This window comes from Streptomyces sp. URMC 124, from assembly GCF_051386455.1.
GTDB lineage: Bacteria > Actinomycetota > Actinomycetes > Streptomycetales > Streptomycetaceae > Streptomyces.
The window spans coordinates 1-47,428 of sequence record NZ_JBPQTS010000039.1 but is presented as its reverse complement, the minus strand read 5'-3'; the positions used below and the strand labels follow the sequence as shown (position 1 = coordinate 47,428).

45 protein-coding genes and 2 pseudogenes are annotated in these 47,428 nt (G+C 73.9%); 25 read left to right on the top strand and 22 right to left on the bottom strand.

Annotation, left to right across the window (positions count from 1 at the left end):
* Positions 1-72 precede the first annotated feature (72 nt).
* From ACSNOG_RS11300 to ACSNOG_RS11280, 5 genes are all read left to right on the top strand, one after another.
* Positions 73-2,133: an endo-beta-N-acetylglucosaminidase gene (locus ACSNOG_RS11300; protein WP_436752456.1), complete on the top strand. Its 2,061-nt coding sequence runs from the start codon at positions 73-75 to the stop codon at positions 2,131-2,133.
* Between the two features lie 27 nt (positions 2,134-2,160).
* Positions 2,161-5,196, top strand: a complete 3,036-nt coding sequence (locus ACSNOG_RS11295; RefSeq protein ID WP_436752455.1) for an alpha-mannosidase — start codon at positions 2,161-2,163, stop codon at positions 5,194-5,196.
* 66 nt (positions 5,197-5,262) lie between these two features.
* Complete coding sequence (locus ACSNOG_RS11290) at positions 5,263-5,820, top strand: DUF1697 domain-containing protein (protein WP_436752454.1); 558 nt, start codon at positions 5,263-5,265, stop codon at positions 5,818-5,820.
* 96 nt (positions 5,821-5,916) lie between these two features.
* Entirely contained in the window at positions 5,917-8,655 is a 2,739-nt protein-coding gene (locus ACSNOG_RS11285) for an alpha/beta fold hydrolase (RefSeq protein WP_436752453.1), read from the top strand.
* On the top strand, positions 8,652-9,515 hold the full coding sequence (locus tag ACSNOG_RS11280) for an ABC transporter permease (protein ID WP_436752452.1): 864 nt from the start codon (positions 8,652-8,654) through the stop codon (positions 9,513-9,515). The genes ACSNOG_RS11285 and ACSNOG_RS11280 overlap by 4 nt, the downstream gene beginning before the upstream one ends.
* A gap of 274 nt (positions 9,516-9,789) precedes the next feature.
* Here ACSNOG_RS11280 and ACSNOG_RS11275 read toward each other — a convergent pair whose 3' ends face one another.
* Positions 9,790-10,680, bottom strand: a complete 891-nt coding sequence (locus ACSNOG_RS11275) for an SDR family oxidoreductase (protein ID WP_436752451.1) — start codon at positions 10,678-10,680, stop codon at positions 9,790-9,792.
* A complete protein-coding gene (locus tag ACSNOG_RS11270; protein ID WP_436752450.1) occupies positions 10,677-11,462 on the bottom strand; it encodes an SDR family oxidoreductase in 786 nt (261 codons plus the stop codon). Before ACSNOG_RS11270 ends, ACSNOG_RS11275 begins: the two co-directional genes overlap by 4 nt.
* An 88-nt stretch (positions 11,463-11,550) precedes the next feature.
* Here ACSNOG_RS11270 and ACSNOG_RS11265 point away from each other — a divergent pair, with 88 nt between their 5' ends.
* From ACSNOG_RS11265 to ACSNOG_RS11250, 4 genes are read left to right on the top strand one after another with little or no spacing between them, the layout of a single operon-like run.
* Positions 11,551-12,336, top strand: coding sequence for an enoyl-CoA hydratase family protein (locus ACSNOG_RS11265; RefSeq protein WP_436752449.1), 786 nt, complete (start codon positions 11,551-11,553; stop codon positions 12,334-12,336).
* 50 nt (positions 12,337-12,386) lie between these two features.
* Positions 12,387-13,235, top strand: a complete 849-nt coding sequence (locus tag ACSNOG_RS11260; protein ID WP_436752457.1) for a CoA transferase subunit A — start codon at positions 12,387-12,389, stop codon at positions 13,233-13,235.
* Positions 13,232-13,993 carry a CoA-transferase subunit beta gene (locus ACSNOG_RS11255; protein ID WP_436752448.1) on the top strand — a complete coding sequence of 254 codons (762 nt, stop codon included), beginning with the start codon at positions 13,232-13,234 and terminating at the stop codon, positions 13,991-13,993. The genes ACSNOG_RS11260 and ACSNOG_RS11255 overlap by 4 nt, the downstream gene beginning before the upstream one ends.
* Positions 13,990-15,048, top strand: a complete 1,059-nt coding sequence (locus ACSNOG_RS11250) for an NAD(P)H-dependent flavin oxidoreductase (protein WP_436752447.1) — start codon at positions 13,990-13,992, stop codon at positions 15,046-15,048. The genes ACSNOG_RS11255 and ACSNOG_RS11250 overlap by 4 nt, the downstream gene beginning before the upstream one ends.
* Positions 15,049-15,085: 37 nt before the next feature.
* Here the strand turns inward: ACSNOG_RS11250 and ACSNOG_RS11245 are convergent, their stop codons facing one another.
* The 3 genes from ACSNOG_RS11245 to ACSNOG_RS11235 are packed head-to-tail and all read right to left on the bottom strand — an operon-like array spanning position 15,086 to position 17,708.
* Positions 15,086-16,243, bottom strand: coding sequence for an acetyl-CoA C-acetyltransferase (locus ACSNOG_RS11245; RefSeq protein ID WP_436752446.1), 1,158 nt, complete (start codon positions 16,241-16,243; stop codon positions 15,086-15,088).
* A gap of 20 nt (positions 16,244-16,263) precedes the next feature.
* Complete coding sequence (locus ACSNOG_RS11240) at positions 16,264-16,878, bottom strand: TetR/AcrR family transcriptional regulator (protein ID WP_436752445.1); 615 nt, start codon at positions 16,876-16,878, stop codon at positions 16,264-16,266.
* A gap of 14 nt (positions 16,879-16,892) precedes the next feature.
* Positions 16,893-17,708, bottom strand: coding sequence for an SDR family oxidoreductase (locus ACSNOG_RS11235; RefSeq protein ID WP_436752444.1), 816 nt, complete (start codon positions 17,706-17,708; stop codon positions 16,893-16,895).
* Between the two features lie 45 nt (positions 17,709-17,753).
* Here ACSNOG_RS11235 and ACSNOG_RS11230 point away from each other — a divergent pair, with 45 nt between their 5' ends.
* The 7 genes from ACSNOG_RS11230 to ACSNOG_RS11200 all read left to right on the top strand — a co-directional run bounded on the left by ACSNOG_RS11230 (position 17,754) and on the right by ACSNOG_RS11200 (position 26,413).
* Complete coding sequence (locus tag ACSNOG_RS11230) at positions 17,754-18,647, top strand: enoyl-CoA hydratase (RefSeq protein ID WP_436752443.1); 894 nt, start codon at positions 17,754-17,756, stop codon at positions 18,645-18,647.
* Positions 18,647-19,822 carry an acyl-CoA dehydrogenase family protein gene (locus ACSNOG_RS11225; protein WP_436752442.1) on the top strand — a complete coding sequence of 392 codons (1,176 nt, stop codon included), beginning with the start codon at positions 18,647-18,649 and terminating at the stop codon, positions 19,820-19,822. Before ACSNOG_RS11230 ends, ACSNOG_RS11225 begins: the two co-directional genes overlap by 1 nt.
* A gap of 49 nt (positions 19,823-19,871) precedes the next feature.
* Entirely contained in the window at positions 19,872-20,894 is a 1,023-nt protein-coding gene (locus ACSNOG_RS11220; RefSeq protein WP_436752441.1) for an acyl-CoA dehydrogenase family protein, read from the top strand.
* Positions 20,895-20,916: 22 nt separating this feature from the next.
* Complete coding sequence (locus ACSNOG_RS11215) at positions 20,917-22,527, top strand: FUSC family protein (protein WP_436752440.1); 1,611 nt, start codon at positions 20,917-20,919, stop codon at positions 22,525-22,527.
* Between the two features lie 72 nt (positions 22,528-22,599).
* Positions 22,600-23,106, top strand: coding sequence for a MarR family winged helix-turn-helix transcriptional regulator (locus tag ACSNOG_RS11210; protein ID WP_436752439.1), 507 nt, complete (start codon positions 22,600-22,602; stop codon positions 23,104-23,106).
* A gap of 168 nt (positions 23,107-23,274) precedes the next feature.
* Positions 23,275-25,542 (top strand): heavy metal translocating P-type ATPase, encoded by a 2,268-nt coding sequence (locus tag ACSNOG_RS11205; protein WP_436752438.1) that lies wholly within the window; start codon positions 23,275-23,277, stop codon positions 25,540-25,542.
* A 121-nt stretch (positions 25,543-25,663) separates the two neighbouring features.
* On the top strand, positions 25,664-26,413 hold the full coding sequence (locus ACSNOG_RS11200; RefSeq protein ID WP_436752437.1) for a polysaccharide deacetylase family protein: 750 nt from the start codon (positions 25,664-25,666) through the stop codon (positions 26,411-26,413).
* A 63-nt stretch (positions 26,414-26,476) separates the two neighbouring features.
* Here ACSNOG_RS11200 and ACSNOG_RS11195 read toward each other — a convergent pair whose 3' ends face one another.
* The 5 genes from ACSNOG_RS11195 to ACSNOG_RS11175 form a co-directional block, all read right to left on the bottom strand.
* Positions 26,477-27,022, bottom strand: coding sequence for a hypothetical protein (locus tag ACSNOG_RS11195; RefSeq protein ID WP_436752436.1), 546 nt, complete (start codon positions 27,020-27,022; stop codon positions 26,477-26,479).
* On the bottom strand, positions 27,019-28,512 hold the full coding sequence (locus ACSNOG_RS11190; RefSeq protein ID WP_436752435.1) for an ATP-binding protein: 1,494 nt from the start codon (positions 28,510-28,512) through the stop codon (positions 27,019-27,021). Before ACSNOG_RS11190 ends, ACSNOG_RS11195 begins: the two co-directional genes overlap by 4 nt.
* Before the next feature lie 17 nt (positions 28,513-28,529).
* On the bottom strand, positions 28,530-29,228 hold the full coding sequence (locus ACSNOG_RS11185) for a response regulator (protein ID WP_436752434.1): 699 nt from the start codon (positions 29,226-29,228) through the stop codon (positions 28,530-28,532).
* A gap of 145 nt (positions 29,229-29,373) precedes the next feature.
* Positions 29,374-30,882, bottom strand: a complete 1,509-nt coding sequence (locus ACSNOG_RS11180; RefSeq protein ID WP_436752433.1) for a hypothetical protein — start codon at positions 30,880-30,882, stop codon at positions 29,374-29,376.
* A gap of 19 nt (positions 30,883-30,901) precedes the next feature.
* Complete coding sequence (locus tag ACSNOG_RS11175; RefSeq protein ID WP_436752432.1) at positions 30,902-31,159, bottom strand: dodecin family protein; 258 nt, start codon at positions 31,157-31,159, stop codon at positions 30,902-30,904.
* On the opposite strand from ACSNOG_RS11175, the gene ACSNOG_RS11170 reads away from it, so the two are divergent.
* The 3 genes from ACSNOG_RS11170 to ACSNOG_RS11160 all read left to right on the top strand — a co-directional run bounded on the left by ACSNOG_RS11170 (position 31,055) and on the right by ACSNOG_RS11160 (position 33,925).
* Complete coding sequence (locus ACSNOG_RS11170) at positions 31,055-32,710, top strand: recombinase family protein (protein ID WP_436752431.1); 1,656 nt, start codon at positions 31,055-31,057, stop codon at positions 32,708-32,710. The two genes, ACSNOG_RS11175 and ACSNOG_RS11170, sit on opposite strands and share 105 nt — an antisense overlap.
* Positions 32,711-33,334: 624 nt before the next feature.
* Positions 33,335-33,646: an HNH endonuclease gene (locus tag ACSNOG_RS11165; protein WP_436752430.1), complete on the top strand. Its 312-nt coding sequence runs from the start codon at positions 33,335-33,337 to the stop codon at positions 33,644-33,646.
* Positions 33,647-33,745: 99 nt separating this feature from the next.
* The gene (locus ACSNOG_RS11160) at positions 33,746-33,925 is read left to right on the top strand and encodes a hypothetical protein (RefSeq protein WP_436752429.1); all 180 of its coding nucleotides are present in this window, start codon (positions 33,746-33,748) and stop codon (positions 33,923-33,925) included.
* A 9-nt stretch (positions 33,926-33,934) separates the two neighbouring features.
* Here the strand turns inward: ACSNOG_RS11160 and ACSNOG_RS11155 are convergent, their stop codons facing one another.
* From ACSNOG_RS11155 to ACSNOG_RS11145, 3 genes are read right to left on the bottom strand one after another with little or no spacing between them, the layout of a single operon-like run.
* Complete coding sequence (locus ACSNOG_RS11155) at positions 33,935-34,774, bottom strand: helix-turn-helix domain-containing protein (RefSeq protein WP_436752428.1); 840 nt, start codon at positions 34,772-34,774, stop codon at positions 33,935-33,937.
* Between the two features lie 7 nt (positions 34,775-34,781).
* Positions 34,782-35,306, bottom strand: coding sequence for a DUF6879 family protein (locus tag ACSNOG_RS11150; protein ID WP_436752427.1), 525 nt, complete (start codon positions 35,304-35,306; stop codon positions 34,782-34,784).
* Positions 35,290-35,685 (bottom strand): hypothetical protein, encoded by a 396-nt coding sequence (locus ACSNOG_RS11145; RefSeq protein WP_436752426.1) that lies wholly within the window; start codon positions 35,683-35,685, stop codon positions 35,290-35,292. Before ACSNOG_RS11145 ends, ACSNOG_RS11150 begins: the two co-directional genes overlap by 17 nt.
* Positions 35,686-36,252: 567 nt before the next feature.
* On the opposite strand from ACSNOG_RS11145, the gene ACSNOG_RS11140 reads away from it, so the two are divergent.
* The 5 genes from ACSNOG_RS11140 to ACSNOG_RS11120 all read left to right on the top strand — a co-directional run bounded on the left by ACSNOG_RS11140 (position 36,253) and on the right by ACSNOG_RS11120 (position 39,699).
* On the top strand, positions 36,253-36,546 hold the full coding sequence (locus tag ACSNOG_RS11140) for a DUF7848 domain-containing protein (RefSeq protein WP_436752425.1): 294 nt from the start codon (positions 36,253-36,255) through the stop codon (positions 36,544-36,546).
* Between the two features lie 272 nt (positions 36,547-36,818).
* The gene (locus ACSNOG_RS11135; protein ID WP_436752424.1) at positions 36,819-36,944 is read left to right on the top strand and encodes a hypothetical protein; all 126 of its coding nucleotides are present in this window, start codon (positions 36,819-36,821) and stop codon (positions 36,942-36,944) included.
* A 399-nt stretch (positions 36,945-37,343) separates the two neighbouring features.
* A complete protein-coding gene (locus tag ACSNOG_RS11130; RefSeq protein WP_365983240.1) occupies positions 37,344-37,505 on the top strand; it encodes a hypothetical protein in 162 nt (53 codons plus the stop codon).
* 71 nt (positions 37,506-37,576) lie between these two features.
* Entirely contained in the window at positions 37,577-39,142 is a 1,566-nt protein-coding gene (locus ACSNOG_RS11125; protein WP_436752423.1) for an asparagine synthase-related protein, read from the top strand.
* Positions 39,143-39,165: 23 nt separating this feature from the next.
* Positions 39,166-39,699, top strand: a complete 534-nt coding sequence (locus ACSNOG_RS11120) for a GNAT family N-acetyltransferase (protein ID WP_436752422.1) — start codon at positions 39,166-39,168, stop codon at positions 39,697-39,699.
* 64 nt (positions 39,700-39,763) lie between these two features.
* On the opposite strand, the gene ACSNOG_RS11115 is transcribed toward ACSNOG_RS11120, so the two are convergent.
* From ACSNOG_RS11115 to egtA, 7 genes and pseudogenes are all read right to left on the bottom strand, one after another.
* A complete protein-coding gene (locus ACSNOG_RS11115) occupies positions 39,764-39,979 on the bottom strand; it encodes a dodecin (protein WP_436752421.1) in 216 nt (71 codons plus the stop codon).
* Positions 39,980-40,134: 155 nt separating this feature from the next.
* Positions 40,135-40,251, bottom strand: a pseudogene (locus ACSNOG_RS11110) (dodecin family protein); the annotation flags it as partial.
* Positions 40,252-40,354: 103 nt separating this feature from the next.
* On the bottom strand, positions 40,355-40,600 hold the full coding sequence (locus tag ACSNOG_RS11105; protein ID WP_436752420.1) for a hypothetical protein: 246 nt from the start codon (positions 40,598-40,600) through the stop codon (positions 40,355-40,357).
* A 94-nt stretch (positions 40,601-40,694) separates the two neighbouring features.
* Positions 40,695-41,663, bottom strand: coding sequence for an L-histidine N(alpha)-methyltransferase (gene egtD, locus ACSNOG_RS11100; protein WP_436752419.1), 969 nt, complete (start codon positions 41,661-41,663; stop codon positions 40,695-40,697).
* Positions 41,660-42,418, bottom strand: coding sequence for an ergothioneine biosynthesis protein EgtC (egtC, locus tag ACSNOG_RS11095; protein WP_436752418.1), 759 nt, complete (start codon positions 42,416-42,418; stop codon positions 41,660-41,662). The genes egtD and egtC overlap by 4 nt, the downstream gene beginning before the upstream one ends.
* Positions 42,418-43,743: an ergothioneine biosynthesis protein EgtB gene (gene egtB / locus ACSNOG_RS11090; protein WP_436752417.1), complete on the bottom strand. Its 1,326-nt coding sequence runs from the start codon at positions 43,741-43,743 to the stop codon at positions 42,418-42,420. Before egtB ends, egtC begins: the two co-directional genes overlap by 1 nt.
* Positions 43,740-45,038, bottom strand: coding sequence for an ergothioneine biosynthesis glutamate--cysteine ligase EgtA (egtA, locus tag ACSNOG_RS11085; RefSeq protein ID WP_436752416.1), 1,299 nt, complete (start codon positions 45,036-45,038; stop codon positions 43,740-43,742). The genes egtB and egtA overlap by 4 nt, the downstream gene beginning before the upstream one ends.
* Before the next feature lie 95 nt (positions 45,039-45,133).
* Between egtA and ACSNOG_RS11080 the strand changes: the two genes are divergently transcribed.
* Positions 45,134-46,435 (top strand): cytochrome P450, encoded by a 1,302-nt coding sequence (locus tag ACSNOG_RS11080; RefSeq protein ID WP_436752415.1) that lies wholly within the window; start codon positions 45,134-45,136, stop codon positions 46,433-46,435.
* Here the strand turns inward: ACSNOG_RS11080 and ACSNOG_RS11075 are convergent.
* Together ACSNOG_RS11075 and ACSNOG_RS11070 are read right to left on the bottom strand one after the other, a co-directional pair.
* Positions 46,413-47,168 carry a DUF4239 domain-containing protein gene (locus tag ACSNOG_RS11075; protein ID WP_436752414.1) on the bottom strand — a complete coding sequence of 252 codons (756 nt, stop codon included), beginning with the start codon at positions 47,166-47,168 and terminating at the stop codon, positions 46,413-46,415. The two genes, ACSNOG_RS11080 and ACSNOG_RS11075, sit on opposite strands and share 23 nt — an antisense overlap.
* A gap of 71 nt (positions 47,169-47,239) precedes the next feature.
* Positions 47,240-47,428, bottom strand: a pseudogene (locus ACSNOG_RS11070) (hypothetical protein); the annotation flags it as partial.

Here is a 47,428-nt window from a genome sequence, read left to right as displayed (position 1 = left end):
CGGACCCCACCCCCCGCACCTCGCACCCCGGTCCTCAAGCGCCGCACGGCTTGGACAAACGGAGGATCCACCATGAACGTCACTCGCCGAAGAGCCCTCACCGCCGGTGCCGGCGGCCTCGCAGCCCTCGCCCTGTCCGGCGGGCGAGTCGTGGCGGCCCCCTCCCCCGCGACGTCCCTCCAGCCGTACGCCTCCTACTGGTTCCCCGACAGCCTGCCGGCCGGTTCGCCGGAGGCCGGGGTGGTCTGGCGGAGCCTGGCCTCCTGGGAGCCCGAGAAGGACCCCGACCTGCCGTTCAACCGGGCGGTCGTGCCGCTCGCCGCCCGCTTCGCTCCCCCGCCGCCCAACGGCACCGCCCGTACCGGCCAGGCCCGCGTCTGCGCGCTCGCCGCCTTCGCCACCACCTCCGGGAACCCCTCGCAGGGCGCGCCGACGGCCGACTACTACGCGCTCACCAACTGGGCCTACGTCGACGAGCTGGTCTTCTGGGGCGGCTCCTCGGGCGAGGGGCTGATCCTGGCGCCCAACGCTCCGGTCGTGGACGCCGCCCACCGCAACGGCGTGCCCGTCCTCGGCACGGTGTTCCTGCCGCCCGCGGCCTACGGCGGACAGCTGCAGTGGACGCGTGACCTGGTGCGGCGCGGCCCGGACGGCGGCTTCCCGCTGGCGGACCGGCTGGTACGCGTGGCCCGGACGTACGGCTTCGACGGCTGGTTCGTCAACGCCGAGACCGGCGGGGGCGACGCGCGCCTCGGCGCGGACATGCGCGACTTCGTCGCGTACCTGCAGCGGCGCGGCGAGGGCCTGCGGATCACCTGGTACGACGCGATGGCCGTCTCCGGCGGCATCGACTGGCAGAACCGGCTCAACGAACACAACGCCCCCTTCTTCCAGGCGGCCGGCTCGATGTTCCTGAACTTCAACTGGGACCGGGCCGGGCTCGGCTCCTCCGCCGCGCTCGCGCGCCGGCTGGGGCGCAGCCCCTACGACCTGTGGGCGGGGGTCGACGTGGAGGCCCGCGGCTGGGACACGCCGGTGGACTGGGACGCGGTCGTCCCGGCGGCGGGCCCGCACGTCACCTCGTACGGCTTCTACCGCCCCGAGTGGACGTGGAAGAGCCTGCCCGCCGGAGGGCGCGGCCCGGCCGCCTTCCACGCGCGCGACGACCGCTTCTGGTCCGGGCAGGCCCTCGACCCGTCCGCGCCGGAGGCGGGCCCGTGGCGGCCGCCCGCCGCGTCCGTCGCGGACCGGTCCACGCTCACCGCGCTCCCGTTCGCCACGACCTTCAACACCGGTCACGGCCTGGGCTGGTACGAGAAGGGCCGGCGTACGGGCGACACCCCGTGGAACCACCTGGGGCTGCAGGACCGGCTGCCCGGCCGGCGCTGGGCGGTGCGCACGGCGGGACCGCGCCCGGCGGTCGGCTTCGACTTCGCCGACGCCTGGCGGGGCGGCAGCAGTCTGCTCGTCGACGGCAGGCTCTCCGGCCCGGCGACGGTCGGGCTGTACGCGGCGCGGCTGCCGTTCACCGGTTCCACCGTCGTCGAGCTGGCCCAGCGCACGGACCCCGGCTCGGTGGCGGTCCGCGTCGAGCTGGCGGTCGCCGTGGACGACGAGCCGTACGCCTTCCTGCCGGCCGGCACCTTCCGCGCGGGCGGCCGCGGCTGGACCACGGTCATCGTGCGGGCCGGGGCGAGGCTGCGCGGCCGCAAGGGGCGGACGATCCGCGCGCTCGGCGTCCGGCTCACCGCCGCGGACGGCGGTCCGGTGCGCTGGCGCCTGGGCGGCCTTGCGGTGCGCGACGCCGCCCCCGCGGCGCCCGCCCGGCCGGCGCGCACCGCGATCACCGCGGCGCGGGTGGGGGCCGACGGCACGGCCGGGCTGCGCCTGGCCTGGGACGCCCCGGCCGGAAGCGGGCACCGCACGGGCCGCACCGGCCCCGTACGCCAGTACGAGGTGCGTCAGGCCCTGCCCGGCGGGCGCTTCCGCTTCCTCGGCGGCACCTGCGGGCATGCCTACTACGTCCCGGCGCTGCGTCGTACGGACGGCGAGGCGGCCACCCGCATCGAGGTGCGCGCCGTGGACGAGCTGTACACCGTCTCGGCGCCCGCTTCCCTCACCTTCCGCTGGTAAGGCAACCGACGTAAGGAAACCGACCTGATGCACAACGACCGCACCATCACCGAAGCCCGGCTGAAGCGCGTGCTGGACGAGCGCATCCGGCCCGCCGTGTACCCCGAGTCGGTGCCGCTGTCCGTCACCGTCCGGCACGCGCCCGGCGAGCCCGTCCCGGTGGCCGAGGGGATCGCCGCCCGGGGCGAGCCGATCGAGGTGGGCGCGGCCTGGGGGCCGCCGTGGGGCACGAGCTGGTTCACCGTCACGGGGAGCGTGCCGCAGGAGTGGGCGGGCCGCACGGTCGAGGCGCTGCTCGACCTCGGGTTCGACGAGAACATGCCGGGCTTCCAGTGCGAGGGGCTCGTCTACCGGCCGGACGGCTCTCCGGTGAAGGGCCTGAACCCGCGCAACCAGTGGGTGCGGATCGCCGACCGGGCGGCCGGCGGCGAGGAGGTGCTGCTGCACGTCGAGGCGTCGTCCAACCCCGTGATCCTCGACTACCACCCCTTCGTGCCGACCGAGCTGGGCGACCGGGAGACGGCCGGCGGCGAGCCGCGCTACCGGCTGGCGCGCATGGACCTCGCCGTCTTCGACCGGACGGTGTGGGAGCTGGTCCAGGACCTGGAGGTGCTGGAGGGGCTGATGACCGAGCTGCCGGAGGAGTCCCCGCGCCGCTGGGAGGTCCTGCGGGCCGTCGAGCGCGCACTGGACGCGGTGGACCTGCAGGACATCGGCGGCACGGCGGCCGCGGCGCGCGAGCGGCTCACGGCCGTCCTGTCCGCACCCGCGCACGCCTCGGCGCACCGGATCAGCGCCGTGGGCCACGCGCACATCGACTCGGCGTGGCTGTGGCCGCTGCGCGAGACGGTGCGCAAGGTGGCCCGCACGACGTCGAACATGACCGCGCTGCTGGAGGACGAGCCGGAGTTCGTCTACGCCATGTCGCAGGCACAGCAGTTCGCGTGGATCAAGGAGCACCGCCCGGAGGTGTACGCGCGGGTGAAGAAGGCCGTCGCGGACGGCCGGTTCGTGCCGGTGGGCGGCATGTGGGTGGAGTCGGACACGAACATGCCGGGGTCGGAGGCGCTGGCCCGGCAGTTCGTGCACGGAAAGCGCTTCTTCCTGGAGGAGTTCGGGATCGAGACGGAAGAGGTGTGGCTGCCGGACTCCTTCGGCTACTCCGCCTCCCTGCCGCAGCTGGTGCGGCTGGCGGGCGCCAAGTGGTTCCTGACGCAGAAGATCTCGTGGAGCCGGACGAACAAGTTCCCTCACCACACGTTCTGGTGGGAGGGTCTGGACGGCACCCGGGTCTTCACGCACTTCCCGCCGATCGACACGTACAACTCCCAGCTCTCGGGGCGGGAGGTCGCGCACGCGGTCCGCAACTTCCAGGAGAAGGGCGGGGCCACCCGCTCCCTCGCGCCGACCGGGTGGGGCGACGGGGGCGGCGGCACGACGCGCGAGATGCTGGCGCGCGCGAAGCGGCTGGCGGACCTGGAGGGCTCGGCCCGGGTGGTCTTCGAGAAGCCCTCGGCGTTCTTCGAGAAGGCGCACGAGGAGTACGGCGACGCGCCGGTGTGGGTGGGCGAGCTGTACCTGGAGCTGCACCGGGCGACCCTGACCAGCCAGGCCCGCACCAAACAGGGCAACCGGCGCAGCGAGCACCTGCTGCACGAGGCGGAGCTGTGGGCGGCGACGGCGGCCGTGCGGACGGGCTTCCCCTACCCGTACGAGGCGCTGGACCGGATCTGGAAGACGGTGCTGCTGCACCAGTTCCACGACATCCTGCCGGGCACGTCGATCGCGTGGGTGCACCGGGAGGCGGCACAGACGTACGCGGCGGTGGCGGAGGAGCTGGAGGAGATCGTCGCCGGAGCGCTGGCGGCGCTGGCGGGTGACACCACGGGCGACGGCGCCGACCGCGGGACGGTGGTGTTCAACGCGGCGCCGCACGGGCGCGGGAAGGTGCCGGCCTTCGGCGCGGCGCCCGCCGCCGGACCGGTGCCGCCCGCGCGGCCCGCGCCGCGCGAAGGCGGCGGGTACGTCCTCGACAACGGCCTGCTGCGCGCCGAGGTCGACGGCCGGGGCCTGGTGGTGTCGGTGTACGACCGCGAGGCGGAGCGGGAGACGATCGCCCCGGGAGCGGCGGCCAACCTCCTGCAGCTGCACCAGGACTTCCCGAACATGTGGGACGCCTGGGACGTGGACCACTTCTACCGCAACACCGTGACCGACCTGACGGACGCGGAGACGGTGGAGCTCGCGGACGACGGTGCGTCGGTGCGCGTGGTGCGCGCCTTCGGCTCCTCGCGCGTCGAGCAGCGGATCTCGCTCCCGGCGGGGGCGCGGCGGCTGGACGTCGAGACGGAGGTCGACTGGCACGAGACGGAGAAGTTCCTGAAGGCGGCCTTCCCGCTGGACGTGCACGCCGACCGTACGGCGGCGGAGACGCAGTTCGGCCACCTCTACCGGCCCACGCACACCAACACCAGCTGGGACGCCGCCAAGTTCGAGGCGTGCGCGCACCGCTTCGTGCACCTGGAGGAGCCGGGCTGGGGCGTGGCGGTCGTCAACGACGCGACGTACGGCTACGACGTGACGCGGACGGTCCGCCCGGACGACACGGGCACGACCACGACCGTCCGGCTGTCGCTGCTGCGGGCCCCGCGCTTCCCGGACCCGCGCACCGACCAGGGGGTGCACCGCTTCCGCTACGCGCTGGTGCCGGGCGCCTCCATCGGCGACGCCGTCCGCGAGGGCTACCGGATCAACCTGCCGGAGCGGCGCGTGCCGGGGAGCTCGGGCGTACGGCCTCTTGCGCACGTCGACGACGAGGCCGTCGTCATCACGGCCGTGAAGCTCGCGGACGACGGCAGCGGCGATGTGATCGTGCGGCTGTACGAGTCGCTGGGCGGGCGGGCCCGTGCGCGTCTGAAGGCGGGTTTCCCCCTCGCCTCGGCCTCCGTCTGCGACCTGCTGGAGCGCCCGCAGGCCACAGCGGCGACGGACGGTGACGCCGTCCCGCTGTCCCTGCGGCCGTTCCAGGTCCTCACGCTGCGGCTGGAGCGGCGCAGCGCCTGAACGCATGCGGTGCACGCGTCACACCCCCTCACGCTCGGTGACGTTCCTCCACATTACGGTGGGGGTGTGACAACGTATGTGGCGCTGCTGCGCGGTATCAATGTGGGCGGTAAGAAGCGTGTTCCCATGCAGACCCTGCGGGAGTTGCTGTCGGGCATGGGGTGCGGTTCCGTCCGCACACACCTCAACAGCGGCAACGCCGTCTTCACGCACCCGGGCGCGGGCGCCGAGGAGCTGGCCCGCGGGCTCGAGGAGGCGATCGAGCGCGAGCTGGGCTTCCCGGTGCCGTGCATGGTGCGGGACGCGGCCGGCATGCGCCGCGTCGTGGACGCCGACCCGTTCGCCGGCCGGGGCGTCGACCCGGCGCGGTACGTGGTGACGTTCCTGGCCGCTCCCGCCGACCCGGCGACGGTAGCGGACCTGGACGCTGCGGCGTACGCGCCGGAGGAGTTCGTCCTGGCCGGGCGCGAGCTGTACGTCCACTACGCGCAGGGGATCCGCGACGCGAAGCTGGCGAAGGTGCTGACGGAGCGGCGCCTGGGCACGGCGGGCACCGGACGCAACTGGAACACGGTCACCAAGCTGGCCGCCATGGCCGAGGAGACAGCGGCGCAGGAGACGTAGGAGACGGCAGCACCGGAGACGGCAGCACCGGAGGCGGCCGGGGAGTGACTCGGGCCCCCGCCCCAGCCGGACGAGGTCTCCGCTTAGCATGCGGGCATGAAGCTGCGTTTTCCCCGTCTGCGCGGGCGACGGCTCGTCGCCACCGCCGCCGCGGCCGTCGTGCTCGCCGGCGGCGGCACCTGGGCCGTGGCCTCCGGGGCCGGGGGCGATCCGCCCGTGCACCGTGAGGACCGCTTCATGACGGTGCCGGAGGCACCGGGCGCGAGCGGTTCGGTACGGATCGACACGTCGTTCTTCACCTCGGGCGGGGAGGGCCGCAGACCGGCCGTCCTGCTCGCGCACGGATTCGGCGGCAGCAAGGACGACCTGCGCGGGCAGGCCGAGGACCTGGCGCGCTCCGGCTACGCGGTGCTCACGTGGTCCGCGCGCGGCTTCGGGCGCTCCGCGGGGCGGATCGGCCTCAACGACCCGGACCGCGAGGTCGCCGACGTGAGCCGGCTGATCGACTGGCTCGCCGCGCGCCCCGAGGTCGAGCTCGACGGGAACAAGGACCCGAAGGTGGGCATCGCGGGCGGCTCGTACGGCGGTGCTGTCGCCCTGCTGGCGGCCGGTCACGACAAGCGCGTCGACGCGATCGCCCCGCAGGTGACGTACTGGAACCTCGCCGACGCCCTCTTCCCGGAAGGGGTGTTCAAGAAACTCTGGGCCGGGATCTTCTTCACCTCCGGTTCCGCCGCGACGCCCGGGGCCGGTCCCGGGCCTGCCACGGGCAAGGCCGGGGCGGCGGCTCCGCGCAGCGCGCCGCCGGCCCCCTCCGCAGCCCTCGGCTGCGGACGGTTCGAGAAGGCGCTGTGCGAGATGTACGAGCGGGTGGCCGTCGCCGGCAAGCCCGACGCGCAGGCCCGCGAACTGCTCGAGCGCCGCAGCCCCTCCGCGGTCGCCGACCGCATCAAGGTGCCCGCGCTGCTCGTCCAGGGCCAGACCGACTCGCTCTTCCCCCTGGACCAGTCCGACGCGGCCGCGACGGTCATACGCCGCAACGGCGCGCCCGTCGCGGTCGACTGGGTCGCCGGGGGCCACGACTCCGGTTTCACCGAGGCCGACCGGACGGAGCTGCGCACGCGCGCGTGGTTCGACCGTTACCTCAAGGACGACGACAGCACGTCCACCGGGCCCGCTTTCCGCGTCAGCAGGACGGGCGGCATCGACACCACCGACGGCAGGGCACAGCTGCGCGGCGCGAGCGGGAGCAGCTACCCGGGCCTGCGCCACGACCCGAGGGTGGTGGGACTGACCGGGCGGAAGCAGTCCTTCGCCAACCCGCCGGGGGCCGCGCCCCCGGCCATCTCCGCCGTGCCCGGCATCGGGGGTGCGGTGTCGCAGCTGTCCGGGATCGGGCTGGGGGTGTCGCTGGACTTCCCCGGGCAGCACGCCCGGTTCGAATCGACGCGCCTCACCGAGGGCGTCCGGGTGACCGGCTCCCCGGCCGTGAAGGTGAAGGTCGCCTCCGACACGGGTGAAGCGGTGCTGTTCGCCAAGGTGTACGACGTCGGCCCCAACGGGCAGCAGGTCCTGCCCGCCCAGCTCGTCGCGCCCGTACGGGTCGAGGACGCCAAGGCCGGGCGGACGGTGGAGCTGAAGCTCCCGGCGATCGACCACACCTTCGAGTCCGGCCACCGGATGCGGCTCGTGATCGCCTCGACCGACCTCGGCTACGCCTCCCCGGCCGCGCCCGCGACGTACACCGTCTCCCTGGAGGGCGGGCTGAGCGTGCCGACCGCGCCGGAGGTACGGACGGCCTCGGCCGCCCTGCCCTGGTGGACGTGGGGGCTGCCGCTGGGCGGTGCGGTCGTCGCGGCCGCCGTGCTGCTGACCGGGCGGCGGCGGGTGACCGCGCCCGCGCCGGACCCGGCGCTCGCCGAAGTGCCGCTGCAGATCACCGGTCTGAGTAAGCGGTACGCCAAGTCCGCCGACCGGTACGCCGTGCGGGAGCTGTCCTTCCGGGTCGAACGCGGGCAGGTTCTCGGCCTGCTCGGGCCGAACGGCGCCGGCAAGACCACGACGCTGCGGATGCTCATGGGGCTCATCCGCCCCGACGAGGGCGAGGTGCGGGTCTTCGGGCACGCGGTGCGGCCCGGAGCGCCGGTGCTGTCGCGGGTCGGGGCGTTCGTGGAGGGCGCGGGGTTCCTGCCGCACCTGTCCGGCCGCGCCAACCTCGACCTGTACTGGCAGGCGACGGGCCGTCCGGCCGAGGACGCGCACGTCGACGAGGCCCTGGAGATCGCCGGGCTGGGACCGGCGCTGGAGCGCGCCGTGCGCACGTACTCGCAGGGCATGCGGCAGCGGCTCGCCATCGCCCAGGCCATGCTGGGCCTGCCGGACCTGCTGATCCTCGACGAGCCGACGAACGGGCTCGACCCGCCGCAGATCCGGGAGATGCGCGAGGTGATGATCCGCTACGCGGCGGCCGGCCGCACCGTCATCGTCTCCAGCCACCTCCTCTCCGAGGTCGAGCAGAGCTGCACGCACCTGGTGGTCATGGACCGGGGCCGGCTGGTGACCGCCGGTCCCGTCGGCGACATCGTCGGCTCGGGCGACACGCTGCTCATCGGCGTCGAGGGCGAGGTGACGGAGGTGACGGCGGACAAGGTGGCCGCGCTGCCGGGGGTCGCCTCGGCAGTACGGGCCGAGGACGGCCTGCTGGTGCGGCTCGACGGCACGAGCGCCCCGCAGCTGCTGGCCGAACTGGTCCGGCTGGAGGTCCCGGTGGCGAGCGTGGGTCCGCACCGCCGCCTGGAGGACGCGTTCCTGACCCTGATCGGAGGCCCCTCGTGAGCGCAGTAGTGAAGGCCGGCGAGTCCGCTCCCGGCTACCGGGCGCGGCACACCCTGCCGCTGCGCGTCGAGGCGATGCGGCAGCTGCGGCGGCGCCGGACGCTGGTGGTCGGGGCGGTGCTCGCGGCCCTGCCGTTCGTCCTGATCGCGGCGTTCGCGATCGGAGGGCAGCCGAGCGGGCGGAACGGGCGGGTGACGCTCATCGACACCGCCACCGCGTCCGGGGCGAACTTCACCGCGACGTGCCTGTTCGTCTCGGCGGGCTTCCTGCTCGTGATGCCGGTCGCGCTGTTCTGCGGTGACACCGTGGCGTCCGAGGCCGGCTGGTCGTCGCTGCGCTACCTGCTGGCGGCGCCGGTGCCGCGGACGCGGCTGCTGGTCAGCAAGCTGACGGTGGGGCTCGCGTTCAGCGCGGCGGCGATGGTGCTGCTGCCGGTGGTCGCCCTGGCCGCGGGCACGGCCGCGTACGGCTGGGGGCCGCTGCAGATCCCGACGGGCGGTTCCCTGCCGGGCACCACCGCCGTGGGGCGGCTCGCGATCGTCGTGGCGTTCGTTTTCGTGGGCCAGCTGGTGACGGCGGGCCTGGCGTTCTGGCTCTCGACGGTCACGGACGCGCCGCTCGGCGCGGTCGGCGGGGCGGTGGGCCTGACGATCGTCGGGAACGTCCTCGACGCCGTGACGGCGCTGGGGCACTGGCGGGACTTCCTGCCGGCGCACTGGCAGTTCGCTTGGGCGGACGCGTTGCAGCCGCGGCTGGAATGGGGCGGGATGATCAAGGGGACGGCGGTGTCGGTGACGTACGCGCTGGTGCTCTTCGCTCTGGCGTTCCGGCACTTCCGGGGCAAGGACGTGGTGTCCTGACGGACGGTTGCCCGATCCGGCAGGCCGCTCCGGTCCAGCCCGTCCGGCAGGCCGGGCCGGTGCCGCCGGGGTTCGCCGTGGCGGTGCGCTGTCACAGCCGGCCGGCTGGCCGGCCGGGCACCGCCGGATTCCCCGGTGGGGGCGGAGCGCCGTCGCGGCGGGAGAAAAGGCCCCGTCCCCGCCCTTTCACCGTTTCCTCGGGGGCAAGCCCCCGGCCCCCGGCGTCCGGCCCGCGGTTTGGGCGCCAAGGTGCCCGGCGGGTACCCGAGGGTTCTCAGTTCGCGCCGTAGACCGGGCCCGGGGGGCGTGTCCCCCTCAGAAGCTCCCTGACCGCCTCCCCCGCCTCCTTCGGGGTCCAGCGGTCGCCCTTGTCGGTGACGGGGCCGGGGTGCCAGCCCTCCATGACGGTGATGCGGCCCGCTTCCGCCGCGAAGACGTGGCCGGTGACGCCGGTCGAGTGGGCCGAGCCGAGCCAGACGACGAGCGGGGAGACGTTGGCGGGGGCCATGGCGTCGAAGCCGTGCTCGGGCGCGGCCATCGTCGCGGCGAAGGTCCGTTCGGTCATCCGGGTGCGCGCGGCGGGGGCGACGGCGTTGACCTGGACGCCGTAGCGGGCCAGTTCGGCGGCGGCGACGAGGGTCAGCGCGACGATGCCGGCCTTCGCGGCGGCGTAGTTGGCCTGCCCGACGCTGCCGAGCAGCCCGGCCCCCGAGGTGGTGTTGACGACGCGCGCCTGCGGCGTCCGTCCCGCCTTGTGCTCGGCCCGCCAGTGCGCGGCGGCGTGCCGCAGCGGCAGGAAGTGGCCCTTGAGGTGGACGGCGACGACGGCGTCCCAGTCGTCCTCATCGAGGTTGACGAGCATCCGGTCGCGCAGGATGCCCGCGTTGTTCACGAGGGTGTCGAGGCGGCCGTACGTGTCGAGGGCGGTGGTAACGAGGGTGGCCGCGCCCTCTTCCGTGGAGACGTCTGCGCCGTGCACGACGGCTTCGCCGCCCCGTTCGCGGATCTCCTCGGCCACGCGCCGTGCCCGGTCTGCCGACGCGCCCTCCAGCTCGTTCACCACGACCCGCGCCCCCTCCGCCGCGAGGGCGAGGGCGTGGGCCCGGCCGAGGCCGCGGCCGGCGCCGGTGACGGCGGCGACGCGTCCGGCGCAGATTCCGGTCATGTCGGGGGCTCCTCGTGGTTGACGGTCGCGGCGGTCAGGAAGGCGGGCCGTTCGCCGCCCCCGTGGACGAGCAGTTCGGCGCCGGTGATGTGGGCGGCGTCCGCGGAGGCGAGGAAGACGGCGGCGGCGCCGATCTCGTCGGGCTCGGCGAGCCGCCCCGCGGGCACGGTGCGGGCGACGGCGGCGAGCCCGGCGGCGTCCCCGTAGTGCAGGTGGGCCGACTCGGTGCGCACCATGCCGGGGACGAGGGTGTTGACGCGGACGGCGGGCGCCCATTCGACGGCCATGGTGCGCGCGAGGCTGTGCAGTCCGGCCTTGGCGGCACCGTAGGCGGCCGTGCCGGGCGAGGGACGCGTCCCGCTGACGCTGCCGACCATCAGGATGCAGCCGCCGCCCGGCTGTCCGCGCATCAGGGGGTACGCGGCGAGCGACGCGGTCAGCGGCGCGACGAGGTTCAGGGCGACCACGCGCGCGTGCCGCTCCGCGTCGGCCGCCTCCAGCGGCCGGAACGGCGTGCCGCCCGCGTTGTTCACCAGGACGTCGAGCCGCCCGTACTCCTCCCCCACCCGGTCGAAGAAGGCCGTGACGGCGGCCGCGTCGCGCAGGTCCACGGCCAGGTGGCGGGCGGTGCGCCCGTCCGCCGCGACGGGCCGGTCCGGCGGGCGGCGGGCGCAGACGACGACGTGGGCGCCGGTGCGCAGGAAGGCCCGGGCGATCCCCGCCCCCACGCCGCGCGTGCCCCCGGTGACGACGACGGTGCGCGGCCCCGTGTCCTCCGGCATCGCGCCACCTCCCGCGGCGAGTCGTCCGCTGCTACCGTGAGCGAGCGTTGCCTAACAAACGTTTGGTGGAAAGGTAGCGGATCCTCCGATGAGTGTCTCCACCTCACGCCCCGAACCGGCCGTCGCCGTCGTCACCGTGGACGTCCCGCCCGTCAACGCCCTTCCCGTGCAGGGCTGGTACGACCTGGCGGGAGCGGTCGGCGCGGCCGGCGCCGACCCCGCCGTCCGCTGCGTCGTGCTGACCGCCGCCGGGCGCGGTTTCAACGCCGGCGTGGACCTGAAGGAGATCCGGGACTCCCCCGGCCACGAGGCCCTGCTCGGCGCCAACCACGCCTGCGCCGCGGCCTTCTCCGCGGTCTACGAGTGCCAGGTGCCGGTGATCGCCGCGGTGCACGGCTTCTGCCTGGGCGGGGGCGTCGGCCTGGCCGGCAACGCCGACGCCGTCGTCGCCTCCGAGGACGCCGCCTTCGGTCTGCCCGAACTGGACCGCGGCGCGCTCGGCGCCGCCACGCACCTGGCCCGGCTCGTCCCCCAGCACCTGATGCGCACGCTGTACTTCACCTCGCGCACGGTCACGGCGCGGGAGCTGTACCAGCACGGATCCGTGTGGCGCGTCGTGCCCCGCGAGGAGCTGGGCGCGGCCGCCCTGGAACTGGCCCGGGAGATCGCCGCCAAGGACGGTTCGCTGCTGCGCCTGGCGAAGGCCGCGCTCAACGGCATCGACCCGGTGGACGTGCGCCGCAGCTACCGCTACGAGCAGGGCTTCACCTTCGAGGCGGCCCTGTGCGGCGTCGGCGACCGCCTCCGCGAGGCGTTCGTCTCCGGAGCCGGCCCCAAAGTACGGCCCGGCGGCAAGGGACGGGAGGAGCCGTGAACGGCGACGGGACGACGACCTCGAACGGAACGGCCACCGCGGACAAGACCATGACCGCCGACGAGGCCGTGGCGCACCTGGAGAGCGGCATGACCGTCGGCATCGGCGGCTGGGGGTCCCGGCGCAAGCCGATGGCCCTCGTCAGGGCCCTGCTGCGCTCGGACGTCCGCGACCTGACCGTGGTCTCCTACGGAGGACCGGACGTCGGCCTGCTGGTGGCCGCCGGCCGGGTCCGCAGGCTCGTCGCGGCCTTCGCGACGCTCGACTCGATCCCGCTCGAACCGCACTTCCGCGCCGCCCGGCAGCGCGGGGAGGTCGAACTCGTCGAGCTGGACGAGGCGATGTTCATGTGGGGGCTGACGGCCGCGGCGCACCGGCTGCCGTTCCTGCCCGTACGGGCGGGCCTCGGCTCGGACGTCATGACCGTCAACCCCTCCCTGCGCACGGTGACGTCGCCGTACGAGGACGGGGAGGAGCTCGTCGCCGTTCCCGCACTCACCCTGGACGCGGCGCTCGTGCACCTCAACCGGGCGGACGCGCGCGGAAACGCCCAGTACCTGGGCCCGGACCCGTACTTCGACGACCTGTTCTGCGAGGCGGCGCGCGAGGCGTACGTCTCCTGCGAGCGGGTGGTCGACAGCGCCGGGTTCGCCGAGGGCGGCGGCCCGCAGACGCTGCTCGTGCAGCGCAGCTGCGTCAACGGCGTCGTCGAGGCGCCGGGCGGGGCGCACTTCACCTCCTGCGTGCCGGATTACGACCGGGACGAGGCGTTCCAGGCCGCGTACGCCGCGGCGGCGGCCGACCCCGCGTCCTGGCGGGAGTTCGCCGCCCGCTTCCTGTCCGGTGACGAGGACGCCTACCGTGCGGCGGTCGCCGACTTCACCGGGGGCGCGGCGTGAACGCCGGTCCGGCGGGGCGCGCCGAGGTGTGCGTCGTGGCGTGCGCGGAGGCGTGGCGCGGTGACGGGGAGGTCCTGGCCAGCCCGATGGGCGTGGTCCCGGCGATCGGGGCGCGGCTCGCACGGCTCACCTTCGCTCCGGACCTGCTGCTCACGGACGGGGAGGCGCTGCTGATGGCGGACGTGCCCGCGCTGGGCGCCGGGCCCCGCGCGGTCGAGGGGTGGCTGCCCTTCCGGCGGCACCTGGCCGTGGTGGCGGGCGGGCGGCGGCACGTGATGATGGGGGCGGCCCAGCTCGACCGGCACGGCAACCAGAACATTTCCTGCGTCGGCGACTGGCACCGGCCCGACCGGCAGCTGCTCGGCGTGCGCGGAGCTCCGGCGAACACCCTCAACAACCCGACGAGTTACTGGATCCCCCGGCACTCCCCGCGCGTCCTGGTCGAGAAGGTCGACATGGTCAGCGGCGTCGGCTACGACCGGGCGGCCGCAGCGGGGCCGTCGGCGACGCGCTTCCACCGCATCCGGCGCGTGGTCACCGACCTGGCCGTCCTCGACTTCGAGACGCCCGGCCGCACGATGCGCGTCCGCTCGCTGCACCCCGGTGTGACGGCCGCCGAGCTGCAGGCGGCCACGGGCTTCCCCCTGGAGGTCCCGCGCGACGTGCCGCGCACCCGCCTGCCCTCCGCCGAGGAGCTGCGGCTGATCCGCGAGGTCATCGACCCGGACGGGCTGCGCGCGCGGGAGGTACGAGGGTGAGGACGGCCCTGACGGACCTGGTGGGCGTGCGGCATCCGCTCGTCCAGACGGGCATGGGCTGGGTGGCGGGCCCGCGCCTGGTGTCGGCCGTGGCGGAGGCCGGGGCGCTCGGCATCCTGGGCTCGGCCACGATGACGCCGGACGGGCTCAGGGCCGCGATCAGGAAGGTGCGCTCGCGCACCGGGCGCCCCTTCGGGGTCAACCTGCGGGCGGACGCGGGCGACGCCCGGGAGCGCGTGGACATCCTGATCGAGGAGGGCGTACGGGTCGCGTCGTTCGCGCTCGCCCCGTCCCGGGAGCTGATCGCCCGGCTGAAGGACGCCGGGGTGGTCGTCGTGCCGTCCGTGGGGGCGCGGCGCCACGCGGAGAAGGTGGCGGCGTGGGGCGCGGACGCGGTCGTGGTGCAGGGCGCGGAGGGTGGTGGCCACACGGGGGAGGTCGCGACGTCGGTCCTGCTGCCCCAGGTGGTGGACGCGGTGGGCATCCCGGTCGTCGCGGCGGGCGGCTTCCGCGACGGGCGCGGGCTGGTGGCGGCCCTGGCGTTCGGTGCCGCGGGGGTCGCCATGGGCACGCGCTTCCTGCTGACCGCGGACAGCACGGTGCCGGACGTGGTGAAGGCGGCCTACCTCGCGGCGACGGTGCGGGACGTCACCGTCACGGCGAAGGTCGACGGCCTCCCCCACCGGATGCTGCGCACGCCCTTCGTCGCGGGGCTGGAGCGCTCGGGGCGGCTCGGCGGGCTCGTCCGGTCGCTGCGGCACGCGGCCGCCTTCCGGGCGCTGTCGGGAACCGGCTGGGGGGCGATGGTGCGGGACGGCCTGGCGATGCGGCAGCACCATGACCTGACGTGGAGTCAGGTGCTGATGGCGGCGAACGCGCCGGTGCTGCTGAGGGCCGCCATGGTCGGCGGCCGTACGGATCTGGGCGTGATGGCCTCGGGGCAGGTCGCCGGCGTCATCGACGACCTGCCGACGTGCGCGGAGCTGGTGGAACGCGTGATGACGGAGGCGGAGGAGGTGCTGGCGGCGCTCGCGGAGCGCGGCGCCGCCGGATGAGACGGGGGGTGCCGGTGGCCGGCCGGTCCTCCGCCCCTCAAAGTCGTTCGATGATCGTCACGTTGGCCTGCCCCCCGCCTTCGCACATCGTCTGCAGGCCGTAGCGGCCGCCCGTGCGCTCCAGTTCGTGCAGGAGCGTGGTCATCAGCTTCGCGCCGGTCGCCCCCAGCGGGTGGCCCAGGGCGATGGCGCCGCCGTTGACGTTGACCTTCTCCGGGTCGGCGCCGGTCTCCTGCAGCCAGGCCAGGACGACGGAGGCGAAGGCCTCGTTGATCTCGACGAGGTCGATGTCGGCCATCGTCAGGCCGGCCTTCTTCAGTGCGTGGGCGGTCGCGGGGATGGGGGCCGTCAGCATGCGGAGGGGGTCCTCGCCGCGGACGGACAGGTGGTGGACGCGGGCGCGCGGGGTGAGCCCGTGGTCGCGCACGGCGCGCTCGCTCGCGAGCAGCAGGGCGGCGGCCCCGTCGGATATCTGGGAGGACAGGGCGGCCGTCAGCCGGCCGCCGTCCACCACCGGTTTCAGTGCGGCCATCTTCTCCGCGGAGGTGTCCCGGCGGGGTCCCTCGTCGGCCGTCAGCCCGGCGCAGGGCGCGAGTTCGCGGTCGAAGCGGCCCTCGTCGGCGGCGCGCACGGCCCTGCGGTGCGAGAGCAGCGCGTACTCCTCCATGGCGGCGCGGGTGATGCCCCACTGGCGGGCGATCAGCTCCGCGCCGTGGAACTGGCTGACAGGCCGGTCGCCATAGCGCGCCCGCCAGCCCTCGGATCCGGCGAACGGGCCCTCGGTGAGGCCGAGGGGGACGGCGGCCCGGTGGACGGCGTAGGCGATCGGGATCTGCGACATGTTCTGGACGCCGCCCGCGACGACGAGGTCCTGGGTGCCGGAGAGGACGGCCTGGGCGGCGAAGTGGACGGCCTGCTGGCCGGAGCCGCACTGCCGGTCGACGGTGACGCCGGGGACCTCCTCCGGCAGCCCGGCGGCCAGCCAGCTCGTCCGGGCGATGTCCCCGGCCTGCGGGCCGACCGCGTCGAGGCAGCCGAGGACGACGTCGTCGACGGCCGCCGGGTCGACGCCCGTGCGGGCCGTCAGGGCGCGCAGGACGTGCGCGCCGAGGTCGGCGGGGTGGACGGCGGAGAGCCCGCCCCCGCGCCGGCCGACGGGGGTGCGGACCGCTCCGACGATATAGGCCTCGGCCATGGCTGCTGTCCTCCAACCGGTCACTCCCGCACGGCGATGCCGTCCAGGACCATCGACAGATACTGGCGGGCGACCTCCTCCGCCGGGTGCTGCCCGCCCGGCCGGTACCAGGACGCGGCGACCCACACGGTGTCGCGCAGGAACCGGTAGGTGAGACGGGCGTCCAGGTCGGCGCGGAAGGCGCCCTCGGCCGCGCCGCGCTCGATCGTGCCGAGCCAGGCCTCCTCGAACCGGCGCTGCGACCGGGCGAGGTAGCCGAAGCGCGGGAGGCCGGCGAGCTGCCGCGCCTCCTTCTGGTAGACGGCGACGGCGGGACGGTGCCGGTCGATCTGCCGGAAGGACTCGGTCACCAGGGCCTCCAGGGTCTCGCGGGGGGCGAGCCCGGCGGCGAGCACGGCGTCGTAGCCGGCCCACAGCTCGTCGAGGAAGGCGGAGAGGATCTCGTCCAGCATCGACTCCTTGGAGTCGAAGTGGTAGTAGAGGCTGCCCGCCAGCAGCCCCGCCTCCTCGGCGATCCGCCGCACGGTGGTGGCGTTGTAGCCCTGCGCGGCGAACACCTCGGCGGCGGTCGCGAGGAGCTCCGCGCGCCGCTCGGGCGCGGGCCGCTCGGTGGTGGTCTTCTTGCTGTTCGGCACGGGTCCATTCTCGGTCACGCGCGCTGGCTGCTGACGGAGACGGTCTCCCCGGTCATGTACGAGGAGTAGCCGCTGGCGAGGAAGACGATGACGTTGGCGACCTCCCAGGGCTCGGCCGCCCGCCCGAACGCCTCGCGCCGGGCCAGCTCCTCCAGCAGCTCCGGCGCGGTGACCTTCTCCAGGTGGGGGTGGAGGGCGAGGCTGGGCGCGACGGCGTTGACGCGCACGCCGTAGGAGGCGGCCTCCACCGCCGCGCAGCGGGTGAGGGCCATGACGCCGGCCTTGGCCGCGGCGTAGTGGGCCTGGCCGCGCTGGGCGCGCCAGCCGAGGACGGAGGCGTTGTTGACGACGACGCCTCCGGTGCCGTGCGCGCGCATCCGGCGCAGGGCGGCGCGGGTGCAGCGGAAGGTGCCGCCGAGGGTGGTGCCGACGACGGCGTCCCACTGTTCGTCGCTCATGTCGGCGAGGTCGGCGGTGCCGCCGAGGCCCGCGTTGTTGACGACGACGTCGAGGCCGCCGTGCCGCTCCTCGGCCAGCTCGAACAGGGCGGCGACCTGTGCCTCGTCGGTGACGTCGCAGAGCCGTCCGGCGACCTGGCGGGCGCCGAACTCCTCGCTCAGCGCGGCGACGGCGGCGCGCAGCCGCCGCGCGTGGAGGTCTCCGAGCACCACGCGGGCGCCCTCCTCCAGGAACCTGCGGGCGGTGGCGGCGCCGATCCCGGCGCCCGCCGCGGCGGTGATGACGGCGGTGCGGCCTAACAGCAGCTCGTGGGCGGGGAGGTAGGACGGCGGGCCGGGGCGGACAGCGGTGGACTCCTCGACGCTGCTCATGGCCGTACGTTAACCTACCAAACACTTGTTAGGGAAGGATGGTTGATGGCCACTGACCCTGTGACGAGCGGCGGCCGGCCGGACCCCGCCGGCCCCGTGGTGCGCTACGAGCGCAGCGGCCCCGTCGCGACCGTCACCATGAACCGGCCCGCGTACCGCAACGCCCAGAACTCCGCAATGACGTACGCCCTGGACGGGGCCTTCTACGAGGCGGCGGCCGACGACGAGGTCAAGGTGATCGTCCTGGCGGGCGCGGGCGAGCACTTCTCGTCCGGTCACGACATCGGCACGCCGGAGCGCGACGCCCACCTTGCGCACCCGCGCCGGGCGGGCCTGTGGTGGGACCACTCGGACAAGGCCGGTGCGGAGGGCCGGTTCGCGCGCGAGTCCGAGGTGTACCTGGGCATGTGCCGCCGCTGGCGCGAGCTCCCCAAGCCGCTGATCGCCTCGGTGCAGGGCGCCTGCGTGGCGGGCGGCCTGATGCTGGCCTGGATCTGCGACCTGATCGTCGCGAGCGAGGACGCCTTCTTCGCCGATCCGGTGGTCCGGATGGGCATCCCCGGCGTGGAGTACTTCGCGCACCCCTGGGTCCTGCCGCCGCGCGTCGCGAAGGAACTCCTCTACACGGGCGACCGGATGGGCGCGGCGCGCGCCCGCGAACTCGGCATGGTCAACCGCGTGGTGCCGCGCGAGCAGCTCGCCGCCCGCACCCGCGAACTCGCCGAACGCGTCGCCGCGATGCCCCGCATGGGCCTCGCCCTCGCCAAGCGCGCCGTCAACCAGGCCGAAGACCTCCAGGGCCTGCACGGCGGCCTCGACGCGGCGTTCGCCCTGCACCACCTCGCGCACGCGCACAACGCAGAGACCTCCGCCGATCCCCTGGCCGGGATGGACGTGCGCGCGATGAAGGCGAGGGCTGACCGGGCGGGAGGCGCCTGATGGACCTGGACCTGACGCTCGGGCAGGAGGCCTTCCGCGCGGAGGCCCGCACCTGGCTCGCCGAGCACGTCCCCCGCACGCCGCTCGCCTCGCCGGAGACCGAGGAGGGCTTCGCCGAACACCGCGCCTGGGAACGGACCCTGCACGCCGGCCGCTGGTCGGCCGTCTCGTGGCCGGCCGCGTACGGGGGCCGGGACCGCTCGTTCCTGGAGTGGCTCCTCTTCGAGGAGGAGTACTGGGCGGCCGGCGCACCGGCCCGGGTCTCCCAGAACGGCATCGGCCTGCTCGCCCCGACGCTCCTCGAACACGGCACGCAGGAGCAGCGGGCCCGGATCCTGCCGGCGATGGCGAGCGGGGAGACGGTGTGGGCGCAGGCGTGGTCGGAGCCCGAGGCCGGGTCGGACCTCGCGTCCCTGCGGTCGGTCGCCGTGCGTACGGCCGGCGGCTGGCTGCTCAGCGGGCAGAAGACGTGGTCGTCGCGGGCCGCGTTCGCCGACCGCGCCTTCGGGCTGTTCCGCAGCCACGCGAGCGCCGGGCGGCCCCACGAGGGCCTGACGTACGCGATGTTCGGGCTGGACGCACAGGGGGTGCGGGTGCGCCCGGTCGGGCGCCTCGACGGCAGGCCCGCATTCGCGGAGATCTTCCTGGACGAGGTGTTCGTTCCCGACCGGGACGTCGTGGGCACGCCCGGCGACGGCTGGCGCGTCGCCATGAGCACCGCGGGCAGCGAGCGCGGCCTCACCCTGCGCAGCCCGGGCCGCTACGTCGCCGCCGCGCGCCGGCTGGTCGCCCTGTGGCGGGTAGCCGCCGACCCCGGGGACACGGCGCTGCGCGACCGCGTGGCCGATGCGGTGGTGCGGGCCCGCGCCTACCAGTTGTACGGGTACGCGTGCGCGGCGGGCGGGCCGCGAGGGGCGGCCCCGCGTGCGCCGGAGCCGAGCCTCACCAAGCTGTTCTGGTCGGAGCTCGACCTGTCGCTGCACGAGACGGCGCTCGACCTGCTCGGCCCGTACGGCGAACTGGCCGGCCCGGCGGGCGACGCCCCGGCGCACGGCAGCTGGGCGGAGGGCTTCGTCTTCGCGCTGGCGGGGCCGGTGTACGCGGGCACGAACGAGATCCAGCGGGACATCGTCGCGGAGCGGCTGCTGGGGCTTCCGAAGGGGCGGCGGGCATGAGGGGCGCAGGCGGACGGGACGTCCGGCCGGACGGACAGGGGCGGTCGGCATGAGGTTCGCACTCGATGACGAGCAGCGGGAGTTCGGCCGGACGCTCGGCCGGATGCTGGGCTCGGCGGACACCCCCTCGGCCGTACGGGCCTGGGCGCGGGGCGACCACGGGCCGGGGCTCGCGCTGTGGGAGCGGCTGGCGCGGGCCGGGGTCTTCGGGCTGGCCGTGCCGGAGGCGTACGGCGGCGCGGGGCTGCTGCCGGTGGAGGCGGCGGTGGCCTTCACAGAGCTGGGCCGGCACGCGGTGCCGGGCCCGGTCGTGGAGACGGCCGCCGTGTCGGTGCTGCTGGCGCGGCTGGCCGGGGCGGGCCGGCCCCTCCTGGCGGAGGCCTGGCTGCCGCGCGTGTGCGACGGCGGGGCCCGGGTGACGGCGGCCCTGCCGGGCGCGCCGGGCGGCAGTCCGTACGCGTTGGACGCGGACGTGTGCGACGGGGTGTTCGTCGCGGCGGGCGGGCCGGACGACCTGTTCCTGGCCACCGGCCACGGGCCCGTCCAGCCCTCGCTGGACCCGGCGCGGCGGCTGGCCCTGCCGCGGTGCGGCGCGGAGCCGGTGGCCGCGGGGCGCGCGGTGCGCGAGGCGGCGCGGCACGCCGCGGACTGGGCGGCGTTCGCGGCGGCGGCGCAGGTGCTGGGCGTGGGGCTGGCCCTGCTGGAGCGGACGGTGGGGTACGTGGGGCGGCGCGAGCAGTTCGGCGTGCCGGTCGGCGCCTTCCAGGCGGTCAAGCACCGCTTGGCGGACGTCCGCGTGGGGCTGGAGTTCGCCGGGCCGCTCGTGCACGGCGCGGCCGTCGCCCTGGCGAGGGAGGCGCCGGAAGCCCGGGCGGAGGTCGCCGCCGCGAAGGCCGCGGCGTCCGACGCCGCCTACGCGGCGGCGAGGGCGGCCCTGCAGCTGCACGGGGCGATCGGTTACACCGCGGAGTACGACCTGTCGCTGTGGCTGGGGAAGGCGCGGGCGCTGCGGTCCGCGTGGGGCACGCCGGCGGAGTGCCGGGCCCGCACCCTCGATTTATTTTCTCAGTAAAACACTTGCTAATCTTTTGGGCATGCTGAGACGCCCCACCCTGCCCGCGCCCCTGCGCTCCGCCCTCCGGATCGGCCGGCCCGCGGACATCTGGTACAAGTCGGCCCTCAGCGGGGTGGCGGCCATGGCGGTCCCGTACGCCGCCCTGCTCGCCGCCGACCGGCTGGACCTCGCGCTCTACACCTCCGCCGGAGCCCTGTGCGCGCTCTTCGGCCACGACCGCCCCTACGCGGCGCGCGCCCGCACGCTCGCCCTGGTGGTGCTCGGCATGGCCGCGAGCGTGGGCGCGGCCCTGACCGCCGCCGCCCTCGCACCCTCCCCCGCCGTCCTGGTGGCGGTCGCCGCCGTGCTCGCCGCCGTGCAGAAGACGGCGTGCGACGCCTTCCGCACCGGCCCGCCGGGCCACATCGTCCTCACCTTCGTCACGGCGTCGGCGTGCTTCGCGCCGCAGCGCGCCGGGGACCTCCCGCTCCACCTCGGCCTGACCCTGGCCTGCGGCCTGTGGGCCTGGCTGGTCTGCATGGCGCCCGCCCTCGTCCGCCCGCACGGACCCGAGCGCATCGCCGCCGCCCGCGCCCTGGAGGCCGCGGCGCGGCTGGCCCGCGCGCACACGGCGAAGGCCGTCCCTGCGGCGGAGACGGCCCGCGCGCGCCACGCCGCCTGGCAGGCGCTGCTGCGCGCACCCGCGGCGGTGCGCGCCCACGTCCACGGCGAGCTCGCCCGCGGGCAGACGGCCGGGCACGGCGGCGGTACGGACACGGGGCGGTCCCCCGCGGCGGCCCCGGACGCCGGGCACTGGCAGGCCTGGGCCCGGGCCCTGCGCACGGGCCGCCCCCTGCCGGGGAACGCCCCCGCCGCACCCGGCCCGGGCGCGGTGCCGCCCCGGCCCCTCCCGGTGTCCCTGCTGCTGCCCGCGGGCGCCCGCGTGCTCGCTGGCTCCGCCCTGGCCGGGTGGGTCTCGCTCGCCTGCGGGGTCGGCCACCCGTACTGGGCCGTGGTCAGCGCCGCCTCGGTCGTGCAGGCCGGCGGCGGGCCGTCCTGGCAGCGCGCGCTGCAGCGGGTGCTGGGCAATCTCCTGGGCCTCGCGCTCTTCGCCGCGCTGACCCCCCTCGCCCGCACCGGTGAGGCCGCCATGGTCCTGGCCGTGCTCGTCCTGGTGGCCGGCGCCGAGGCGCTCATCTCCCGCAACTACTGGCTCGGCACGGTCTGCGTCACCCCGATGGCCCTGCTGCTGACCGAATTCGGCGGCAGCCGCCCCGCCGGGGAGCTCGTCGGCGACCGCTTGACCGATACGCTCGTCGGCGCGGCGGCGGGCCTGCTCGTCTGCGCGCTGGTCACCAACCGGCGGGCGGCGGACCGGGTCGACGCCGCCGTGGCCCGGGTGTCCGAGGCGCACGCCGCGGCCCTCGCCGTGACGGCGGGCGCGGCCGGCGTCCACGAGGCGGACCGCGCCCGCGACCGGCTCGCGGCCGCCCTCGTCGACCTGCGGGAGGCGGCCGACGCCGCGGCCGGCGAGTGGCGGCAGCGGACCGTCCCCGCGGAGCGGGTGGCCCGCACCGAGCACGACGGCCACCGCGCGCTGGCCTCCCTCGTCCGGGGGCACGCACCGGGCAGCGGCGCGGCGGTGATATGAGGGCTCCCTCCGGACGGTCGCCGGCGGGACGGCAGAATCTACCCGGAGCACCGACTGGAAAGGATCACCAACGTGACCGAGGACATCGTCGCGCGCGTGCTGCGGCAGTGGCAGCAGGTCCACCCCGGACTCGACACCGCGCCGATGGCCGTGATCGGCCGGCTCAACCGCTGCGCGGCGCTGCTCCAGCAGGCCACGGACGCCCCGCTGGTGCGCGAGGGCCTGACGCGGGCCGAGTTCGACATCCTCGGCACGCTGCGGCGCACGGGGCGCGAGCTGACGCCGGGCCAGATCGCCCGGGAGACCTTCGCCTCCGGGGCCGCCGTCACCAAACGGCTGCGGGTGCTCGAAGCGCGCGGCCTGGTCGCGCGCCGCGCCGACGAGCGCGACCGGCGGGTGGCCCACCTGTCCCTGACGGACGACGGCCGCGAGCTCATCGACCGGCTGATCCCGCACCAGCTGGGCTACGAGAGCGCGCTCCTCGAAGGGCTCGGCGAGGGGCGCCGGGCCGACCTCGCCGAGACCCTGGCGGAGCTGCTCGTCCTGCTGGAGGGGCGGCTCGGCGGCCTGCAGCCCTAGCCCGGGAGGGGCGCCGACGCCGCTCCCGCCCCCATTTTCGGGCCGTACCCCTGGGGGGTACGGCCCGAAGTCGTTCCCCGCCCCTTGCGCGCGATACACCCGGGGGGTATACATGAACCTAAGAGATACCCCCTAGGGGTATGAGGGGAACGGGCACGAGGAGCGCGGATGAGCACCACGACGAGCAGTACCACCGGCACGGCCGAGGTCGAACTCGCGATCGGCGGCATGACCTGCGCCTCCTGCGCCGCCCGGATCGAGAAGAAGCTCAACCGCATGGAGGGCGTCGAGGCCACGGTCAACTACGCCACCGAGAAGGCCCGGGTCTTCCACGGCGAGGGCGTCTCGGTGGACGACCTGATCGCCACCGTGGTGGCCACGGGCTACACCGCCGAGCCGCCCGCGCCCGCCGAGGCGGCGCCCTCCGGGGGCCCGGAGGGACAGCCCGCCGCGGAGGGCGACGAGCTGCGGACGCTGCGGCAGCGGCTGATCACGGCCGTGACGCTGGCCGTTCCGGTCGTCCTGCTGGCCATGGTGCCCGCTCTGCAGTTCGAGTACTGGCAGTGGCTGTCGCTGACCCTGACGGCACCCGTCGTCACGTACGCCGCCTGGCCCTTCCACCGCGCCGCGTTCACCAACGCCCGGCACGGCGCCGCCACCATGGACACCCTGATCTCGGTGGGCACCTCCGCGGCGTTCCTGTGGTCGGTGTGGGCGCTGTTCCTCGGCGACGCGGGCATGCCGGGCATGACGCACTCCTTCGACCTGACGGTCGCCCGCGGCGACGGCGCGGAGAACATCTACCTGGAGGCCGCGGCGGGCGTCACCGCCTTCATCCTGGCGGGCCGGTACTTCGAGGCCCGCTCCAAGCGCAAGGCCGGGGCCGCGCTGCGGGCCCTGATGGAGCTGGGGGCCAAGGAGGTCACGGTCCTAAGGGGCGGGAGCGAGGAGCGCATCCCCGTCTCCGGGCTGGTCACCGGCGACCGCTTCCTCGTCCGGCCCGGCGAGAAGATCGCCACCGACGGCACGGTCGTCGAGGGCAGCTCCGCCGTGGACGCCTCGATGCTGACCGGCGAGTCCGTCCCCGTCGAGGTCGGCGTGGGCGACGCGGTCACCGGCGCCACGCTCAACGCGGGCGGCCGCCTCGTCGTCGAGGCCACCCGCGTCGGCGCGGACACCCAGCTGGCCCGGATGGCGAAGCTCGTGGAGGACGCGCAGAACGGCAAGGCCGCCGCCCAGCGCCTCGCCGACCGCATCTCCGCCGTCTTCGTGCCCGTCGTCATCGTCCTCGCGCTCGCCACCCTCGGGTTCTGGCTCGCCACCGGGGCGGGCGCGACCGCCGCGTTCACCGCGGCCGTGGCCGTGCTGATCATCGCCTGCCCGTGCGCCCTGGGGCTCGCCACGCCCACCGCCCTGATGGTCGGCACCGGGCGCGGCGCCCAGCTCGGCATCCTCATCAAGGGCCCCGAGGTCTTGGAGACCACCCGCAAGGCCGACACCGTCCTCCTCGACAAGACCGGCACCGTGACCACCGGCCGCATGACCCTGCTCGCCGTCCGCACCGCCGACGGCGTGAGCCGGACCGAGGCCCTGCGGCTGGCCGGCGCGCTGGAGCACTCCTCGGAGCACCCCATCGCCCGGGCCGTCGCCGCGGGCGCCGCCGAGCGCACCGGCACGCTGCCCGTGCCGGAGGACTTCGCCAACGTCCCCGGCCTCGGCGTCCAGGGCGTCGTCGAGGGCCACGCCGTCCTCGTCGGCCGGGAGAAGCTGCTCGCCGACTGGGCGATGGACCTGCCGGCCGGGCTGCGGGAGGCGAAGGACGCCGCCGAGGCCGCGGGCCGCACGGCCGTCGTCGTCGCCTGGGACGGCGAGGCCCGCGCGGTGCTGGAGGTGGCCGACGCGGTCAAGGACACCAGTGCGGAGGCCGTCGGGCGGCTGCGCGCGCTCGGCCTGACGCCCGTCCTGCTCACCGGTGACAACAAGGCCGTCGCCGAAGCGGTCGCCGCCGAGGTCGGCATCGACGAGGTGATCGCCGAGGTCCTGCCGCAGGACAAGGTCGACGTCGTCAAGCGGCTGCAGGCCGAAGGCCGCTCGGTCGCCATGGTGGGCGACGGCGTCAACGACGCGGCCGCCCTCGCCCAGGCCGACCTGGGCCTGGCCATGGGCACCGGCACCGACGCCGCCATCGAGGCCGGCGACCTCACGCTCGTCCGCGGCGACCTGCGCACCGCCGCCGACGCCATCCGCCTCGCCCGGCGGACGCTCGGCACCATCAAGGCCAACCTCTTCTGGGCCTTCGCCTACAACGTGGCGGCCCTGCCGCTGGCGGCCGCGGGGCTGCTCAACCCGATGATCGCGGGGGCCGCGATGGCCTTCTCCTCGGTCTTCGTCGTCGGCAACAGCCTCCGGCTGCGCGGCTTCCGTCCCCTCGGCTGAAACCGGCCGCCACCGGCCCATGCCGGATACGTGAGCAATTCGTAACAAGCGCAACGCTCGTCCCCTCCCCCGCCCTCTCCCTCGGTGTAAGGGACACCGAGAGGGAGGGCGGGGCGACGTCATGGCGCTGCCGAAGAAGCACAGGAACCGGATCGCGGCCACTGCGGCGGTCTTCGCGATAGCCGCGGGGACGCTCGCCGTGGCCGTCAACGAGCGTGACAGCGGCAGCACTTCCCGCGCCGCGGAGCGGCCCGCGGCCGGCAGGACGGTCAGCCAGGAGATCGAGCACCTGCCGGAGGACTCCGGCAAGGCCGTCAACCTCACGATCGACGACGGCCCGGACCCGACCTGGACGCCCAAGGTGCTGGACGTGCTCAGGGCGAACGGCGTGAAGGCCACGTTCTGCATGACGGGCCCCAACGCGCAGAAGCACCCGGACCTCGTCAAGAAGGTCGTCGCGGGCGGCCACCGGCTGTGCGACCACTCCATGTCGCACGACACCACCATGGACAAGAAGCCGGTGGCCTACCAGGAGAAGGAGATCCTGGACGCCCAGAAGCTCATCGAAGAGGCCTCGGGCGGCGAGCCGGTGCGCTACTACCGGGCACCCGGCGGGGCGTTCACCCCGGACAGCCGGCGCATCGCCGCCGGGCACGGGATGCGCCCGCTCGGCTGGAACGTGGACACCAAGGACTTCGAACGCCCGGGAGTCGACAGGATCCTCGGCACCGTCGACCGCGAGCTGGGCAAGGGTCCGACGATCCTGATGCACGACGCCGGCGGCCCGCGCACCCAGACCGTGGAGGCCCTCGAACGGCTCCTGCCCAAGCTCAAGCAGCAGGGCTACGCCTTCAGCTTCCCGCGGACGTGACCCGGCCCGCCGGCCCCGGCCCTCAGCCGCGGATCCGGACCCGGCCCCGAACCCGGCCCCGGATCAGCGGGACGGGGCCGGGGTCGGCAGCTTGCCGGCCGGGAAGGCGTTGTTGCTGTCGCAGACCAGGTCGGAGATGACGAACCCGCCGCCGCTGAGCTCGACCTTGACGTCGTGGATCTGCCTGCCCCGCGGCACCTCGTTGGCGGCCGCCGTGCAGACGAACTGGGCCTTGGAGACGGGCGTCAGGCGCAGGACGTTGAACGGCATCTGGATGCTCACCCGCAGCGTGCCGGTGGTGACGTGCACCTCGCCCTTCATCTTGGGCACGTCGGTGTACAGGCCCCGGACGCGCTGGTCCTCGTCCGGCCCGTCCAGCAGCAGCGCGATGGCGTCCTCCGCGCCGAGTTTGGCCTTGGCCTGGCGGGTCACCTGCGTGACGCCGGTGGGCGACATGAAGTAGAGCTTGGCCTCGGCCGAGTTGACCTCCCCCTGCCGCTTGGCCCCCGTGGCGGGCTGCCCCACGTCGATCACGTCGGTGGTGGTGACGCCGCAGCCCGCGAGCGCGGCGGCCAGCAGGACGGCCGGGGCCGCGCGTCGCGCCCTCATGCCGCCTCGCCCCCGCACTGCCGCAGCGGCAGGTCCACGGTGAACACCGCGCCTCCTCCGGGTCGGTTGGCCGCCCGCACGGTGCCCTCGTGCAGGCGTACGTTCTCCAGGGTGATCGCGAGTCCGAGGCCGCTGCCCTCGGAGCGGGCCCGGGCGGAGTCCGCCTTGAAGAACCGCTCGAAGACGTGCGGCAGCACCTCGGGGTCGATGCCCCGGCCGCGGTCCGCGATCTCGATCAGCAGCCTCCGCCCGGAGCCCTCCCCGGTCACCCGGACCGCGACGTCCACCGGTTCGCCGCCGTGCTTGAGGGCGTTGCCGACGAGGTTGGCGACCACGACGTCGATGCGGCGCGGGTCCAGCCGGGCGCGCAGGCCCTCGGGCAGGTCGGCGGCCACCTTGTCCTGCCAGCCGCGGGCCTGCAGGGTCTTGCGGACGGTCTCGCAGACGTCGACCTCGTCCACGTGGAGGGCCGCGGCGCCCGCGTCGAAGCGGGAGATCTCCATCAGGTCCTCGACCATCCGCGCGAGCTTGCCGGTCTCCTCGCTGATGAGGCGGACGGCGTAGGCGGTGTCGGGGTCGAGGGAGTCCGCGTCGTCGTCGAGGACGTCGACGACGGCGGTCATGGCGGCCAGCGGGGTGCGCAGCTCGTGCGAGACGTCGGCGGCGAAGCGCCGCGAGTTGGCCTCCATGCGGCGCAGCTCGGCGACGTTCTCCTCCAGGGCCTCGGCCATGTCGTTGAAGGTGCGCGAGAGGTCGGCGAGCTCGTCGCGGCCGGTGACCTTCAGGCGGGTGTCCAGTTCCCCGGCGGCGAGCTTGCGGGAGGCGCGGCGCAGTTCGCGCACGGGCCGCAGCACGCCGCGGGCGGCGATCAGGGCCGGTACGGCGGCCAGGGCGACCGCGGGCAGGGCGCCGCTCTGCGCGGCCTTGACCAGGGCCTGGACGTTCGCCTCGTCCTCGCGGAGCGGCATCTGCGCGTACACCTCCAGCCCGGAGGCCTCGCTGCTGCCGCGGTAGGTGACCGGCAGCCCGATGGCGAGCCAGGGGTCGCCGTCGCTGTCCAGGCGCTGGAAGGCCGGGATGCCCGAGCGCACCTTCTCCTGGACGCCGCGCGGGATGATCCGGCCGTGGTCGCCGCGGGGCACGAGCCCGCTGCCGCGGTAGCGCACGTAGACGGTCCAGCGCTGGGCGCTGCCGGCGGCGTTGAGCCGGTGCTGGAGATCCTGCAGGGCCTGCGCGGACAGCGGGAAGGCGTAGTCCGGCACCTGCGAGTTCACCTGGGAGCGCAGGGCCTCGATGGCCGTGTCCTGGGTGCGCTTGAGGATGGCGGTGCGGGCTTCGCGGAAGGTCAGCGCCGCCGTGGTGAGCGCGCTGAGCGCGGCGACCAGCAGGAACGCGACGACGAGGCGGGCGCGCAGGCCGGCGGCGACGCCGCGCAGGGACGGCCGGCGCAGGGCGGGCACGTGCAGGGACGGCATCCGCAGGCCGGGCATGCGCGGGGCGGGCCGTCTCACAGGGGTCCGAAGCGGTAGCCGAAGCCGCGGACGGTCTGGATGTACTTGGGCGACCGGGTGGAGTCCTCGACCTTGGTGCGCAGTCGCATCACGCAGGCGTCCACCAGGCGGGCGTCCCCGTGGTAGCTGTGCTCCCACACGTGCTCCAGGAGCTGCTGGCGGCTGAAGACGCGGCCCGGGGTGGCCGACAGGTACAGCAGCAGCTTCAGCTCGGAGGGGGCGAGCGGCAGGTCCTGGCCGTGCTTGGCCACGAGCAGGCCCTTGCGGTCGACGGTCAGGTCGCCGTGGATCTCCACGGGCTGGAGGGCGGCCGGGTCCGGGCCGCCGTCGCCGGGGGCGGCGCGGCGCAGCACGGCGCGGATGCGGGCCTCCAGGACCTCGCCGCGGGCGGGCTTGACGATGTAGTCGTCGGCGCCGGCTTCGAGGCCGAGGACGACGTCTATGTCGTCACCGCGCGCGGTGAGCATGATGATCGGGATCTGCTGGGTGGCGCGGATGCGGCGGCACACCTCGAAGCCGCTCTTGTCGGGGAGCATGAGGTCGAGCAGGACGAGGTCGGGCCGGAACGTGTCCATGGCGGCGAGCCCGGCCTCGCCGGTCGCCGCGCCTTCCACCTCGTGGCCGCGGCGGCGCAGGGTGAGGGTGACGCCGTCCCGTACCGCGCGGTCGTCCTCGATCAGCAGTACCCGTGACATGCGGACAGTATCGTTCCCCACTGCACACTCGTGCGTCGCACGGGCCTCCGAACAGCGGAACTGTCACGGATTGCTCATATTCGCTCCCGGGCCGGACGGCCGTCCCCGGAGCCTACTCCCCGCACGGCCCCTTGCTCTGCAGGGCTCACTGCTCCGCAGCCGTGACGGCCGGCGGCGAGAGGTAGACGCGGTGGCCCCCGCCGGACCTCCCCTCCGGCATCGCTGCCGCGCGCCAGGTCCGGGCGAAGGCGGGCGGCTGCCCGTGCGGGGGCACCAGGATTCCGACCGGCTGCCGTGCGGCCAGCCGTGCCAGCTCCCGCTCGGTGACGGAGGCGTCCGGGCCCGTGGTCTGCCGCGAGGCGCAGCCGGTGTGGAACGCGAGGGGGACCGCGCGGTCCCCGGAGAGCACGCAGGGCGGCCGTACGCCGAGCCGGTGCAGGCGGGCGGCATCGGCCCCGTTCGCGATCCGCAGGAGACGGCTGCGGTCGGCGGCGTGGGCCGCGATGCGCGCCTGGACCGCCAGGTGCCCGCACAGCCCGATCACCACCAGCCCGGCCGGCAGCGCCCGCAGTCGCCCACCCGGGGCCGCGGCCCATCGCAGGCAGAGCGCCGCCGGCAGGGCGAGCAGCGCGTAGGCGGGCAGCAGGAAGCGCGGGGCCGCGTAGCCGACGGTGAACAGGTAGGGAGCCGCCAGGGCCGCCGCGGCCACGACCGGTACGAGGGCCGAGGCCGTCCGCCCGGCCCGCACCGCGGCCCGCACTCCGCCCGCCACCACGACCGGCAGGGCGAACCACCACACGGCCGCCGCCTTGTGCCGCCAGGGCACCGTGCACGGCCGGCACAGCCCGCGCCCGTCCAGGGCGCGCAGGTGGTCGTCGAGGGCGAAGTGCCATCCCAGGCCGCCCTGGATCTCGCCCGCGCGCCGCAGGCGGGCCGCGAGCCCGCCATAGGCGGTGTACGCCTCGGCCACCCACGGCGCGCAGCCCACCAGCAGGCCCGCCGCAAGGGCCGCCCACAGCACCGGGCGGCGCCACCGGCGGACGCACACCGCGCAGCAGGCCAGCGCCGCCACCAGCCACACGGCGTCCGGCGGCCGCATCAGCGCCGTCACCGCCACCCCCGCGGCCGTCCAGGCGGCGGCCGCCCGGTCGTGCCCGTCGCGCGCGAGCCGCAGGAAGGCGCCGGTGGCCAGGAGCGCCCCGTACGCGCTCCACAGGTTGGGCATCACCTGCGGCCCGTAGAAGAGGGACACCCACAGCCCGGCGAACAGGGCGGCCGCCAGGGCGAGCACGCCCGCCGGCAGCAGCCTGCGCCACACGCGCAGCGCCAGGAAAAGGCCGGCACCCGACAACAGGGCCATCCACACGCGCAGGGCGAGGACCGACGGGGTCAGCCGGACGAGCGGTGCGGCCGGATAGGTGATGCCGCGGGCCCGCGGCGCGCTGAAGTACGGCGCGGGCACGATGCGGCTGACCTGCCCGGCGTACACCGTCTCGTCCCAGCCCAGCCCCGTGCCCGGCACGGTCAGCGCCAGCTGGACGAGCACGTAGAGCACGCACACCGCCGCCACCGGCAGCATGCGTCCCGGGGGCGGAGCGGCCTCGGCGGCCCTCCGGCCGGGCGTCCCCGCCGGAGCGTCGACGGATTCGAGCACGGCGCGCGGGACCTTGCGGTCAGTCGCCGTCCTCCAGGCGGAAGCCGACCTTCAGGCCCACCTGGTAGTGGCCGATCGCGCCGTCCACGAGGTGTCCCCGGATCTGGGTGACCTCGAACCAGGACAAGTGACCGCTTACAGGTATCCAGACGGCATAAGGAATAATGGGCCTATGAGCGACACCAGTAACCTGATCGACTTGTTCTGCCGCAAGTCCAAGGCAGTGAAGTCGAGGGCGAGCCGGGGTCGAAAGCGAGAGCTGAGTACATCGGCGCAAGAGGCGCGCGGAAGGGCTGTAGCGACCGAGCTGGGGCTCACCGTGCGGCACGTGTGGATCGAGGTGGGTTCAGCATCGCGCTTCAGCAAGCGCAAGCAGCGGGACGAGCAGGACAAGGCTCTCGACGCGCTGGTCAAGGGGGAGACCGGCGCGTTGTGGGTCTACAAGCTGGACCGGTGGGACCGTACGGGTGCGGGCGCGATCCTGAAGATCATCGAGCCTGAGGACGGCATACCCCGACGGCTGCTGTTCGACAACGGTGACCCGGACAACCCCGGCATCGGCCTGGACTCGACCAACCGCCGCGACCGAGGCGAGTTGATCAGGGCGGCCGAGCGTGCGCGTGAGGAGACGGACCTCCTGTCCGAGCGCGTCACGGACACGAAGGCGCATCAGCGGAGCACCGGACAGTGGGTCCAGGGCCGCGCGCCTTATGGCACCGAGATCGTGATTGTCGAGGACCCCGACGACCCGGAAGAAGAGCGCCGGACCCTGCGTCGGTGCGACGAGCCGGCCGACCCTGATCGCCCCGAGGGGCCGACCAAGGGGGACATTGCCCGTCGGATCATCGTCGAGACTGCCGACGACGAACCGTCTACGCGCAGGATGGCGGCCACCCTCGAAGACGAGGGATTTCCCGGCCCTCGTGGTCCCGGCTCGAAGTGGATCCACACCACCGTCCGGTCCATGATCCATAACCCGATCTACGCCGGATGGCAGACCATCCGTCCGAACGGCACTACGCGGCACCAGGTCTTCAGGGACGAGAAGGGCAACCGCGTCCGTGTCTGGGAGGGACTGGTGACGGACGCAGAGCAGCACGCAGCCATGGACAGACTGAGCGGAGTCCAACACTCTCCGAAGACTCAGCGGATGATGCAGGCAGGCGGCAGGGCCCGACACCTGATCACGAGCTACACGTTCTGCACGGGTGACGGTTCGCGGATGCAGCACAACGGCAAGGGATACAAATGCTCGCGTTGGGAGTACTGCCCTCGGCCGGCGTTCGTCAGCAGGAAGCCCATCGAGGAGTACGTGTTCGAGCGCTGGATCACGCGGCTGGGGGCATCGACGCCGGGCGATCCTTTGCAGACGCTCGTGGCCCAGCGGTGGGCAGCCCTCGTGCAGCCGGAGGAGACGGCGGAGGCTCGGCAGGCAGCAGAGGCGCTGAAGAGCGCTGAGGCGGCCATGAAGAGGCTGGAGAAGGACCGGCGCGCCGGCCTGTATGACGGGGCGGCGGAGCCGCTGTACGCGCCGGCTATGCGTGAGGCCATCGCGGATGTGGATGTGGCCCGCAAGCGAGTCAAGCAAACGGCAAGTGCGTCGTCGTTGGACATCGACTTCCTTGTCGACCCGTTGCAAGCACGGGAGGCGTGGGAAGGCGCGGACAGCGCCCTCCGACGGGAGCTGATACGCCTGGCAATAACTCGCATCGATGTGGCCAAGGCCCCCTACCACGCAGCCCCCTGGAACGGTGACAAGCGTGTGTGGATCACTTGGGTCGATGGTCACAGTGACCACGAGGTCGGACCCTTGGATATTGCTGCGTAAAGGCGCTCATCGGCGCTGGTAGCAGCGCGAAAGCCGCTGTCCGTACCTTCTCTCCTGTACGCGAACGAGGAGAAGAAGGAGCGGGCAGCGGCTTTTCTGCTGATGCACGAGCGGCCATCCGCTCGGTGGCCCCTGGTGCTGTACCCCACCCGAACTTAATCAAGGTGCAAGGCCGAGAGCGCCACGCGCGCGCGTGCGCAGAAGACGAGCGACGCCCCGTAGCGCGGCCCTGCACACCGCCCTGCCTGGCGCGGTCCCGTGGTGACTCTCCTCCCACGGTTCGACCCCGGGCGGGGCGCTGGACGACGAACCGACGGTGTCGGCGAGCCTGGGCTTGCCGACACCGGGTCCACCGGTAACGGCCCCCGTCGGCTACCGGGCGGCCAGCCACGCAGCGACGCCGGAACTGGTCAGAGTCGTGATCAAGGCCAAGAACCGGATCGGCGGGCGCCCGACGGTCACACGGACGCTGCCACAACGGATGTCGAGGTACGGGCGCGGTGCGGTCTTCATCGTGAGCCCCTTCGGTCTGGGCGGCCTTGCCGTGGACGGTACCGAGGCCGTGTTGGCCCGCATCGTCGTACAGCACGGCCAGTTTCCCTCCCAGTCCGTTGGAGTTGCTAAGTGGCGTGGTCCACCAGCACCCGCCGTGCTCAGCTTCCCCGTAACTGGGCGCAGCTACGCGCCGCCGTCCTCTTGCGGGATGCGCACCTGTGCCGGTGGGTCCGGTACGACACCGGTCTGCCGTGCTTCGAGGAGGCCACCGAGGTGGACCATCGCTTCGACCCGCACGACCACCGGCCCGAGGCGCTGTGGTCGCTGTGCCACTGGCACCACGCTCGTAAGACGGCGCAGGAAGCGGCGGCCGGCCGGAAGCGGGCCCGCCAAGCCCGCGAGGTACCCAGCAGCCGCAGGCCCCACCCTGGGGCGCTGTAGGCCCCCTGAGCCTGCGCGAACCCCCCGGGGTGCTTCCGGGAGAGGCCCCCGGGCCGCAGCGCCCGGTGGGGTACGTGGCCCGCGCGGAGCGCGTGGCCGGTGGGTGTGGAGGGGCCCTTCGGTGCACCTGCCGCGTTCCGCCTGATCTGCTGCGCCCTGGGTACCCAAGTCCCGCTGGCGCTGATGATCTGGGTCAAGGGCAACGACGAGGCGTACAGGCCGTTCACGGCGGAGTGGGTGACCGGCGACTCGTCGGCCCTTCCGCCGGTCAGGGCCTAGCCTCACCGGCTAGTCCAAGTGGGCAAGTGCTCTGGTGATGAGCGCCTTGGCGCGCTCGCCGTATACGGCAGACCTCTTCAGCATGTCGAAGGCTTTCGCGTACAGGGCAATTTCCCGTGGCTGGGTTACCGAGAACTCAGCAGAGTACGTCTCGACGAGTACAAGCTTGTCGTCGAACATCGAGAACGAGTTGCCGGGCCAGAGGTGCATCGGTGCGTCGCGCGGGATGAACCCGAGGCTGAGGCGTGGAAGACGCATGACCGCGAGGAGCCGGTCCAGTTGGCCGCGCATGACGTCTTTCCCGCCGATGTTCGTGTACAGGGCTTGTTCGGAAAGGAGCACATTGAATATACGGTCACCCTGATAGAGGTACTGCTGGCGTTCCATGCGCTTGGCCACCGCAGCATCCGTGTCGTCAGGGATCTCGTAGAAATTGACGACTTGCTGGAACATTGCAGCGGCGTACTCGGCTGTCTGGAGCGTGCCCCACACCACTGTGGGGTGGAAGATCCGGAATACCTTGGTCTTCGCGTAGACGGGGAGCGCCTTGCGCTGTCGTTGCTCCGCCCCGGTGTGGAGTTGGCGTCGCCACTCCAGCCACAGTTCCTCGATGTGCCGGACCGTGGCGATCAGGTCATCGACCTGGTCGTCGGTGCTGGTCTTCCGGCACCAGAGCCGGATGTCGTCCTCGCTGGCGTTCTGCCGTCCGTTCTCGATACGCGAGACCTTGGATTCCTGCCAGCCCATAGCTGCCGCGAACGCCCGGCCGCTGGCGAATCCCGCGTCCTTGCGGAACCCGCGCAGCCGGGCGCCCAGGGCCTCACGGGCCTCTTGTGCTCTGTTGCTCACTGGTGGATCAGGGCTTGTACTCGCCGTGCGGGATGGCGACGGACCAGAGTGCGTCACGTACCTTGACGCACTCCGCGACCGTGACGGGGTCGTCGATGAGTTCGGACCCGAGGACGCGGCCGTCCTCGCTGAAGTGGCCGACCGCCAGAAGCCGGTCGTCGTACAGCCACCAGTCGTTACCCGACACGGGGAAGGTCAGGGAGTCCGGCACCTGGTGCCGGGGCAACCATCGGATGTCTTCGCCGGCCTCGATGTTCAGGCGGGTCAGGGAGTGCTCCCAGCGGACGTACTGCGAGTGCGGCTCGCTGATGACGCGGACCCGGCGCACCGTCTTCCCCTCGGCCGTCACCCGCTTCATGAGGGTCATCCACGGGTCGAGCCAGGCGTAGTCGTCGGGCTCCCCGCGCTGCCAGCGGGCGTACGGGGTGTCCTCGACGGGGGAGCCGTAGTCGTCCCGCAGTTCGAGGTGGAAGGCGTCGCGCTCGAAGCTCTCGAAGAGCTTGTCGCGCTCGGCGCTAGTGATCAGGTCCACTGTTCTCCTCCAGCAGGGCCGTGATCGAGGGCTTGGGGACCTCGATGCAGGTCTCGTAGTCGGGCATGCGCATCTGGCTGAGGGCTTCCGCGTCCGTCATAGCAGGTCCCTGGAGGACACACGTGCCCTGCTCCGTCACCAGCATGATCGGCGGCTCGAAACGCCGGATCTGCCCCGCCGGCACGCCGTCCTTGCTCAGGTGCTCGAAGAGCTCGGGTGGCACTTCCACGACTGTGTGGCCGGCAGGCACGTCGAGCTGCATCAGCAGGTCGTTCGCGTAGACCTTCCATCCCTGGACGACGTAGCTGTCCTGGTCGGTGGCGTACAGGGTGGGGCTGTCCCCAGGGGTGCTGTTCTTGCCGAGGAACCGTAGCTTCATCGTCGCTCTCCCGTCCGCTTCCTTGCGCCGGATTGCTCAGAGAACCGATCGTCCGTGCGACGTATCCCCCCGTCAACCTGCTTGCTGCAAACTCGCGCAATCTGCTTGGGGTTTGAGTCAACAGCTCCCTACGGTCGTCTGGGAACCCAAGCCACGCGAGATCCAGGACGGGGAACCGAATCATGGAGATCGGAAGAGCGTTCGGCCGAGGGGAAGCCTTGGCCGACGGGTCGGAAGAAGCGACCAACACGGACCAGGGGCGCCCCGTCGACGGAGGCGGAGTTGCGCTCATGCACGGCGGGGCGGCGGCTTCGGTCGAGCGCAGCGTGCAGCTCCGCGCGCGAGTCTCCGAGGTGAACGAGCGCAGCCGGAGGCAGGGGGCTCTCCGGTGAGGAGCGAGACGTCGATGTCGGATGCCGTGCACCTGACGCTTCCCCTGTCCGACCCGAAGCCGGTGGCCGACTGCGCCGAGTGTCGCAGGCTGGCCGCCGACCGGCGGGCGGGTTACAGCAGCGCGCGGCTGGACGCAAACGTGAGACTGCGGAGGCGCTGGGAGGCAGACCACCGATGACGCCCCGGCTTCACCTGGCCGTCGCCAACTGGGCGTTGCGGCTGCTGACGGGCGAAGGTGTGCCCGATGCCATCTACTCGATGGAGTGCATGACCTGCGGCGCGGAGTCGGGTGCCACGGACAACGACGCCGGCCCGGCCCAGCACTGGTCGCTCAGCCACACCGGCCGCAGCCCCGGGTGCCGGGTCTTCAAGCTGCACGCCGAGACGTACTGGCGAACCGAGCCCTGCCAGGACAACCCGTACGCCGACGTGGAGCAGCGTGACCTGTCCGCGGGGGTGCCCCGGTGAGCCGCCCGTCGTATCGGTACTGGTGCGAGCTGCACGGCCTGGCGGGGGACGGCTCCAGGCTTCTCGCGTTGGCGGGGGAGCCGACGAAGACTCCCCGCCTGGCTGTCCGATGGTTACGGTGGCACGCCCTGTACGCGGCCAACCGGCTCGACCCCGCCCCGGAGGACCCGCATCACCTTGGGCTCCTCCGGGCCGGCTACCCCGCGTCGCGGCCGGACCCGACCCAGATTCTGCGGGCGTGGGAGGGCGATATCCAGGCGCACGAGCAGGCCATGGCCGAGTTACGCAACGGGGAGTCCTTCGCTTTGGTCGTCGCCCCTTTCGCCTTCCTGACGGCCGCGCCGCTGTACCCCCGGGCCGCAGAGCTTCCCCGTACCCGGGCCGTGGCGGCGCTGTGACTACCGACTCCCCGCGCCCGCCGGAAAACCCCGCGGACTTCCCTTCTCCCTCGGGAAGCCCGGCCGGCGCGGGGCCTCACGTCCGGCGGGTGGCGCGCTGCACTCACCCGTTGCAGGACCGCACCGCTAGGGACGGCGTCGAGCGCTGCCGCGGTGGTGCCCACGCCTTCACGGACTACCGGGCGCTCGCCGGAGCCGCCCTCGGCATCGCGAGCCGTCGCCCCGAACCGCCTACCGGCCGCACGAGCACCACCACCGGCACCCTCACGATTCGTGAAGGACTGCCCCTTCGACTCCCGCCTCGGCTGTTGGTTGAGGTCCATTCCGCCGGGGCGGGTCCGCAAGAGCACCACCACGTGGGGACGTCCCCCGCGTCGGGAGAGCAACAGGAGTGAGGCCGTGAACGAGTTCACCCCGCCGCTCAGGCGCGCTCGAAGCTTCGAGAGGCTGTTCACCACCAAGGCGCACCGCCGGGTCCAGACGCCGGCGGAGACCCATGAGTACAAGAAGACCGCGGGTTCCTCCGACGGCGCGAAGACGTACGACACCACCGCCACCTGATTCACCGATCGTCTCGACCACCCGAGGGGCCGGTTCGCCGTGCCCCTCGGGCCTTCGAAGGGAGAGCACACGTGATCAAGTTGCGCCTCACCCCGTACGCGAGCACCACCTGGATCTGGGACGGCCGCCGCTACGTCACGACCGACGGCACGAGCGAGATCGCGCCGTTCAACCATCCGATGGTGGAACAGGCCGCCGTGACCGACGGCACCCGCACGCTGATCGTCGCGCGCGAACGGGTCGCGGGCCGCCCGACGGCCCACTCCCGCCTCGCCGAAGTCACCCCGAGGGACTTCGACAAGGCGGCCGAACTGGCCCGGCAGTGGCCCGCCGACTACGTCGTGATCGAGACGGCCCCGGGCCTGCCGTGCCGGGTGACGGCGGGCCCGGGAGGAATCGCCCCGCTCTACGTCGCCAGCAACACCACCAGCCTGTACGGCTCGTGGGACATGGCCGACCTCGCCGACCACGCCGCCGGCCTCTCGCCCCGCGAGGTCGCACGGCTGCTCATCTACCGCCCCCGCTACAGCACCGAGACCGTCTTCCGAGGCATCCACCGCGTCACCGAGCGCACCACCGCCACCTACGGCGGCCACCTGAACCTGCGCTACCCCGAACCCGTCCTGCACAGCGGCCCCCGCGAACTCGCCCCCGACGCCGACGTCCTCACCGCCTTCGTCGCCGCCATGGACGACGCCCTGGACCTGCGCCCGCTCGACGAGGTCGACACCGTGCTCCACCTCACCGGCGGCTTCGACTCCGGCACCGTCGGAACCCGCCTCGCCGAACGCCACCCCGGCCGGTTCCCGACCGCCGCCCTCCTCATCGCCGGCCCCGGACGAGCCCATCAGATCCGGCGGCGCACCGAGATCCTGAAAACCCTCCCCTTCGCCGAGCCGGACCACCTGGTCGACGCGATGGAACACGCCCCGCTCAACCCGGAGTGCGCGCGGGTGCGGGGCGAGTGCATCAGCCCGTACGAGGAACCGTTGCACCGTCCCTTCACCCGCCTGACCGAGACCCTGGCCGAGCATGGGGCACGCGTCGTCGTCACCGGCCTGGGCGGCGACGAGATGGTGGCCCTGTCCCAGGACGAATACCCGCACAAGTCCATGGGCGAGATCAGCGACGCCCTGCCCTGGATCGGGCCTCGCGCGCGGGCCGCGCTGGAGTACGCGGACGACAACATCGCCCCGCCCGCCGCCGTCAACAGCATGACGCTGCTGTCCCTGGAGACCACAGCCCCCGTGCTGATGCGCGCCGGCATCTGGCCCGTCCACCCCTTCGCCGACCCCGGTATGGTCCAGCTCGGCGAGTGGCTGCCGATGCACTGGCGAGAGCTCAAACAGCTCCAGCGCCGCCGACTGGCCGCCTTGGGCCTGAGCCCGGACGTCACCGAATCCCGCGAGCGCGAGTCCTTCGCCGAGGTCGTCCAGCACACCCTCACCACCCACGCACGGCCCCTCTTCGCCCGCATGCTCCACGACGGCTCACCCCTCTTCGAGGAACAGGTGGTGGACCCGGACGGGCTCCGCCAAGCCGTTCGTCGGCTGTCGGAAGGGCCCTACCGCGAAGACGGTGACGCCCAGCTCCTCGAAGTGCTGGACCTGCACTTCGCCGCCCAAGCCTTCCTCTGACACCACCACGAACCAGGAGAGACATGTTCGCCATGCGCCCGGCAACGGCCGCCGACGCCCCCGCCGTCGAAACCATGATCCTCGCCCGCTCGGCATGGCTGGAGGACAGGGGCCTGCCGAGCTGGCGGGAGAACGCCGCCGACCTCGCGGGACAGGCCGAGAACCCCGGCGGCGACGTGTGGGTCCTCGCCGATGATGACGCCGGGCGGCTCATCGGGTTCATCAGCGTGCAGGACCAGACCCCGCCGTGGGGCTGGACGGACGAGGAACTGGCGGAGCCGGCGCACTATCTCTACTCCAGCGTCACCGACCCCGCGTACCGCCGGCACAAGCCCGGAACCACCATGGCCCTGTGGGCCGTGGACCGCGCCGCCGCCGAGGGTAAGCAGTGGGTTCGCCGCGGATGCAATTTCCCGGGGCTGGTCGCCTACAACGAGAGCCAGGGCTTCCAGCTCCTCCACGAGGTCCAGCGAACTCACACCCGCGTCTACCTCATGGCGCGGCGTGCTGAAGCCGTCAAGGACCTCCGCGAGCGCTTCGCCGTACTCCAAGGCTGACGCGAGGCCCTGCCTTCCCCGCTGAACGCGGCGGAGGCGGGGCCTGCTTACACCTCAAGCGCTTTCAGTCGCCGTTCTCCAGCCGGAAGCCGACCTTGAGCCCCACCTGGTAGTGCCCGATCTCGCCGTTCTCCAGGTGCCCCCGAATCTGAACCACTTCAAACCAATCAAGGTTCCTCAGAGTCTCGGACGCGCGGGCGAGCCCGTTGCGGATGGCCTGGTCGACGCCGTCGGGGGAGGAGCCGACGATCTCGGTCACGCGGTAGGTGTGATTCGACATGGGTGCCTCTCCGGGCGATTCGGCGGCTTGTACCTTCACCGTCGTCCCGTCGGCGGTCTGGCGCCAGGTGAATGCCGCCGTTGGCGTGGTGGAGCGGCCCGGTCCTGGGCCCTCAGACGACCGCCACTATGCTGACCTGCAAGTGGTCACCCCGACCAGTCGAGGTTGCGCAGGGTCTGGGAGGCGCGGGTCAGGCCGTTGCGGACGGCCTCGTCCACGCCGTTCGGGGACGAGCCGACGATCTCGGTCACGCGGTAGGTGTGGTGCGTCATGGGTGCTGCTCCAGGGGTGAGGGCCGGTGCGGTCACCACCACCGTGGCCCACCGCGCCCGCGCCCGCGAGGCGAGCGCCCGCGACCGGCTCACCCGGGCCGGCTCACCCCGGGTCGACGACCGTGCGCTCGGCCAGGACGTCCGGCGCGGCGTCGGCGGCGGGCGGGGCGGGCGGGCCCGCGGTGTAGACCGCGAGGAGCTTGCCGGACTCGTCCAGGACGGGGACGACCTTGGGGATGACGCCCCCGCCCGACAGGGTCAGGGTCAGGATGCCGTCGCGGTCGGCGAGCTCCAGCGTCCCGGACGGCTCGGGCGCCGCTTCCGTCGCTTCGGCTTCCTCGTCGGACATGGCAGGACCTCCTCGTCGCCGGGCAGCCGCAACCTACCCGCGCGGCGCCGGGCGAACACCCCCGGCGGCAGGCTCAGCCCGGCGGCCCGGGCCGCTAACCGGCGGCGGGCACCGACAGCGACAGCGCGAACCGTCCTTCCGCGTCCGTCCACCAGTGGGTGGTCTCCAGGCCGGCCGCCGCCAGTTCGGCGCGCACTCCGGCCTCGCGGAACTTGGCCGAGATCTCGGTGCGCAGCTCCTCGCCGGCGGTGAAGTTCACGGCGAGGTCGAGCGCGGGGATCTTGGCGACGAGGGCGCTGCGGGCCCGCAGCCGCATCTCGATCCACTCCTGCCGGGGGTCCCACAGGGCGACGTGGTCGAAGTCGTCCGGGTCGAAGTCCGCCTCCAGTTCGCGGTTGATGACGGTGAGGACGTTCTTGTTGAAGGCGGCGGTCACGCCCGCCGCGTCGTCGTAGGCCCGTACGAGCGTGTGCTCGTCCTTGACCAGGTCCGCACCCAGCAGGAGCGCGTCGCCGGGGGCGAGTTCGGCGCGGACGGCGGCGAAGAAGGCGGATCGTTCCTGCGGGCGAAGGTTGCCGATCGTGCCGCCGAGGAAGGCGAGCAGGCGCGGCGCGGGGGTGGTGGGCAGGTGCAGGCCGTACTGGAAGTCGGCCACGAGGGCGTGCACCGTCAGCTGCGGGTGGTCGGCCAGCAGGCCCTCCGCGGCACCGGTCAGGGCGCTCTCGCTGACGTCGACGGGCACGTAGTGGTCGAGGGAGGCCAGGGCACGGATGAGGTGGCGGGTCTTGTCGGAGGAGCCGGAGCCGAGCTCCACGAGGGTACGGGCGCCCGTGGCCGCGGCGATCTCGTCCGCGCGGGCGATGATGATCTCCCGTTCGGCGCGCGTGGGGTAGTACTCGGGCAGGCGGGTGATCTCGTCGAACAGCTCGCTGCCGCGCGCGTCGTAGAACCACTTCGGCGGGAGCTCCTTGGGCGTGCGGGTCAGGCCCGTGGCGACGTCGGCGCGCAGGGCGGCGGCGGTCGCGTCGGCGGGGAGGGTGCGGGTCAGGGCGAACGGGCTCACGGGCAGGGCTCCTTGAGCGGTGTCAGGGTGACGGCGGTGCGGGTCGCGGTGAGCAGGGTGCGGTCGGGGACCTCGGTCCAGCGCGGGTCGTCGTCGTAGGGCTCGGAGGCGACGGCCGTGCGGCCGGCGGCGGGGTCCGTCAGGTACCAGAGGGTGTCCCCCCAGGCGGTGGCGGCGATGGAAGTGCCGTCCGTGAGGAGGAGGTTGAGCCGGGATCCGGGGGCGGCCTCGGCGAGCTCGGCGACCGTGTCGGCCAGGGCGCCGCCGGGGGCGTCCCCGCCGCGCAGCCGGTGCTCCACGAGGGCCCACACGAGCGCAGAGTCGCAGCGGGCCGCGAGCCGCAGGAGCGCCTCGGGGGGCAGCAGGGCGGCGAGCGGCGCGGCGGTGAGCGGCCAGCCGGACACCGCGCCGTTGTGGCTGAAGAGCCAGGGTCCGGCGGTGAAGGGCGCGGCGGCGGCCTCGCCGTCCGCGTCCGCCGCGGTGGCGTCCCGCACGGCGGCGAGCAGGGCGCCGGTGCGGACGACCCGGGCGAGGTCGGCGAAGGACAGGTCGGCCCAGACGGGCCCGGCGCGCCGGTAGCGGGCGGGGACCGGGTCGCCCTCGGCGTACCAGCCGACGCCGAAGCCGTCCGCGTTGACCGTGCCGTGGCGCTGCCGCCGCGGTGCCCAGGACTGGCGGACCAGCGAGTGCGGCGGGTCGGCGATGCTCGCGCCGATGGGCTCCTGCGGGCCCACGACGGCGATGTGCCGGCACATCAGGCGGGCTCGGCGTCGCGTGCGGTGCGGAATCCGGAGAAGATCTGCCGGCGGACCGGCAGGTCCCAGTTGCGGAAGGTGCCCCGGCAGGCGACCGGGTCGACGGCGAAGGACCCGCCGCGCAGCACCTTGTGGGCGCTGCCGAAGAACACTTCCGAGTACTCCCGGTAGGGGAAGGCCCGGAAGCCCGGGTAGGGCAGGAAGTCGCTGGAGGTCCACTCCCACACGTCGCCGATCAGCTGCCGGACGCCCAGCGGCGAGGCGCCCTCGGGGTAGGCCCCGACGGGCGCCGGGCGCAGGTGGCGCTGGCCGAGGTTGGCGTGCTCGGGCGCGGGGTCGGCGTCGCCCCAGGGGTAGCGCGTGGAGCGGCCCGAGGCGGGGTCGTGGCGGGCGGCCTTCTCCCACTCGGCCTCGGTGGGCAGCCGCCGCCCGGCCCAGGCGGCGTAGGCCGCGGCCTCGTACCAGCTGACGTGCAGGACCGGCTCGTCGGGCGGCACGGGCTCGACGGTGCCGAAGCGCCGCCGCAGCCAGCCGGAGCCCGAGCGCCGCCAGAACAGCGGGGCCGTCAGCTCGTGGGTGCGGACGTGCCGCCACCCCTCGGGGTGCCACCAGCGCGCGTCCCCGTAGCCGCCGTCCTCGATGAAGCGCAGGTAGGCGGCGTTGCTCACGGGCAGCGTGTCGATGAAGAACGAGGGCACGAAGCGGTGGTGGGCGGGCCGCTCGTTGTCCAGGGCCCACGGCTCGGCCGAGGTCCCCATCGTGAACGGGCCGCCCTCGACCAGCACCTCGGGCGGCAGCCGGGCGGCGTCCGGCGGGGCGGGCGGCGGCTCGGGCGCGCCGAGCGCGGCCGGGCCCCGGCGCAGCTGATGGGTGATCAGCATGGTCTCGTCGTGCTGCTGCTCGTGCTGGGCGATCATGCCGAAGGCGAAGCCCGACGCGGTCAGCGGGCCGCCGTCGAGCGGGGTCGCCTCGATCACGTTCAGGACCCGGCCGCGGACGTCCGCGACGTAGCCGCGGGCCTCGGCGGGCGGCAGCAGCGGCAGCGCGGGCCGGGCGGCTCTCGGGTGTTCGAAGGCGTCGTAGAGGGGGTCCAGTTCCGGGCGCAGCGCCTCCTGGCCGCCCACGGCGCGCAGCAGCCACTGCTCCTCCTGGTTGCCGATGTGCGCAAGGTCCCACACCAGCGGGGACATCAGGGGCGAGTGCTGGGCGGTCAGGTCGCGGTCGTCGACGCAGCCGGTGAGGAGCCCGGTGCGCGCGCGGGCGCGGAGCAGGGCTTCGGTGGCGCGCCGGCGGAGGACGTCGGGGTCCGGGCCGGGTGCGGTCATGCGGGGCTCTCCTTGCCGGTGGCGCGGTCCTCGCCGGCGAACCGGTCGAGGAGGTCGTCGGCGGGGCAGCGGCCGCGGTCGACGTAGCGCTCGGTGAAGGTGTCGACGGCGTCGAGGATGCGTCGGGTGGCGCCGAGCCGGGGCAGGGCCTCGCGGGCGGCGGCGAAGCAGGTGACGGCGGCGGCGTGCAGCTCGGGGTCGGCCAGGCCGTGGCGGGCGGCGGTGCGCCAGAGGGCGTTGCGGGGCGCGGGCTCCGGGCCCGCGGTGTCCGCGAGGGCCTTCACGGCCCGGTAGGAGGTCTCGGCGGCCACGGGATCGTCGAAGAGGGCGGCCGTGACGGCGAGCGGCACGAGCCAGCCGTCGTCGCCGGGCTGTGCGTCGATCATGCGCAGTTCCAGGTGGCCCCGGGGCCGCACCGGCGGGAACAGGGTGGTCAGGTGGTAGGCGACGTCGTCGTCGGTGGCGGGCCGGGGGTGCCCCGTACGGGTCCAGCCGCGCAGGTCCAGGCCCCAGGGCGGCTCCCACGGGCCCTCGTCGGAGCGCAGGCACATGATCCGGGCGTCCAGGGCGTAGGCGGCCCAGGCCGCCCGCGGGTCGAGGTCCTCGGCCGGGGCGAGGGTGCGGCCGGGGTCCATGCGTTCGTAGCAGGCCTGGCGGGTGGAGCGCCAGCCGGTGGGGCGGCCCCCGTCGAGGGGGGAGTTGGCGAATGCGGCGACGAGGACGGCGCCCAGCAGGTGCGCCAGCCGCCAGCGCCGGCCGAAGCCGAGCGGCCCGGGCTCCTCGTGCCCGGCGTCCACGCAGACCTGCACGGAGGCGGTCTTCGTCATCACGGTGCGCCCGGCGCCGCCCCAGTGGTCGTGGAAGTCCTCCATGGCCCGGTAGCGGGGGGTGGTGAGGACGCGGCGCGGGGGGTGCCAGGGGTCCTTGCCGTAGCCGGCGAGGGAGAGGCCGAGGGAGCGGAGCGCGGGGCGGGCCGTGGCCAGATCGGCGGAGACTTCCTCCACGCAGGCGGTGAGGGACTCCGCGGGCCGGGAGCTGAACTCCAGCTGGCCGCCGGGCTCGATGGTGATCAGGGATCGCAGCGGCAGGGTCCGCAGCCGGTCGGCGGCGGCTGCCAGGAGGCGGGGGGAGACGGGCCGGGAGGGTTCCCGCAGGTCGTGAACGAGCCATTCCAGCTCGACGCCGAGGAACTTCGGCGGGCCCGTCTTGAAACAGATCCCGCGGACCAGGGCGTCCGCCTCGGCCTCGTCCACCACGCGGGGCGGGCCCGCCCTGTCGGACCGGGTTTGCGTCACTGTCGGTACCTCCGTCCGTCGTACCGGCCGATGGTCACCCCCACATTGTGGCGAGCCCTTGACTCGCCCGCCAGAGGAGGGTCTACGGTCCCCGCGTGACCGTAGAACAGGTGACCACCGACGTCTTCCTGCCCGGCACCTACGCCCGCGGCGTGCCCTACGCCCTCTTCCGGGAGCTGCGGGAGAACAGCCCCGTGTGCCGGATCGCCGAGCCGGCCGTCGGCCCCTGGCCGCCCGGGCCGGGCTTCTGGGCCGTCTTCCGGCACGCCGACGTCAAGCACGTCCTGCGCAGCCCGCAGACCTTCTCCTCGCACCTGGGCGCCACCCAGCTGCGCGACCCGGACACCGAGGCGGACCTGCGGTTCGTCCGGACCACGATGCTCAACCAGGACCCGCCCGGCCACGGCCGGCTGCGCCGGATCGTCGCCTCCGCGCTCACCCCGCGGGCCGTGCGCGAACTGGAGGCGGTGATCGAAGCGCGGGCCCGGTCGCTGGTCGACCGCGTCGCCGACCGCGGCGAGGCGGACTTCGTGGAGGTCTCCGCGGAGCTGCCCGTGCAGACCCTGGCGCACGTCCTGGGCGTGCCGCGGCAGGACGGGGCGCTGATCCACGACTGGGCGAACCGGATCGTCGGCTACCAGGACGCGGACTACGCGGCGTCGGACACGGCCGCCCCGGAGCGGCTCACCCCCATGGGGCGCGCGGCCCTCGCCCTCCGCCCCGCACCGCGGACGCGCCCGGACGGCCGTCCGGTCAACCCCCGCTCGCGCGAGGCGCTGGCCGACATGTTCCACTACGCCCACGCCCTGGCCGACGAGCCCGCGCCCGGCAGCGTGATGGCGCTGATGCGCGAAGGGGGCCTGTCCCGCGACGAGTTCGAGATGATGTTCTTCCTCTTCGCGGTCGCGGGCAGCGAGGCCCCGCGCAACGCGATACCCGGGGCCCTGCTCACGCTCCTCGACCACCCGGACCAGTTCGCGCTCCTGCGCGGCCGGCGGGAGCTGATCCCCTCGGCCGTGGAGGAGATGCTGCGCTACTGGCCGCCGGTCGTGCACTTCCGCCGCACCGCCGCCCGCGACACCGAGCTCGGCGGCCGGCTCATCCGGCGCGGCGAGAAGGTCGCCGTCTTCCACCCGTCCGCCAACCGCGACGAGCGCGCCTTCCCCGACCCGGACCGCTTCGACGTCACCCGGACGCCCAACGACCACGTCAGCTTCGGGTACGGGCCGCACTTCTGCCCGGGCGCCCACCTCGCCCGGGCCCAGCTGCGCGCCGTGCTGGGGGCCGTCCTGGACCGGCTGCCCGGCCTGGAGCGGGCGGGCGAGCCGGTGCGCCTGACGTCGAACTTCCAGAACGGCCTCAAGCACCTGCCCGTCAGATGGCGAACAGGTCGGTGAACGGCGCGGTGGAGTCGGCGACGGTGTGGCCGAAGGGCGAGTTGAAGTCCCAGATCAGGAAGAGCAGGAAGGCGATCAGGGCGCTGTAGAGGCCGGCCAGCAGCAGTTCGCGCGCCGAGCGCCGGATCTGCAGCGTGAAGATCAGCCCCACGGCGATCAGCGCTCCCGCGACCAGGCCGAACCACACCACGCCCGGCATGGTGTCGCCCGCGCTCTGCGCCCGGGCGTTGCGCGCGGCGTCCGCGGCGCCGATCTGGTCCAGCAGCGGCTGGTAGGACTGGCCCTCGTGGTCGTTGCGCGGCTCGTAGGAGGTGAGGTCCTCGCGCACCTTGTCCAGCAGCATGGTGCCGCGGTCGGTCAGCTCGCCGCGCTTGAGCATCACCGGCCACTCCTTGTGCACCACGTAGCTCACATAGGCGTCGACGTCCTCGCGGACGCCGTCCCGGGCGGCCGGTGCGTACGCCTGCACCCGCCGGGTGACCTCGTGCAGCGCCTGGGCCTCGGCGCGGACCTGGTCCTGGGCGCTGTTGCGGGCCTCCCAGACGCCGGCGATGGCCAGGCCCAGCACGATGGCGTAGACCACGCCGATCATCATCGTCATGTACTCGATGACGTCGGGCGTCTCGCTCGGGTCTTCGTCCTCGCCGCGCCTTCGCTCCCGGAGCACGGTGATGGTCAGCACGACCGCGCATGCCGCGGCCATGGCGAGGACCAGGACCAGCCACTCGGACAAGGGAAACCTCCGGAAGACGAGAGCGGGAGTGGAGCCGGCGGGCGAAAGACCGCCCGCCGGGGGTACGGACGTCAGCCGCGCCGGCCGCCGCTGCCGCCGCCCCGCGGCCGCAGCATCGCCGCGGCGAGCACGGCCGGTGTGGTCAGCAGCAGGGTGAGGGTGACCAGGGACGCCCCGCCTTCGGGCGGGGGCGAGGCGGCGGCGTGGTAGGCGCGCGGGGCAATGTGCGAGGGCGCCGGCGCGTGGAGCCGGACGGGTGC

Coding starts and splice junctions, on each gene's coding strand:
- ACSNOG_RS11220 (WP_436752441.1), top strand. CDS start 19,872: ATGAGGTTCGCACTCGATGACGAGCAGCGGGAGTTCGGCCGGACGCTC.
- ACSNOG_RS11135 (WP_436752424.1), top strand. CDS start 36,819: ATGGCCGAGTTACGCAACGGGGAGTCCTTCGCTTTGGTCGTCGCCCCT.
- ACSNOG_RS11260 (WP_436752457.1), top strand. CDS start 12,387: ATGACCGCCGACGAGGCCGTGGCGCACCTGGAGAGCGGCATGACCGTC.
- ACSNOG_RS11285 (WP_436752453.1), top strand. CDS start 5,917: ATGAAGCTGCGTTTTCCCCGTCTGCGCGGGCGACGGCTCGTCGCCACC.
- ACSNOG_RS11295 (WP_436752455.1), top strand. CDS start 2,161: ATGCACAACGACCGCACCATCACCGAAGCCCGGCTGAAGCGCGTGCTG.
- ACSNOG_RS11185 (WP_436752434.1), bottom strand. CDS start 29,228: ATGTCACGGGTACTGCTGATCGAGGACGACCGCGCGGTACGGGACGGC.
- ACSNOG_RS11200 (WP_436752437.1), top strand. CDS start 25,664: ATGGCGCTGCCGAAGAAGCACAGGAACCGGATCGCGGCCACTGCGGCG.
- ACSNOG_RS11230 (WP_436752443.1), top strand. CDS start 17,754: ATGGCCACTGACCCTGTGACGAGCGGCGGCCGGCCGGACCCCGCCGGC.
- ACSNOG_RS11170 (WP_436752431.1), top strand. CDS start 31,055: ATGAGCGACACCAGTAACCTGATCGACTTGTTCTGCCGCAAGTCCAAG.
- ACSNOG_RS11115 (WP_436752421.1), bottom strand. CDS start 39,979: ATGTCGAATCACACCTACCGCGTGACCGAGATCGTCGGCTCCTCCCCC.
- ACSNOG_RS11235 (WP_436752444.1), bottom strand. CDS start 17,708: ATGAGCAGCGTCGAGGAGTCCACCGCTGTCCGCCCCGGCCCGCCGTCC.
- ACSNOG_RS11245 (WP_436752446.1), bottom strand. CDS start 16,243: ATGGCCGAGGCCTATATCGTCGGAGCGGTCCGCACCCCCGTCGGCCGG.
- ACSNOG_RS11145 (WP_436752426.1), bottom strand. CDS start 35,685: ATGAAGCTACGGTTCCTCGGCAAGAACAGCACCCCTGGGGACAGCCCC.
- ACSNOG_RS11225 (WP_436752442.1), top strand. CDS start 18,647: ATGGACCTGGACCTGACGCTCGGGCAGGAGGCCTTCCGCGCGGAGGCC.
- ACSNOG_RS11275 (WP_436752451.1), bottom strand. CDS start 10,680: ATGACCGGAATCTGCGCCGGACGCGTCGCCGCCGTCACCGGCGCCGGC.
- ACSNOG_RS11205 (WP_436752438.1), top strand. CDS start 23,275: ATGAGCACCACGACGAGCAGTACCACCGGCACGGCCGAGGTCGAACTC.
- ACSNOG_RS11215 (WP_436752440.1), top strand. CDS start 20,917: ATGCTGAGACGCCCCACCCTGCCCGCGCCCCTGCGCTCCGCCCTCCGG.
- ACSNOG_RS11300 (WP_436752456.1), top strand. CDS start 73: ATGAACGTCACTCGCCGAAGAGCCCTCACCGCCGGTGCCGGCGGCCTC.
- ACSNOG_RS11270 (WP_436752450.1), bottom strand. CDS start 11,462: ATGCCGGAGGACACGGGGCCGCGCACCGTCGTCGTCACCGGGGGCACG.
- ACSNOG_RS11190 (WP_436752435.1), bottom strand. CDS start 28,512: ATGCCCGGCCTGCGGATGCCGTCCCTGCACGTGCCCGCCCTGCGCCGG.
- ACSNOG_RS11265 (WP_436752449.1), top strand. CDS start 11,551: ATGAGTGTCTCCACCTCACGCCCCGAACCGGCCGTCGCCGTCGTCACC.
- ACSNOG_RS11140 (WP_436752425.1), top strand. CDS start 36,253: ATGACGCCCCGGCTTCACCTGGCCGTCGCCAACTGGGCGTTGCGGCTG.
- ACSNOG_RS11120 (WP_436752422.1), top strand. CDS start 39,166: ATGTTCGCCATGCGCCCGGCAACGGCCGCCGACGCCCCCGCCGTCGAA.
- egtB (WP_436752417.1), bottom strand. CDS start 43,743: ATGACCGCACCCGGCCCGGACCCCGACGTCCTCCGCCGGCGCGCCACC.
- ACSNOG_RS11105 (WP_436752420.1), bottom strand. CDS start 40,600: ATGTCCGACGAGGAAGCCGAAGCGACGGAAGCGGCGCCCGAGCCGTCC.
- egtC (WP_436752418.1), bottom strand. CDS start 42,418: ATGTGCCGGCACATCGCCGTCGTGGGCCCGCAGGAGCCCATCGGCGCG.
- ACSNOG_RS11195 (WP_436752436.1), bottom strand. CDS start 27,022: ATGAGGGCGCGACGCGCGGCCCCGGCCGTCCTGCTGGCCGCCGCGCTC.